Below are 57,671 nucleotides of genomic sequence, written 5' to 3'. Positions count from 1 at the left end.
GGACTGGATTTGACCTATGTCACCATGGACTGCTCCGGTTTTAAAGAGTTGAGTATTTCTGCGGATATCATGTTCCCCCGTTCCCTGCTTACGCCGCTGGATGCCAAAGATGAAAGGGAAAAGGACACTACCAAAGTGGTAAAGGCCTCTTTCCAGACTACAGTAAGGGATTGGAATGACATTCTCGTCAGCGTGTCATTGCCCGCTTTTGAAATCACCTCACTGAAGGATTTCGGTTTTCATGTAGGAAAAGCCGTGTATGACGGCAGTGATATCAGGAACAGTACAGACATTGTCTATCCTAAAGGATATGCAGAACGGTATATGCCGGCAGGTACGCCGGAATTGTGGAGGGGGGTATATATCCAGGACCTGGAGGTGATCCTTCCCCGGCAGTTCAGCAAAGGCAAAAATATCAAGGAAAGGGTCTCCTTTGGAGCAAAGAACCTTGTGATCGATAATAACGGCATTTCAGGCACTATTTTCGGCCAGAATATACTACCGGCAGGTTCGGCCTCAGGATGGAAATTTTCGGTAGATAAATTCAATTTAGACCTGGAAGCTAACCATCTCACAGGAGCAGGTTTTGATGGTACCATTCAATTGCCTGTTTCCTCTACGCCCTTTTTCTATTCTGCAGTCATCTCTGCGGATAATGAATACCTGCTGAAAATGGGTACGCTGAAGAAGCTGTCGTTCGATGTATGGGGCGCTAAGGCTGACCTGGATTCCAACTCATGGGTACAGCTGAAACTGGCCGACGGACAGTTTGAACCGGAAGCTAACCTGAATGGAAAGATAGGTATCACCACTTCAGGTACTGCAGGAGATACAGAAAGTACGAAGAAAAAGATCGTCAGCTTCCAGGGTATCAAATTCACCAACCTGCACCTGCAAACGAAAGCGCCTTATCTCACCGCTACTTACTTCGGTTATAACGATGAAGCGAAGTTCAGCAACTTCCCAGTTACCATTACAGAGATCGGCCTGTCTGCGAATGAGAAAAATGCTTCCCTGTATTTTGGTGTGAAAGTGAACCTGATGTCGGGTAAGTTCGGTGGAGAAACCAGGGTGTCTGTAGTAGGCGCTTTTGAGGAGAAGGGGGATTACCAGTCCTGGAAATTTGAAAAGCTGCAGCTAGACCTGATCTCTATACATGCTGAACTGGGCAGTGCCATGACGATAGATGGTACCCTGCAGATCATGCGGGATGATCCTGTATATGGAGACGCTATCGGCGGTAGTATCAAGATGAAAGTGCTGAACGGAAAAGTGAAGATAGATGCGAGGGCATTGTTCGGTAGTAAAGACTTCCGTTACTGGTACGTAGAGGCTAAAGCCGACCTGGGACTGGGTATTATGGTTATACCGCCTATCGCTGTGAATGGCTTCGGTGGTGGCGCTTATTACCACATGAAGAAGGACGGTGTCAATATGCAGGCTTCCCTGACAGGTGTGAACTATGTGCCGGATGAAAATACAGGATTGGGGCTGAAGGCCACGGTGCTGTTCACCGTTGGCGCTAAAGTGGCGAACGGGGAGGTTACCTTTGAAGTAGCTTTCAACAACAGTGGAGGTATTAATTTCATGGGATTCTATGGTTATGCTACTATCCTGAAAATAATACCCGGTGTAGGCAATATCACAGAGCGGCTGGGCAAGAAGTTCCAGCAGCTGGCAGATGCTGAGGCCAAAGCTATTAAGAGTCTTGGTGGTGTAGGCGAGAAGCTGGCAGCCCTTAAAGTATCCAATCCTTCCGCAGCCGGACAGGCACTGGCAAAAGATGATTACCGTGTGGGTGAAACAGGCTTGTCTGCTTATGTAGGTATTCAATATGACTTTACTTCATCCACTTTCCACGCCAATTTCGATGTATATGTCAACGCTGCCGGCGGTATGCTGACGGGCACCGCTACCGGCAACCGTGCCGGATGGGCTGTGATCCATATTGCACCGGGTGAGTGGTATTTCTATATGGGTACGCCGGAAAACAGGCTGGGACTCAAATTCAGCCTGGGAAGTATCAAGATACAAACAGGGGCATACCTGATGGCAGGAGACAACATTCCCGGATCTCCGCCTCCTCCGCAGGAAGTGGCCGACATCCTGGGTGTACAGATGAGTGAACTGGATTACATGCGCGATCTCAATGCTACCGGCGGTGGTAAAGGTTTTGCCTTCGGAGCTAATATCAGTGTGGAGACCGGCGATATTACCTTCCTCATTCTCTATGCAAACTTTAAATGTGGCGTTGGTTTCGACATCATGCTGAAAGACTATGGCGACTCGCATTGTGTGGGCAAGACAGAGCCGATCGGTATGGATGGCTGGTATGCCAATGGTCAGGCCTATGTGTACCTGCAGGGTGAAGTAGGGGTGAAGGTGAACCTTCGTTTCATCAAAGGGCGCTTCCCGATCATCTCAGGTGCAGCAGCAGTGCTGATGCAGGCCAAGCTGCCTAATCCTACCTGGATGCGCGGTTATATGGCCGTGAAGTTCAGTGTGCTCGGCGGATTGGTGAAAGGAAATATGCGCTTGAAAGTGACCCTTGGTGAGGAATGCGAGATCGTCAATGGCTCCGGCAGTCCTATTGATGTGCAGATGATATCCGACGTAACACCTGCAGATAAGAGCAACGGTGTGGATGTATTCACTGCGCCGCAGGCAGCTTTCAATATGAGCGTAGGTAAAGTATTTGAAGTGGAAGATGATAACGGTAAGCGCTCTTACCGCTCCCGCCTGTCAGCCTTCACAATCACTGATAATGGTGTAGCGATACCAGGTACATTAAAATGGAATGATAACGGTGATATCGTTTCCTTCTATTCTAAAGAAATACTGCCTTCTAACAGGCCAATGAAAGCATATGTAAAGATCACGTTTGAAGAAGTGGTGAATGGTAACTGGCAAACTTATTATGCTGATGGTAAGGAATGTATTGAAGAAAAAACAGTGGCGTTTACAACAGGTACAGCACCTGATTATATACCTGTCAGCAACCTGGCATACACTTATCCGGTGATGAACCAGAAAAACTTCTACAAAGATGAATATCCGCAGGGCTTTGTTACCCTGAGAAGAGGACAAGCTTATCTGTTTGATCCGCGCTGGAAGTATGAAGTAAGAATGGCGGATCCAGGTGGTAATACGTTGAAGGCGGAAATGTCTTACGACTCCATCAACCAGGTGATCCGTTATAACCAGGCGCCGCTGGCACTGGGCGCTGCTTACCGGTTTGACATCATTGCTATTCCTCCGAATGCATCCGCGACAGACACCGTGGCTGTTTATAAGCAACCAGAGAAAGAAGAAAGTGAGGATGGTAGTTATGAAGTAGCCAACAATAAAGCACAGGTAGTGACAAGGGGCGATATCACGAAGTCGCTGCTCAATTACAGCTTCCGTTCCAGCGTATATAAAACATTCACAGAGAAGATGGGTAAGCTGAAACTGAAAGACGGATTGTATGAGCGCGTTACTTCCGATGTAATCAGGCTCCTGGCAGATGTAGGCGATTATGAAGGCTTCGAGGTAGCGGAAATGACAGGTAATGATGGTACTGGTTTCAGTCCGCTGGTCACAGCCACTGCTACCATGGAAGATGCCTATTTCGGTAGTGATATCAATCCGCTGTTATACCAGCATTACCAGGAGAATGGAGAGATCACCATCGTGAACAGGGACGTTCATATTTTAGGTGTAGTGCCTGACAAGGCGCTGCTCATTATGCCGAGTTATCTGGCGGAAGCAGCAGCCGGTGGCGTTACTTCCTGGTATAAAACGAGGATCCCTTACCTGTATGACCTGCCATTCATTTATAAAGCTGACTATATAGACCTGCAGACAAGAGCTGTACTGAAATACATGCAGACCGGCGATGCCGGTGGCGCAAATGTATTGCTGAACAGTACCTTCCCATTCATGCGCTATGGTAACTACAAAGTGAAATACCAGTATGTATTGCCAGATGGTACGAAGACCAGCAATGCGATGTTTGATTATTATAATTCCTTGAAAATCCGGTAATGAAGAAAGTGAAAATATTATTGTCGCTGTTATTGATGATGGGAGTGTTAAGCTACGCTCCGGCAAGTGCACAACGCAAAGCAGCGAATAATTTATACATGAAAGCTACCGTGCGTAAGTCGGGCGTGTTGCTGCGCTGGGCGGTGGATAATCCTGCCGCCTGGAAGACTACCAACCAATATGGCTTCGAACTGGTAAGGTATACCGTTGCAAGAGACGGGCAGGTATTGAAAACGCCGGAGAAAAAAGTGTTGAATACTACACCACTGAAGCCTATGCCATTGGATGCCTGGGAAAGCATTGCCCAAAAGGATCAGTATGCAGCCATCATTGCACAGGCTATTTACGGTAAGACCTTCGAGGTATCGGGCAATACGGGCAATAAGAGTGTGGCCACCATCATCGCACAGTCAGCCGAACAGGAACAGCGTTTTGCCTTCTCCCTGTATGCAGCTGACAACAGCTTTGCCGCCGCTAAGATGGCTGGCTGGGGCTGGGAAGATAATACGGCAAGACCTACGGAAAGATATCTCTATCGTATCTATACGCTGGCGCCTGTGAGTAAGCTGAAGATAGATACCGGGAATGTGTATATCGGTATGAGTAATTATGAGGAACTCCCGAAGCCGGGCGACGTAGGAGCTATATTCGGTGATAAGAGCGTGATGTTAAGCTGGGAGTATAATGCTTATAAAGCTTACTATACTTCATGGATCGTGGAGAAGTCGCTGGATAATGGCGCGACATATGAGCGCGCTACTAATCTTCCGGTAGCCAATATCAATGAGAAAGATGATAAGCCGTCTCCGCGCATGTATTACATGGACTCTTTGCCTGATAATGAAAGGACCTGTTATTACCGTGTAAGAGGGATCTCACCCTTCGGTGAACTGGGGCCTCCTTCAGAACCCACTTCTGGTAAAGGAAAGCACCTGCTGAGATATGTACCAAACATCCGCAGTAATAATATCAACGAAAAAGGCATTGCAACGATCAACTGGGAATTTGAGGAAGCAGGCAATAAACTGATCAAAGGCTTCCGCCTGAACCAGGCGCCTACTGTGAGTGGGCCGTATAAGGTAGTGATGGACAACATCGCGCCTGAGCAACGTTCTTTGGAATATGCTCATTTGAATCCTACCAATTACTTCACCATGACGGCTGTTGCAAAGGATGGAGGTACTACGACTTCATTCCCTGTGTTGGTACAACCGGTAGATTCTACTCCGCCTGCAGCCCCTGTTGGTCTTTCCGCAACGATAGACAGCAGTGGTGTTGTGACCCTGAAATGGGAGAAGAATAAGGAAAACGATCTCTTAGGATATGCCATCTTCCGTGGTAATAATCCTGGTGAGGAGATGTCGCCGGTGATTGATAGCGTATGGCGTAATAATGTATTCAGAGATAGTGTGGTGGTGAAATCATTGAACAGTAAAGTGTATTACGCAGTAAAGGCGTTGGACCAGCGGTACAATGAGTCTCCCTTCTCCGCAGTACTGGAAGCAAAGAAACCAGATGTGGTACCACCTGCCTCACCGATCTTTTCCGGGTATAGTGTGAAGAACGATACGGTGTACCTGTCATGGGCGCGCAGCAGTGATGAAGATGTTGCGGAACATCTCCTGTACAGGAAAATAGGGTTGGATAAAGCCGCTAAATGGGATCTTATCAGCCGCATTACAGCGCGGGGTGTGTATGGTTATTCTGATGCTGCAATCATTGGCGGTAATACCTACTCTTATATTATTACTGCGAAGGACAGCAGCGGACTGGAATCTATGCCAGTACAACCCGTAACGGTGAAGGTGCCTGTAAGTCCTGAGTCTATCCGTGTAAAAGGCTTCAATGCCGCTGTTAACAGACAGGAACGGTATATCCAGGTATCCTGGAATGCGATAGCAGATAAGACGGCTGAGTACCAGTTGTACAAAGGCGAGAAAGATCAGCCTATCACACTGTGGAAAGTAGTGGAGGCAAGCACAAGAAGCATCACAGATCAGCAGTTAAAGATCAACACTACTTATAAATATGGTATCCGTGTGGTGAAGGCCAGTGGCGCAATGGGGCAATACCAGGAAATAGAAGTTAAATATTAAGATATAAACACAATAGCTATGAAAAGATTTTTACTCTTTTGGCTGTTCTTATTAGTTGCAAAATTTAGTTTGGCTCAAAATGCAGTTGTACCCTATGATATATTCTGGGAAGTATATCTGACTGCCAACGGTGGTACAACCGGCTGTGACAGCTATGTATCCCTTGTAGCTGAGATGGAAAAGGGTGATGAACAGGTGATCGCCAGGATAAATGCGAACAATATATTCACAGGAGGGTTCGGTAATGGCACGTTCTTCGGATCATTCACCTTTACAACTGAGAACAGGATCAAGCGGGTCAGGGTGTATACTATTAAGAAGAACGGCAATTGCAGTGTGGCGGGAGAAGGTACTTATACTACAGCTGATATTGATTATGGGACACGTTGTCCTTACCTGACGTATAATAACATATTCTCCGGATATGGGGCCTCTTCCCAGATGAGGCTCTCTTTCCGGCCTACGACGGATAAGTTTGTATTAAAACTGGATCTGAACCATAAGATAACCAGGTATGCGTACGAATTTAATTCAACGGCGACAGTTAATTATACCGATGGTACAAATGAAACTTTTAGCCTGAAAGATAAATACTATACAGGCGCTTATCAGGATGAGCAGTCATCGCGTGGTATTATGTCCTGGACGCAGAAAGGGGTAAAGGACATTGATATCAACTACAAGTGGAAGAATGAATCTAACCAGGGTTGGCAGTCAGGCACAAAGAAGATCACTATCAATAGCGGGGGGCAGCTGTTTTCGACCAGCACTACTGCTCCCTATGGTAATCTTTCCGCATCAGACGCTGTGATCAACATCAGTTTCCAGCATGTGTATATGTACATAACGTCCGGTCCGGAACCGAATAACACTACGCTGCCGGTAGATGCTAAGATCTACATGAAAACGATCAACCCTGATATAAGAGAGGACGTGATGCGGTGGTATTATAGTTTTGACAACTGGGCTACTTCTCAGGCTTTCCCTGAGAACCTGTTATGGAAGAATCCGACTTATTTCAGCGCTAATGACATGCTATATGGAGCCGGACTTGCTAATTTAGGGAAGACGGTCTCCATCAGAGGATATGATGTTTGTGGTAATCAGGCTTACAGTGCGCCCTACAATCTGGTGATCAGCCTTTCGTCCCCTACATTCTTAGATGCAAAGGGTATTGATGTATCCTGTTATGGTAAGGCAGATGGGGGAATAAAGATGAAGTTCAGCAGGTTGCTGTATCCCGGTGAAACGCTGGGCTTACAGGCCGTAGACCCGAATGCTGGTCCGGGTGGAACTGTAAAGAACTTTGACGTAGTAATAGGACCTGACAGCACTTATACAACACCGGCTGATAAGCCATTAAGTGGAGGAACATATAACCTGACACTCATCGGTGGATACCAGGGCAACACCATTTACAGTGGTTCGGCTGCACATATGGCTACTGTAACGATCTTTGATCCGCAGCCATTGGTGTTTTCAACCCCTGTGCCATCGCCTGTAAAATGTTATGACGGAAGCGATGGTGCGATCACATTATCGGGCAGTGGTGGTACCCAGCCATACAAGCTATTATACAAAGCGGCGGGTGAAACTAATTTCACTACAACAGACTTCACTGCTAATCCTTATACCTTCAGTAATCTTAGAAAAGGAGACTATGTAGTATCTATTACGGATAAAAACAGTTGTCCTGCTAAAAATGCAGCGGGTGATGCAGAGGCAGCAGTGACAGTCACACAGCCGGATGCGCCGTTACAAAAGGATAATGTGACTGCTGTCGATCCATTGGCAAATGGTAGTACAGATGGTAGCATCACTGTACGGCTTAAAGGAGGTTCGCCCTTCGCGGATGGCTCATATAATGTTTCCTGGACAAGAGCTGACGGGCAATCTTTCACACCAGTAAACACAGTAGGAAATAATATTTATACCACGAAGCTTAGTAACCTGGGTGCTGGTATTTATACACTGACGGTAAAAGACAAGAACTATGATGCCGCCGCACCGGCAGGTAATGGCGGTTGTATCTATACGGAGCAGGTAACACTGACAGACCCGCCAGTGTTGGAAGCCGGTATTACTGTTGCTGACAGTATTTCCTGTTATGGTATGAGTGATGGTAGTCTGCTGGCGGTACCCACAGGTGGTGTTCGCATGGCGACAGCACCTTACTATACTTTCCGTTGGTATAAAGATGTAAGTGGCAGCTGGCAGGACCTGAATATCACCAGCATTAAGGCCACTGGCCTGAGTACAGGACGGTACAGGGTGCTTGTGACAGATGCCAACAATATTCAGAAATATTCAGATCCCAAAGATTTTATAGAACCGGGTGATCTTAAAATTCAATTTAGTGAAACGCCGGTATCCTGTTTCGGTGGCAGCAACGGTACTTCTACAGCAACAGTAACTGGTGGTACGCCTCCATTCAGTTATGCCTGGACAGGAGGTGCGACAACTGTAACAGCTACCAGCCTCCCTACAGGCACCTATACACTGAATGTAATAGACTATCACAGTTGTAAAGTGTCTGATCTGTCATTCATAGCACAGCCGGCGGAAGCATTACAAATTGTTAATGCGCCAATTACTTTCCCACGTGGTTATGGTTATACAGATGGTAACATTAAAGTATTACTGAAAGGTGGTACTCCGAAAGCAGATGGCTCTTATAACATCACCTGGAAGAAAGCGGATGGTACGGTATTAAGTAATTACACATCCACTCTGCAGCCAGGAGGCTATGAAACCCTGCTTAGCAATATTGGCGCGGGTGATTATGTATTAACTGTAACAGATGCTAACTATACAGGTACTGGCCTACCTTCTGATGAACAGGCTTGTTATCTCGAACAACCATTCCATGTCACCCAGCCTGATCCTATCGTTACACAGGTAGCAGAACAGCATTATGTATCCTGTAAGGGTGATGCCGACGGTGCTTTGATTGTAACAACAACAGGTGGTATGAAGTATCCGGCAGGACAGGCACCTTATCTCTATGAATGGTACCGTTTAGATAGTGGTACACCGGTATTATTGTCTCAGACCACTGCAATTGCTTCAGGCCTGCCTGCGGGTATATATAAAGTGATAGTGACAGATATGAATACTGTCAGCAAAGAATCTGATTCTTTTTTACTGGTGGAACCGGAGCTGCTGGAAGTGAAACTGGCAGCACGTGCTGTGAGTTGTAACAGCGGTACGGATGGTTTTGTAAAGTCGACGGTAACAGGTGGTACGCTGCCTTACAGCTGGTCATGGACAAACAGCGCCAATACACAGGATATTATTAACGTAGCAGCAGGTAATTATGGTCTGCTGTTAACAGATGGACATGCTTGTATTGTACAGAAAGATACCACTGTTATTGAACCTGCTATGCCGCTGGCAGTAGCAGACGTGACCCCGGTTGATCCTAAGGCATTCGGCTATACCGATGGTAGTATACAGGTGACGCTGACAGGTGGAACACCCGATGCAGCTGGTTTGTATAATATCGAATGGATAGATGCTACAGGTAAACAGCTCAGCACATTTACACAGACAAAAACGGCAAACGGGGTTGTTACCTTATTGCAGAACATAGGAGATGGCAGTTATACACTGAAAGTAAAAGATGCACAGTATGCTATTTCTACAGATGGCAGTACAGCAGGTTGTTATGTAGAGGCTACCTATACCTTGCATGAACCGCCTTTGCTGGAGGCTGTGCTGAGAGAGTACCGCTATATTTCCTGTGTCAATCTCGCAGATGGACAGCTGGCTGCGCATGCACAAGGCGGTATTCCTTTTACGAGTGGCCTGCCTTATAAATACCAGTGGTATAGCGTTGTGAATGGGGCAGAAACACTGATCCCGCAAACGGATAGTATCATCACCGGTATGCCGGCGGGGAATTACCTGGTGAAGGTGACTGACTTCAATAACATCACCCGTAGTTCTCCGGTATTTACATTACAACAACCTGCCAAACTTAACATCAACTTCACTACAGCCGCCGTGACTTGTGCATCTGGTATGGATGGCAGTATTGTAGCTAATGTGACGGGTGGTACACAGCCTTATCAGTATGAATGGACAAACGGTGAAACGACGGCTACCATTAAAGATCTGACAGAAGGTGCTTATATGTTGTACGTAACAGATGCACACGGTTGTGTGGCGCTGAAACAAACAGATATCTATATTCCGGAAGGTATTAAAACTACTCCTGTCGTGAAAGCACCGACCTGTAATAATTATTGTGATGGCACTATCACGGTAGGTGTAAGTGGAGGTATTGCGCCTTATACCTATGCATGGGATAATGGCAGTAAGACGAAAGACCTGACTGGTCTCTGTGCAGGTAAGTATACGCTGACCATTACAGATGCCAACAACTGTAAACGCATTCAGTCATTCACCCTGACTAATCCAGGACCGCTTGTTATTAATGTGGGTGCAGATAAAACACTCTGCAACGGCCAGACATGGACAGTGAATGCTACTATTCCTGACGCGCAGGCAAAATATAAATGGAGCGGCGATAATGGTTTCACTGCTGACAAACCTGGTGTTACCCTTAATCAGACTGGCAGCTACAACGTGCAGGTGACAGACAGCAAGGGATGTAAGGGGGCAGATACCATCGCGATCAAACAATACCAGGCTGATATTGCTGCGGAGTTTATATCTCCGACACAGGCATTCAGTGGCGAAACTGTTTCTTTCGTGAATATCAGCTATCCAAAACCTGAATGGGTGGAATGGGTGCTGCCGCAGGATAAAGGCGTGACTGTAGTAAGTAAGGCAGATATGCTCACTGAACTGCAGTTTGCTGATACCGGCTTCTATACCATTACCCTCCGTGCACATATCGGCGATTGCGAACAGGTATTTACCAAGAGCATTTCGATCCTGAAAGGGCAGGACTTCCCTGCACCTGGTGGAGCGCAGACGCCGTTCATTCTTGCCTTTAACGTGATGCCTAACCCGACTGATGGTCAGTTCACCGTACAGGTAAAACTGGACAAACAATCAGAGATCAGGTTACGCATGATCAATATCATTTCCAATCAACTGGTCAGCGATAGAAAAGAAAGTGCGGCCACGCAGTTCAACGTCAACTACCAGCTGAATGTAACAGCGGGTACTTACCTGTTGCTGCTGGAAACACCAATGGGCAATGCGGTGAGGAAAATTGTCATAAACAAGTAGCAGTCAGAAAATGAAAATCAGCATACATAAAACATTCCGTATAGCGCTGCTGGCAGGCATGCTGCTGTGCGCCGGTTATTTCAGATCGGCGGCGCAGCAGTATCCTGTAAAGGTGCAGGTGCAGTTATTGCAACCGGTATCGCCACAGCTGGCTAACCTTTACAGTGGTACACAGGCCAGGTTGATCATCACCCTGCTGAACACTGACCTGCAAAAGCCTTCTTTATCCGTCCGCCTGCGTCTTACCATCAAAGGTGGGAATGCTATGCTGCGCAATAAGGATTATGGCTATTATCCCAACATCCAGCTGGATGCCGGTATTCCCCTGCAACTGAGCCTGGATGACCTGGCTCCTTATTTCCAGATCAATAACCTGGATGCTTCCGGTATATCACCCTCGCAACTGCTGCAGAACAGCCGTTTACCCGATGGGTACTTTACCTTTTGTGTAGAGGTGGTGGAGGTCAACAGTGGTCAGCTGGTCAGCAGCAGCACACAGGGTTGTTCTCCTCCCGCGTGGATCAGTACCAGTCTGCCACCCTTATTGAACCTCCCGCTCAAAGGAGGGGGAGTGGCATACAGAGAACCGCTGAACATGACCTTCAACTGGACGCCCCGGCATATGAGCAGTGCCAATGCTGCTTTCCAGACAGAGTATGAGTTCACGATATCTGAGCTGTGGGATACTACCATTGCACCGGAAGCTGCATTCCTGAACACGCCTCCTTTATATCAGACTACTACAGCAGCAACAACATTGTTATACGGACCTGCACAGCCGCCGCTTATTCCAGGTAAACGATATGCCTGGCGTGTGAAGGCAAAGGCTAAAATGGGTATTGATGAATATGATGTATTCCTGAATAACGGATATAGTGAGATCTACTGGTTCGTACTACAGGAAGACTGTCAGCCGCCGCAACAGGTGCTGGCTACGGTGCAGAAGAACGTCGTTACTGTCAGCTGGTTACCGCAACAGAAGATGTCTGAATACATAGTGGAATATCGCGAAGCGAATAAGGACGACGCAGAATGGTTCAATGTAAAAACAACCGAAGAGCATGTAGCCATTTATGATGCGGTACCTGGCAGAAGTTATGAATATCGTGTAGGTGGTTATTGTGTGGCTGAGACAAAGACAATGGGAGATCTGCATGGATTTAAGATGCCGGCAAAAGATACTGCTGTAAATAAGAACTGCGGATTATTGCCTGATATCAAACTGGCTAACCAGGAGGCTATCAAGGAGCTGAAGAACGGCGACCAGATCATGGCGGGCGACTTCCCTGTACGTCTGATGACGGTATCGGGCGCAGGTACTTTCCAGGGTACAGGTTATGTGATGATCCCATTCCTGAGTGATGCGAAGGTGAAAGTGAAGTTTAACAATATTACGGTAAATACCAGCCGTCAGTTGCTGAGTGGTGTGATACAGACCACGTTTGACAGTTTGGAAACGCAGGTGGCGAAAGTGGGGGATGTAGTACAGGCTGTAAAAGATCTGGGTAGTGTGGTAATAGATCTGGCTCACCTGACGGTAGATAGTGATTATCTGCTGGTGAAGGAGTTGGCAGATGAGATCAGGAAGCTCGCGGAAGATGAATTGCCGGAGGAACTGAAGGACCGTATAGTCCAGGCAGCGGATAACCTGGAGAAGGCCAAGAAGGATTACGACGAAGCGAAGGCAGCGTATGATAATGCGAAAACACCTGAGGAGAAAGCAGCGGCGAAGGAGAAGAAGGACAAAGCAGCGGAGGCATTTGAAGAAGCGAAGAAAGAGGCGGCAGCAGTGAATGAAGAAAAAGAAAAGTTCATAAAAGATGTAACTGACCTGTTGGTGAAATCTGCCAGAGCTTTAAAAGCACAATATACAAGCAGCAGGAGACAGGCTATTTCACAGGAACTGACCAGCAGTAAGAAGAACCTGCAGGACCTGATACTTAGTGTGAAAAAGGCATTGTTAAATGGGCGGGAGTTGCCACAGGGAGGAGCTGCATCGGCACAGGCAGGTATCATCTTTATTGATACAACAGTGACCGCAAATGCTGAAAGTAACGATTTCGATAAGTTAAGTATTGCCTTTAAGAAGGCAGAACTGGAACAGAAAAAAGTAAGTGCAGTTGATATTCTTGAAAGAGATATTTCATCGAGGGAATACTATGAGCTGGTGAAAGAAGTGTTCAGGAGAAGAGGAACAAATGTGGTTGATTTTATAGTGGAACAGCGGAAGAATGGAGCGAGTGATGATGAAATAGTAAATGAGCTGAAAGGAAAGTTGGAAGAATTATTAATTGATTTAATCAGTAAATAGTCCGAAAGATGAGACGTAAAAGTATAATACTGTTTATACTGGTATTAATGATGACGAAGGTCTTCGCTGTGAATACAGATGACAGCACCTTGTCTGTTATCATTGCCAAAGGCCGTGCAGAGCTGAAACTGTTGCAGGAACAGAACCAGCGGAATGATGAAGCGGGATTATCTGAAAGGAACCAGTACATATTGAATATCCATACCGTTGATGAAGGCGGGCCTGTTAAGGTAGAATCCCTTGATAAGGAATTTATCAAACAACGCAAGCTGACCTATGAAGCAGGTAGTCCAGCTGTTGCGGGTGATTTTTTTATCACTGATGTGAGTGCGCTGAATAAATTAAATGAGAAGCTGCGTGTTTTAAACAGTAAGAAAGAGAATGCCATTAAAACATATCTTTTGATGGTGGACTTCGTGCCTATGGCGTTTGATAATGGGATCAGCGCTGATATAACCCTCAAAGAATTGCTGAGTGAGAATAGTGAAGATGTCAGGAATAAAGCTGTTGCGGCACTTGCCTTGCAGGATGCCAGACAGATCGTCGAAGGAATTACTGAGCCTTTCATTAAACAGCAGCAGGATAAGGTCCTATTCTGTGGGCTTATGAAATTTAAGGTCTTTGTTGAAAGTTATAAGCTACGGGATATCTATCTGTATTATCCGCACAATAATGTGGATGATGTAGTGAATGGCGCTTATCAGACGATCCTGAAGAATTATATTTCCTCTATCGCATTTAAGAATGGTCCTCAGTACGTGGAGGATTTCATTGTGGCCATGGAGGGAAATAACAAGGACTATCAGAACCTGCCAAATGTGAAGGAGAAGATCATGCAGACGACTACTTCTTCGGAGATGTATGCCTTGTTAAAGACTATCAGTAATAAGGCGTATGATGCTCTGACGGGAGATGAGAGGCTCCATGCTATTAAAGTCCTGGCTGGAGTGGAGATCTTTACGGAGGCCCAGACGCTCATCAATGAATTATTGGAAAGTACACAGCCTGACGATGCCAATACCTTACTGGCTGCTATGGAGCAACTAAATGACAAGGCGCCGGCTATTGTAAAGATCTATCCGGGTAATGTGGGAGTTGGTTCAGGTGGCCCACCCACAGATGGGCCTAACCGTAAGAAGGATTGGTGTTTGCTGCGAGGTATTACGGAAGAAACCAAAGATATGAAGTTTGGTCCCTGGGGAGAGGATAATTACAAAAGGCTAATCAAGGCATTTATTGCCATCTGTAAGATGTCCTCCGATTTCAACGATCAGGTGAAAGTGCTGCAGGATGCCAACAGCGATAAAATTGTAGACCGCACTATCTTCTATACTTACAATAGCATTTGGTCAAAGATAGAGGCCACGCTGGTGAATATCAGTCCTATGATGCCGCCGATGGTACAGAAGATTGACAGGAATACCAGCTACATAGACAACTGCGAATTGAAGACAGAGACACAGCTGTTCTTTAGTTATATGGGACCCGATGATGATCAGGGTGGAATAACATTGAAACCATTCGAGCCTATCGTGTTTGTTAATAACAGCGATCTGGGTATGCTGGCTGATCTGAACAGCGGTGAGAAAATGTTTGTTACGCCGGCCATTCTCCTCAAATATGTGGATGAGAAGGCATTCAACCAGACAGCTGCTGATGCTACTATGGCTGCTGTGGATGTAATTTCACTGGCTACCGGATATGGTGAGATCAAAGCGGGTGTGACAGGGATCAGAAAGGCCTGGGTATTGTTTGATATGTTCAACAGTGGTATGAACCTCTCTCTGAATGTGACAGGCGCCACTCAGAATGAAAAGGTAAGAGATATATTGAATGCCTATAATCTCATCACAGGAGGTATCTCTATTACAAGGATGGCTGCAGGCGGTATAAAAAATGTATATACGTATATACGTGGAAAGAAGGTGCTGAATGGAGATGATATCGCACAGTTGTTCAAAGCAATTGAAAATGGCGGAGAAGAACTGAAGATGATACCCAAAGCAGACGTTGAAAATATTGAGCTCCTCGTTAAGCGGGTGCGTGATGAAGCGAAGGCACGGGGACTAACAAAGCTGGAGAAAGATGCAGATAACCTGCTGGCGAGAATGGGTAGTGTAGCAGAGGATGGCCAGTTGCTGCTAGCAAGAATGAAAGCGTTGAAATATGGTGAACTGGAGAAAAAAATAGCTAACTTAAGTACCGCATCGAGAGAGAAGTTCCTGCAGGAATTTGATGCTATCAGCGACAAAGGCCTGGAAATCCTGAACAAAAATCCAAAACTTATTGATAACTGGGAGCTTAATGGTGATTTTTATAAGCAGCCATATCCCGGTACAGGACATAAGCCATGGGATGCCAGTGTAGAGAGCATTAAGGCGGAAGCAGATCCGGATAACCTGCATCTGTTATCGGCGGTTGAGTCAAAAGGGCCGGTAGCGCCATCTCAAAAAGCACTGGCCGGTGCTTTTTGTCCGAAGCTTACGAAGGAAAAGGGATTCGTTTCTTTAAAATATAATAATCCTGATTTTGATGTGGCAACGCTGGAACCCGAACTGCGGACGCACTTGGATTATCTTAATTTTATCAGAGATGATGCAGAAGCCGGGGGAAAGATTTTCGAAAAATTATATACTAATATAAAAAAAACAAAGCTACTTGCAGCTGACAAAGCAGGTATTCATGCGGAAGTACAGGCAGTGAATGAGATCATTAAAAAAATGAAGGCGGAGGGCCTGTTTAATTCACTGGAAGATCTGAAAGATATCCGTGTGCTGGTAAGAGGACCGAAGATGAAGAATCTCGGGACAAATACAAACATGATCCGTTGTCCGCATTGTTACAGGATTCTCCTGGGGGTAAACATGGTGGGTAATTTATAATAATATGGAAGAGATAGTGCTTAATATAGATGATAAGGCATACGTGTTCACAGTATCGCATGATGCAAAGAACTGGCATAGTCCGGAGAGCGATATCGTGGCGGGGCATTTGCTGGAGTTCTTAATAAATATAGAACAAACCAGGGATGCGTTATTCAGTTGGGAAGATGTAGCGGCATTTATCAGCAATGTACATAAGCATAACAGTTGGTATGTGGAAAGAATTGCTGCGGCCAAGGGGCCGGTATTGGGCTTGTGCAGATCCTTCTTCAAAGATGGCATCGATGAAGAACAGGATCGCCATTTAGATCTTGACCCGGGCATCATTGAATATAAAGGTTATAGCACGACAGCGGCAGGAGAGAGGGTGTATCACTATGCTATTCATTACTTACTCTCTGATGCAAGAGATCCATACGAGGATATGGGAATGTATCTGTGGTGCGCGGCATTCGCCGGCGGGCGGATCACTGGAGTAAAATTTGACTTATAAACATTATAACAACATGATGGAGAGAACGTGGAGCCGGGAAAATTTTCAATATGAGGAAAACACTGCCAGCTGGCATCTGAAAGAGGAATGGCAGCTGGCGGATGTTGCCATAAAGTGTAATATACTGTCAGTTGCTTTCCGGAATGGAATAGTGGACTGGACTATCGTAAATGACTTCATGAACTTCCTACAGAAACGTAAGCTGCAAATTAGGGAAGATGTGCATTGGGCAGGCAGGATCATCAGCGCTATGGGTGAAGCTAATGCAGAAGTGGTGCCACCGCAGGATAAACTGCAACTGGCTGGAGTAACGCTGAAAAGGTACTCTGAGAGCGGCTATTCCTTTACTTATGATTATCTGTTATCAGCTACTACTTCCGGGGAAACCTTTTATTGGACGGTCCGTCTCAAAGATTACAGTATTGCCGGTGTGACTGAAAGTGAAATATACATTTAAAATCATGAGAAAAAATATTAATATTATGCTTTAAATGATATTAATCCTTTAGACCAACAGATGGCAAAATATCTGGACTTTTTACAACCATATGCGAAGCACCTGGGTGATCCTCAGGGAGTTAGTGAGGCAGAGATCAAAGCGATCGAACAGCAGTTTAATGTTAAACTACCGTCAGCTTACGTAGAATTCATCTCCATTTTCGGTAAGAAAAAGGGCCGCATCCTCAGAAATTACTCGAGCGAAGTATCCTACCTGACGCAAAACAGGAAAGATGCTGTTAAAGCATTGGAGAGTATGGGAAACGGTTCTTTCGTGATCAAAGACAGTCATTTCTTCTTCGGCGAGTGGCAGGGACTTTCTTCTTATTTCTTTGATTGCGAGCAGCTGGAAGACGATCCCCCGGTATATGTTCTTGATGCAGGTAAGGCGGATGTTTTTAAGCCTTCGTTTTCACAACTGATCAGGGAAGAACTGACCAAAGTATTAAAATTTGATGGGGTTATCAAAAAGTAACCTCCCACTTATTGTACCTTACTCACATCCGATAACCGTACCATTTCAGGCATCGGGCAGATGGCCAGGCAAAGTACTGCCGGAGGCGTGTCTGTAGCATGCATGTTAAATGCAATGGTGTCGCCCAGATTGATCGCAGCCGGTAACACGGTGGTAATAGTACTGTCTGTCCCCAGAATGTTAACCTTGTAAAGTCTGCCGCCTTCTATAGATGAGCAGCAATTGTCAGCTGTTGAGACTACCCCCTTAAAAGACCTGCCATTTTCTTTCGAGCAGGATAAAATGAAGATAATAGTGGAAAAAATAAAGAACTTTTTCATTTCAATTAGTCTGGTTGATAACGCGGGTATAGTAACCTTATAACGGGTGTGAGAAGGAAAAGTTACAGACTGTTGCAGGCCCCGTGGGAAAATGATATGATGTTTTCCATATATTTAACTTTCAAGCAGTAAGCATTAACATGATAAATCCGAATCTGACAGAACAGGAAGCGATCGACATTCAGCAGCAGTTAAGAGGGCAGGTCATCGAGTCTGACCAGTTGCCTGCTGAAATAAAGCTGATCGCGGGTGTGGATGTGGAATATGATAAGGACAGTGAAGCTATTGCAGGTGCTTTTGTATTGCTGGACTATCATACACTGGAAGTAGTAGAAGTAGCCACACATTGCATGGAGGTGACTTTCCCATACATCCCCGGTCTGTTTTCCTTCCGTGAGATGCCGGTTCTGCTGGAAGCATGGAAGAAGCTGAAACAGCATCCTGATATCATCATCTGTGATGGGCAGGGGAGGGCGCATCCACGGCGTTTTGGCCTGGCATGCCATATGGGTGTTCTATTGGACAAACCCACCCTGGGATGCGGTAAAACAAGATTATTTGGGAAATATGATCAACCTGGCCCGGACCGCGGTTCCATCAGCCCTTTACTGGCGGAAGATGATGGAGAGCATATCGGGAATGCATTGCGGACACAAACGGGAATTAACCCGGTGTTTGTGTCTGTGGGGCATAAGATCTCACTGGATACTGCAACCAGCCTGGTATTAAAAATGTGTACGGAATACCGCCTGCCGGAAACGACCCGCAAAGCAGATCATTACGGGCGGGAGGCATTCCTGGCATATAAGAACGGCACTACTCCGCCGCTTCAATGACGATCTTTTCCGGCGTGAGGATATCAATGTTATAATAGAGATCGTAAGTTGAATAAGCGCGGATCTTACCATGCACAAATTCAGCCTTTGTGAATGGATTGGTGGCGCTACTGAATAAAGCCCAGATCAGCTGATCATCATTTTCCGTAAGGGCTACAAAGCCTTCATGTCCCATACCCCCTTCGCCGAAATAAACTTTCTTCCCATCAGGAAGCGTGAGGACGCCAGGATGACGTTCTATCTGCGACCATACATCGTCATTGTATTTTTCAACACTTTTCAGATTGGTTTCACAGACAGGATTCACATAATGTAACTTCCCTTTTTCTGTTGATACAGCATAAAAATCGAGGATGATCACTGTGCCATCTGCAAAAAGAATGGCGTCTATACCCGGTAATTCGTTATTATTCCAATGCTCCTGGATGATGTTCGTCATGTGTATGTTATTTATTCGGATATACGATTGTAGGTTTATTAGGTGAACCATGAGGCCGCAGATCAGCTTTTTGAAGATCAGGTCTTTTCTTTGGTTTGGAATTCAGTTTCTTTTCAAGATTGCTGCGATAAGTACCGCCATCAGGACGTGGATCGTCCAGGTTGACCATACGTATCGGCACCTGTGGTACCTCTGCCATCTGTGCCGCCATCAAACGCCTGTTGTCAAGGCTGACACGGTGACCGTCTATCTCTGCTACTTCCAGCGGGCTCCTTGACCAATCCCATTTACCATCTTTCATCAGCTGTGCATATTCTTCTACCTGATGTCCAACATATCCCTGGGAGAAATTCAGTGATTTCGGATCCACCCATTCGATAGGATTCAATCCGAATATATCTACATAGGCATCCGGCTTTTTCACATATGCGTAAAGATGGATACCACCGAATAATCCTGTAGGATCATGGCTGATATAACTGCCTTCCTCCGGACTATAATACCTGAACCTGTTGTAATAAAGTCCTGTTTCTGCATCCTCATACTGCCCCTGGTAGCGGAAGGGTACAAAGTTACGGTCGCCTGCTAACTTACGGACGTTTCCATAAATATCCAATTCGCAGGACCATACCATGTTGCCTTCATCGTCGTATGCCTCGCAGGGCGTACCGAGATAATCGGTGATAACGGAATATTTTTTACCTCCACTGATCCGCGCAGCGGGAACAGCAGCATCTGCCTCAAAGGTCCAGGTGATCAATGTTTCAGCGGGAACGGGTTCCGGTGGTGTTAATATATTTCCATCTTCATCTATAGTGGTAACAGGGCGTTGTTTTACAGGATAATGCCATTCGTGCAGCGGGACATTGCCATCCCAGAGCCAGCGGGTGATCTGTTGTTTATAGATCTTCGCTGTTCTTCTGCCTAAGGCATCATATTCGAATAATACAGCCTGTTTGTCGGGCCGGATGACTTTTTTCAGCATGCCATTGCCATACCATTCGTATTCCCATACTTTCAGATCTCTGGTGGTCTTGCGAATGAGGTTCCCTTCTTCGTCATATTCAAAACGGGCGGCGGTACTTTCTTTTAATTGTCCGCTGGCGCCGTATTTTCTGTCTTTGCGTTCAGGTGTTTTATACAGGTTGCCCATTTTATCGGGCAGACGATAGTCGTATTGCCCGTCTTCATACTGCGCTCTGGCAAGGTGACCGAAGCTATCATGACTGAATGTACTTACTCCTTTATCGAGTGCATTAATGATCTGCCGTAATTGCTGATTGGCATCCCAGCGGTAATATCTGCTTCGTAAGGTGCGTGAATGATGACTTACGCTATGATGTGCCGGCAGGCCGGCATCATCGTAAACACGCCTGCTTGTAATTCCTCCCGGCAACAATCTTTCTGTTTCAAGCCCCCGCAGGTTCCTGCCGATCTGTGCTGTCCAGTGATCATCGATGTTGCCATCAGTGGCAGTGATACCTGTTACTACACCGTTGAAGTTGCGATCATACCGGATGTCTGCCCCCAGGCTGCTGCTGACATGGAGTCGTTTGCCATACTTATTGAATTCAGTGCTGATCTCATGTCCGTTCTGGTATTCTTTCACAATATTGCCGAGTACATCTCTTTCGAATCGGATGGTGCTGTTTTCATTGATGGCTTCCATCAGCTGGCTATTACGATTGTAAGTAAATGTTTCCCAGCTGCCGTCACTATGTTCAGCTCTCGTTAAGCGGTAGTTGTAATCGTATTCATAAACGGTAGATCTTTTACCCGGACGGTCTATTCTTATTACATTTCCTTTAGCATCCCTTTTCAGGTAGCGGGACACATTATCAAAGCCTGTCTCCTGAATGACCTGTCCACGCTGGTCCCGCTTAAAGCGATAGCTTTCTCCATGTTCATTGACAACAGCTACCAGGCGTTCTTCTGTATCGAGCAGGAAGTGTATTTTGGCGCCGTTCTCTTCCCTGGATTGCAGGCTGCCCAACTGTGTATAAGTGAAACGGATATCGTGGTGTTTGTCTTTTGCATGAATAACTTCATCATAAGCATTATACCCCAGCCGGATGTGATTGCCGTCGGGCGTCCTGATATCAGTAACCCTGCCCAGGGTATCGTATTGGAAGTGCTGCGCTTCCTGCTGCGGATTATTGGATTGGATACATTGGCCCCACGCATCATATTGCCAGCCGTATGTACCACCATCGGGTAATGTGACAGCGGTCAGGTTGAAGTCTTCGTCATATTCCAGTGAGGTGCTGCCAGAGCGTAATCTTTCTACTTTGCGTATTAGTTGCTGTTGATCATATGCAAACATCACGAGGCTGCCATCGGCTTCTGTAATGGTATGTATCTGACCATTATGTTCATTGTATACATAGCTGCGGGTGTCGCCTTGTGCAGCTCTAACAAGCAGAAGATTGCCTTCTTCATCATAGGCGAATGATTGTGTGGCGCCATCCGCTTTTGTGAAGGCAACACAGTTACCCCATTCATCATAGGAAAATCCTGTGGCATTTCCTTCTTCGTCTATATACCTGTATATCTCAAAATTTTCAGTGTATTCTGTAAATGTGGAATGACCGAGTGCATCTTTGACCTGGTGTACCACAAAGTCTGGCGTGTAATAGTAGGTGGTTTCCTGCCCGAGAGAATCAGTGAGCACATTGTATCCTTTCTCAGGATAATATGCAATATATCCTTCCAGTACACCTTTTTCTCCCCAGGCGTGGATACAACGGCGCTGCCGGTCATATTCCCAGTAGAAGGATTGTCCGTTCCTGTCTGTTCTTTGTATCATCAGGTGATCTTCATAGATCATCCGGATAGCTTTGCTGTTGGCATCAATGATGGCGGAAAGATCGCCGGCTTCATTGTATTCATAACTTACCATGAGGCGTTCCTGCCCACGGTGGTGAGCTGTTACCCGGATGATCCTGCCGCTTTTATCATTTTCTACATGCAGTTGTCTGCCGGCAGTGTCGATGATACGTTGAAGATCGCCTTTGAAGTTATAGTGGAAGGTGATGATAAATCCGGCTTTGTCATGAATGGATACAAGACGGTATTGCCGGTCAGCAGGATGCAGTTTATGGAACGTATAAAAAAGTTTTTCCTTCTGATCGTAGAGCAGGTAGCTGTTGATATCTGTCCGTGTGAGCGTAAGCTGTTCATGACGGTTATACTCGCTGGGCATTCCGGTGGGAGTATATTCAAAGACGGCGCTACGGCCGTTTTTCAGCAATACGAGCGTGATGCCTTCCTGTACAAATTCCTGCACACGCATATCATAGGAGAAATGCGTGGCATGCCCCAGTACACCCTTGTGTGGGCTATCACTGTTCCATGAGCGTGCCCATGTAAGCGGAATGGGGCCGGGCAGTTCGAAGTCTGTACCATCATATATAACGATGCCCTGTACGAGGTCAACAGGTTCCAGTCCAAGTTTACAGAGAAAGTTACTGAGTTTATTACTGCCAAGGGTCTTCTGTAGTGCATGGTTGAATTTTGTGACCACCTTTTTCAGTCCTTTCATGAGTGCGCCAAATCCATAAGAAGCCAGCAGGTTGATCAGCACACCGGCCCAATCGGGCACATAGGGGCCGCCTACCATTACAGGCTTGCCGAACGACAACGGAATGGAGAAGGAGGTGGGCAGGTACATGCTGGGCCGGGGCTTCATCTTTTTACCCGGTTGCAGGGAAAGGGGAAGGCCAATATCATTGCAGGTCATCAGCATGTGTCCGGCGGGACTCATGAGGCGGCCTTCCGTCTTTACTTTTTTGCTGCCATAAAAGTTGACGGAGTCATGTCCGATCAATGGAGCCAGCACCCAGGGACCACCCATAGGGAAGTGCATGAATATGATGATAATGCCACTGGTGTCGCTCACACCCCGGGGTACATGGTTGACTTTCGTCGTAGCACCAATAAAAGGAATGTAATCCATGGGATCTATTACAAATCCGATATATGGATGCGGCAGTGGGATGGGAAATCCAAATAGCAGTACAATATGGATATCAAGGCCAATAACGGGTACAAAATGCTTATTACTTACTAACATGCTAAGAGGTTTTTCTACGGGCTAAACCAGGGTTACGAAAGTGGAAATATTTTCCAGATACAGTTATGGTGCAATATAAAAATTATTCTATTATCTTAACCCCCAAGGCAATACTCAACCAGAACAAAATCGCAATGTAAATGAAACAAAGGCTCCTGTCGCTCGACTTTTTCAGGGGTTTGACCGTGGCAGCTATGATCCTGGTCAATAACCCGGGAAGCTGGTCCTATGTCTACCCTCCGCTGGAACATTCAAAATGGAATGGCTGTACACCCACCGACCTGGTATTTCCCTTCTTTCTCTTTATGGTAGGGGTATCTGTCACCTTTGCGCTAAGTAGCCGTAAAGCGGATGCAGGAGGGCATGGGAAACTGATCCTGCATATTATCCGCCGGGCGGCCATCCTTTTTGGAATTGGACTGGCTTTCCGTCTCATCCCTTCCTTTGACTTCTATAATCTGAGGATCCTGGGCGTTTTACAGCGCATTGCGATCGTTTTTCTTATTATCTCCCTGCTTTACCTTAAAACGGATACAAGTGCCCGTATATGGCTTTGTTTTTCGTTTCTCGTGATATACTGGCTGCTCATGACAGTAGTTCCTGTGCCTGGTATCGGCCCGGCGAACCTGGAGCCAGGTACCAACCTGGCGGCCTGGCTGGACCGCACGGTAATGGGAGAGCGGCACCTGTGGAAGCAGGCCCGTACCTGGGACCCTGAAGGCATTTTAAGTACCCTGCCGGCCATTTCAACAGGGCTGCTGGGTGTTATGACGGGCGACTGGCTGCGCCGTAAGGATAAAGAAGATGCAGAAAAGGTTTCCTGGCTGTTTTCTGCTGGTTTTCTGGCTGTGTTGGCTGGCCTGGTATGGGACGGGTTTTTCCCGATCAACAAGTCCCTCTGGACAAGCTCTTTCGTGCTTTATACCGGCGGATTGGCTGCTATGGGGCTGGCATTGTCCTATTGGTTCATTGATGTGCAGCAATACCGTCGTTTTACACCGCCTTTTGTAGCCTTTGGCAGGAATGCCATTACCGCCTATGTTTTGTCCGGAGCCATTCCTATGATCTTTAAAGGGATGTCAGGGGGGATGTTCAGCCGCTACTCCGGTATATTTTCACCTTTCAATGCATCCCTGGCCGCAGCCATTACACTTGTGTTGCTGATGTTCATACCGGTATGGATCATGTATAAGAGAAATATCATCGTAAAAATCTGATGTGGAACGAAAATGTTACCACTGGCCGATATTTTTTTTGTATTATTAGGCAATCGTCTTCCTAAACTTACTGCCAATGCAATCGGAGAGTCACGTGTTATGGTGGAATGCGTTTAAACAGGGGGATTGGGATGCTTTTACTGCGCTCTACGGCGAATTTTATGAACTGTTGAACAATTATGGCCGCAAGTTTACGCAGGATGCGGACCTGATCCAGGATGTAGTACATGATCTTTTTGTAAGATTATGGACCACCCGTACACGGCTGGGCAATCCCGCCTCCGTGAAGAACTACCTGTACAAAGCATTACGCTCTGCATTGTTCCGTAAAATACAGTCCCTTTCCAAATTTGTAGAACTGGATAATGCTTCCGGACAGGGAGGCTTTGCAGTGAACTTCATCCCCGATGCCTCTTTCCGCCAGGAAGAACAGGAACTCAGGAACCAGGTGATCGCCCTGGTCAATACATTGCCTGCACGCCAGCAGGAGATTATCTTCCTCCGTTTTTACGAGGGAATGTCCTATGATGAGATAGCTGTCATTATGGATATTAATATGAGCTCAACCTACAAGTTATTATATAAGGCACTCGATAACCTGCAAAAAGTGTCAGATAAACGCTTCTTAACGCTTTTAAGCGTTCTCTTTTTCCTCTCCAAAAGTTTTTCAAAAAAAATTATGATTCCGGAGGGATAATTTCCACCATGTCATGTCTAATAGTAGTAAATCTGGGATATCGTGATGAACAACGAGAAATATGCAACATATAGATTGGAAGACTTCCTGGACGATGATGCCTTTATAAAATGGGTGTCAGGTAAAGAACAGGATACACTTGTAACACAGTTCTGGAGCGAATTCCCTTTAGAGTACCCATCCGCTGCCGCCAACTATGAGTTTGCAGTCAGTGTGATCCGTACTTACCGTTCGCAGGAAGTGTGGGAGAACAGGGATAATAAGGCACATGTACTTGAAAGGATCACCGCTACCATAGAAGCAAATAACAACCGCCGTCCTGCGCTGCTCCGTCGCATGAATACCTGGGTAAGGGCTGCAGCTATTGTCCTGATCGCTACCGTGGGAGGTTACCTGCTCTATAACAGGCTGGGTAAACCTGCACGCGAAGTCATAGCAACAGGCTATGGTGAAAAAAGAACGATCACGCTGCCCGACCATTCAGTAGTAACGTTGAACGCTTCTTCCTCCATTGCTTTCAATGAGAAATGGGATACGATCTCATCCAGGGAAGTATGGATAGAAGGGGAAGCTTTTTTCGATGTAAAACACCTGAACAGGGATACTGCCAATATCAGACCCGGACAACGCTTCCTGGTGCATAGCAATGGCCTGACAATAGAAGTATTGGGAACTTCCTTTAATGTAAGAAGTCGCCACGGAAAAACGAAAGTAGGACTGGTAACAGGAAAGATCCAGGTAGGGTTCTCCGGAACCGCCGCACCGAAAGCAGTGGTGATGCTGCCGGGCGATTATATTGAATATGCAGACAATCATTTATTACTAACTAAAAAGATAGATAAGCCAGAATCAATTAAACGTTGGACACAGGTACCGCTAACGTTTACAGATGCCACATTAAGTGAGATAATAGAAACATTGCAGGACAATTATGGTTACACTGTAAAAGTCAGTGAACAATCAATCAAAAAGCTAAAGATAGAGGGAGATATCAACGTAGCCAACGTAGAAGAACTATTGACTGTAATTACCACGACGCTGAACGTCAAAATAGCACAGCCTTCTGAGAAGGAGCTTGTCATTACTTCAGGAAAATAACAGCGGGAAAACACGCGCGTAACGCTGCGGGAAAAACTAGGACACGTAAAAAAAAATTATGAACATTTTGAACCAAAATCTCGTTTTGGGGCTGCTCTCTTGTGCCCTGCTGCCAGGTATTACCATATCTGCCAGTGCACAGACGCCCACGATGTATGCCATGAGGCAGTCTGATAAGATCCCTGTAAAACATGTATCAGCTACTGTGTCCCTGAAAGAAGCTTTAGTAAAGCTGAAAAAGTTCCAGAATATCCGTATCGCCTATAAAGAGGGACTATTAGACGGGAAAGTAGTATCTGCTGAGTTAATTGAAAAAGCAGAGCATATGGAAGCAGAAGCTGCCCTGAAGATGCTGCTGTCTGATTTCTCATTAGCCTATATGCGTGTTAACAAAACACAGTATTCTATATATGTGCCAACAGTTGCTACCATACTGAATGTAAACAACCTGATGGCTGACAGGCTGAAAGGAAAGGTGACAGGTCCTGATGGTGCACCTATTCCCGGCGCCAGCATTGTGCTCAAAGGAAACACATCAGTAGCTACTATGGCTGCTGCTGATGGTAGCTTTGAACTGAACCTGAAGGGTGCTACTCCTCCTTTCGTACTGGTGGTGAGCTCAATGGGTTTTAGCAAACAGGAAGTGAATGTAACAGATGCAGGTGCTCCATTAACCGTAAGCCTCGCAGAAGCCAATGAATCACTGTCTGAAGTAGTGGTAACAGCCCTCGGTATCAGGAAAGAGAAAAAGGCGCTGGTATATGCCGTAACAGAAGTAAAAGGTAGTGAATTTACACAGGCACGTGAGGTGAACATCGCTAATGCACTGAGCGGAAAGATAGCCGGTGTGAACGCTACCAGCCTGGCAAGCGGTCCCGGTGGTTCCAGCCGTGTGATCATCCGTGGTAACAGTTCACTGGGTAGTGAGAACCAGCCTTTATATGTAGTGAACGGTATGCCCATAGACAACACTACACCAGGTGGTGCACCCACTACTGGTGGCGGTGGCCAGAACGTGGACAGAGGTGATGGTATCGGCGGTATCAACCCTGATGATATTGAGACCATCAGTGTATTGAAAGGTGGTTCTGCTGCTGCACTATACGGCTCCCGTGCTGCAAACGGCGTTATCCTCATTACTACCAAGAAAGGCCGTGCACGTAAGGGTATTGGTGTAGACTACAATACTACCATGACGATGGAAACACCAGCGGTAATGCCCGACTGGCAGTATGAATATGGTCAGGGCGATAAAGGGCTGAAGCCAACTTCACAGGCAGAAGCCATTACCTACGGCCGCCGTTCATGGGGTACTAAAATGGATGGTACGCAATACATCGCTTTCGATGGTAAAATGCATACCTATTCTCCTCAGAAAGATAATATCAAAAACTTCTACCGTACAGGATCTACCTACACTAATACTGTGGCATTCAACGGTGGTAGTGAAAACATAAATTTCCGCTTCTCGCTCTCTAATACCAACAGTAAAAGCATCGTTCCAAACTCCAAGTTCGACAAGAAGATCGCGAACCTGAACCTGAATGCTTTCCTGGGTAAAAAACTGAGCATAGAAGCTGTAGCGCAATATAATGTTGAGAATGCAACCAACCGCTCCAGTTCAGGGGATGCCACCGGTAACCCCAACTGGGGCGTTTATATGATCGCCAACACGGTGGATGTCCGCTCGCTCGATCCCGGTTATGATGCAACCGGCCGTGAGATCCAGTGGAATGAAACTGCGTATGCATCTAACCCTTACTTTGTTATCAACAGGTTTAAGAACAACGATACCAAAAACCGTTTTATCGGTCAGGCAAGTGTGAAGTATGATCTGCTGAAGAACCTGTACGTAAAAGGGACTGTCAGCCGTGACTTCTTTAACTACAATTATGTAGGTATCATTCCTACCGGTACGGTATATACAACCGGAGCTGCAGGTGAGTACAGCGAACTGAGAAATGCAGTAGCAGAAACCAACTCTATGGTAACTGCCAACTACAATACCAAGATTGCAGGTACAATTGGTGTGAATGCACTGGCTGGTGTGAATGCCCGCCGCTTCAATTCTAACCAGACCGCTATCACCGGTACACAGTTTATCATTCCATTCTTCTACAGCTCTACCAACCTGACTACTTCTACTACTACGCCTACAAGGAATAAAGTAGCGACCAACTCAGTGTTTGGTTCCGTAGACCTGGATTATAAATCTATCATCTTCCTGAACTTCACAGGACGCCAGGACTGGTTCTCTACGCTCAGTCCAAAGAGCAACAGCATCCTCTATCCGTCTGTAGGTGGTAGTTTCATCCTGTCAGATGCGGTAAAACTGCCGAAAGTGATCAGCTTTGCAAAACTGCGCAGTTCATGGGCACAGGTGGGCGGTGCTACTCCTGACCCTTATATTCTGAACCAGACTTACTCTATGGTACAGGGTGGTCACCTGGGCCGTCCGGTACAACAGGTAACACAGTCCAACCTTGTGAACCTGGTTACCAACTCCAACCTGAAACCGCTGACCTCCACTACATATGAAATAGGTGGTGAGGTGCAGTTCTTCAATAACAGACTGGGTATTGACCTTACATACTATAAGAAACAGACAACTGACGATATCGTAAGTACAGCCATATCTACCGCTTCCGGTTATAACAACGCTTTGCTGAACGTGGGTAAGCTGTCTAATAAAGGGATCGAGTTACTGTTGACCGGTACACCTGTTAAATCAAAGAATTTCTCCTGGAATGTGAGCTACAATATGGCATATAATACCAGCAAGGTAGAGCAGCTGGCTGCAGGCCTTACCACTCTCCAGATGGCGACGAGCGTAGGTAGCTGGGCATTCATCCACAACACAGTAGGACAGCCTTATGGTATTATCAAAGGATACACTACCGTGAAGAATGCAAAAGGACAGACTGTGTATAACAGCACAACAGGTTATGAGCAGAAGAGCGACCTGGTAGCCCTGGGTAAGGGTGTACCGCCTTTAACAATGGGTCTGACCAACACCTTTAGTTACAAACGCCTGTCGCTGGATATCCTGGTGGATGGTAAGTTTGGTAACAAAGTATTCTCCGGTACAGATGTATACGCCACCCGTTTCGGTCTGCACAAGAAAACACTGGCAGGCAGGGAAACCGGCCTGGAACTGAATGGCGTTGACCAGAACGGCAATGAATATCACAACACGATCCCGGTAGCGAATCTGCGTCTCTATTACGACAACACCAAGAACTATACAGATCACTTCCTGTTTGATGGCAGCTTTGTAAAACTGCGCCAGGTGATCTTCAGTTATCAGATCCCTGTACAGAAGATGAAATTCGTTCAGAGTGCTTCCGTTTCTTTTGTGGCACGTAACCTGGCCATCCTGTACAAAAAGACTGACAACTTCGATCCGGAATCCAGCTACACAAATGGTAATGCACAGGGCTTTGAAGCGTTCGGTATTCCACGTACAAGAAGCTTCGGTGCGAACCTGATGGTGAAATTCTAATCTCTTAAAACTACTACGGATGAAAATGCGCTTTAATTGCTTAATATATACAGCCATCGCGGCAACACTGGCTTTCCAGTCCTGTGATAAAGGATTCGAAGAAATGAATGTCAATCCTGATGCATCACCTACAGTACAGCCTGAATATATGTTCAGTAAGGCCTTGCTGGATGCTTTTGGAAACAGCTATTTCGCTACTGATGTACTGGCCTGTGGCGGTTCCATGCAACATTTCGCTACTTACAAAGATGTACCTGGTATCGGTGATAAATATTATTTCCAGCAGGGTACCTATCCATACGATTATTTTACAACAGGGTATACAACCGCTGTTAATGAAATAGCCACTACCCTCAATGCACTGAGTGCAGATAATACTGCTGATGCTAACAAGCTGGCTATTGCCCGTATCTTCAGAGTGTACATCATGCACCGCCTGACAGACATGTATGGCGATATACCTTATTCAGCTTCAGCGAAAGGATATACAGAAAATAACTTCACACCTAAATATGACTCACAGGAGGATATCTATACAGACATGCTGAAAGAGCTGGATGAAGCAGCCGCTAAGCTGGACCCCGCAGTAGCTACTTTCGGTCCTGGTGACTTCATTTATTCCGGTGATGTGAACAAGTGGAAGAAGTTTGCATATTCCCTGATGCTGCGTTTGGGGATGCGTTTGTCAAGAAAGGCGCCTGATGTGGCTGAGACCTGGGTAAAGAAAGCAATTGCCGGAGGTGTGATCACTGCTGACGGGGATATTGCTACGATGAAGTATGTGGATGGATCACAGGCTATCAACCGTAATCCTGCAGCAGCAGCCATGTTGTCTAACGACTATGCAGTGGCAAATGGTAATAACAATACAGAGGGTGGAAAGCTGGCCAATACATTTATTGACGCATTAAAGGCAAACAATGACCCGCGTTTGAATGTTATTGCTATAGTATGGAACAATGGTAAAGCTGATACCAGCACCGCACTCCAGAAAGGTATGCAAAATGGTCTGTTGAATAAGCCGGCTGATTTTACCAGCTATTCAGAGCCTAATCCGGCTACTATTCTTCAATACAATGCTCCTTTCATCCTGATGAGTGCTGCCGAAGTGAATCTGTTGCTGGCAGAAGCAGGTGTGAATGGCTGGTGGGAAGGAAGCGCTGCCGGTGCATTTTCTGACGCTATCGGGGCTTCTATGCGCAACTGGGCATTGTTTGGCAGTGGTGGTGTGATTGCTCCGGAAAAGATCGCTGCTTACCAGGCCGCGCACCCGCTCACAGGTGGTGCAGAGGCCATGAAAGCGATGATCGGACAGGAGAAATGGATATCTTTATTCCTCGATGAACAGGAGATACATGCTAACTGGCGCCGTACCGGATATCCTGCATTAACACCGGTAAATATTCCCGGAAATACAACTGGTGGCACTATTCCCCGCCGTCTGTTATACCCGCCTTCTGAAGAAAGCGTGAACAGCGGCAGCCTGGCAGAAGCAATTACCCGTCAGGGACCAAACCTGATGACAACCCGCGTATGGTGGGATAAACAATAACATACCCGTATCTCAAACTAACTGAAATCATGCAAAACCAGAGAAGATCCGTATTAAAGAAGATGGCAGCTACATTGGCTGGAATCACAGGTATCAACGCAATTGCCAAAGCTGCGGCTCCGGCCTTACCGGAAAGCTCTCCGCAGGGAGAAGTGATCTACGACCAGGAAGTGCCATTGTTCTCAAGTTTTAAGGTCCATGGCAATACGGTCTATATCGCCGGAATAGGGGCCCACTTTGAAGGAGATATCAAAGCACATACGGATCATGTATTAAAGGAAATGGAGAAAGTGCTGACCAAGGCAGGGTCATCAATGGAAAAGGTGCTGAAAGTAAGTGTGTTCCTGCATGATCTGAATGATTATAAGGCGATGAATGAGGTATTCAGAGGACGGTTCGGTAACAATCCGCCTGTCCGGACCACGGTAGCAGTATATGGAGGCGTACCCGGCGATTCTCTCGTAGAGATGGATTGCATCGCTACCCTCTAAGGAAACACTTTTCTTTACCCTTTCTTTTTACATTATGAAACCGAGCATGATGGACCTTATCACACGAGGGCATGTTAATGCGAGGTTCCATCCGACCCATAAAAAATAAAAAATTAACGGATGAAACGCAGAGACTTATTGAAAAATATGTCTGCAATCCCGGTATTCGGAGCATTTGCAGGCGGTGCTAAACTATTGCCCTTAACCGGCGACACGGCAGATGCCGCAGCAGCAGGAAAGGACTATTTCAAGGAGCTGGGTATCCGTACTTTTATCAATGCAGCCGGCACATATACTTTTATGACGGGCTCCCTGATGCGGGAAGAAGTGATGAGCGCCATCAACTATGCCTCGAAAGAGTTTGTATTGCTGGATGAGCTGCAGGATAAGGTAGGTCAGCGTATCGCCAAACTGTTGCGTTGCGAGTATGCTACAGTTACATCAGGAGCTGCTGCTGCCATGACATTGGGCGCCGCAGGCGTACTGACCGGCATGGACGAAAAGAAGGTGGTGCAGCTGCCGTTCCTGGAAGGCACCGGTATGAAAACAGAAGTGATCCTGCAGAAAGAGCATGATATCCCATATGTGCATGCTTTGAAAAATACGGGACTGAAGATCGTATATGTGGAGGGCGGTCGTGAGGCACTGGAAAAGGCTATCAGTGACAAAACTGCTCTCATGTATTTTCTCAATGCCAACAATTTCGATGGTAAGGTACAGGTAGAAGAGTTCCTGAAAATAGCACAGGCGCATGGTATTCCTACCATGATAGACTGTGCTGCCGATGTGCCTCCGGTAGAGAATCTGTTCAGGTATACCGAGATGGGGTATGACCTTGTCTGCTTCTCGGGTGGTAAAGGCATCCGTGGTCCTCAGAGTGCGGGGCTGCTGCTGGGTAGAAAGAAATATATTGAGGCCGCAAGATTAAGCACGGCTCCCCGTGGTAATACGATTGGAAGAGGATTGAAGGTAAATAAGGAAGAGATATTAGGTATGCTTGTGGCGCTGGAAACATACCTGGCCATTGATCATGCGAAAGAATGGAAGATGTGGGAGGCGCAGATTAAGCTGATCAGCGACGCCGTAAAAACAGTATCCGGTGTGGAAACCGAAGTCGTAGTACCACCGGTAGCAAATCATATTCCTACGCTGCATATCTCCTGGGATCCCAGGAAGATCCCTGCTACAGCAGCAGAGATCAGGGAAAAGCTCCGTAGCGGCAATCCTTCTATAGAAGTAGCCGATGGCGCCAATCAGCATACCTTTAATGTTACTACCTGGATGCTGGTGCCCGGACAGGAAAAAATAGTCGCAGCACAATTAAAAAAAGTACTGACAGAAAAGGCATTGTCAGAAACGCATGGTTGATAGTTGATAAACAGTGGTGTGTTTAATCACCTGCAGGGAATTACAGGGTTGGTAAAGTGCACGGAAATTACCAACTCTGCCCTGTTTTTTCTTTAAAACGATTTCGGATTTACATAAGCCGGTAACAGGGAGCTCCTGCCAGTAAAAAGGGACTGTGCGTTGATACTGTCGCGCAGCTCTTCACATACTGTTGCAGGGGGCTTTCTATCCGGTTCTTTCATTCATGCACAGGTCTCAGTATTAAAAGTAAGGTCATGAGGAGCATTATTCAATACCTGGTACTGCTGGTATCGGTGAATATTATTTTCACTGGCGCCTATGCCCAGCAATATAGCCTGCTGATCAGGGGCGGGCACGTTATAGATCCGAAAAATAATATCAATGCAGTCATGGATATTGCATTGACAAACGATACTATTGCAAAAGTAGCGGCTCATATAGACCCGGCTACAGCGCAGAAAACAATTGATGCAAGCGGCTTGTATGTAACCCCGGGGCTGATTGACATTCATACGCACAACTTCATTGGTACTACTCCCAACCGTTATCTCAACAATAGTTATGATGCAGTAGCACCAGACGGTTTTACCTTCCGCTGTGGCGTGACCACTGTGGTGGATGCCGGCAGCTCGGGCTGGAAGAATTTTGAAGTCTTTCTTGATCAGACCATCCGGCACTCAAAAACAAGAGTGCTTGCTTTTATCAATATCGTAGGCGGTGGTATGCGCGGAGGGCCTTATGAACAGGACCTCACAGACATGGATGCCAAGATGACTGCGCTTACTATCCGCCGTTACAGACAATGGATAGTAGGTATAAAGGTGGCGCATTATGAAGGCCCGGAATGGACGCCTGTGGACCGTGCTGTTGAAGCCGGACGTATCACAGAGACGCCTGTCATGATCGATTTTGGTGGTAATAATCCGCCATTATCGCTGGAAGAACTGTTCATGCAGCACCTGCGCCCCGGAGATATTTTTACACATGCCTATGCGAAAGTAAAAGGCCGTATGTCTATTGTTGATGATAATGGCAAACTGCGTCCGTTTGTGCTGGATGCCCGTAAGAAAGGTATTCTGTTCGACGTAGGACATGGAGGCACCAGCTTTAGTTATTCACAGGCTATTCCTGCATTAAAGGCAGGGTTTTATCCGAACACGATCAGTACAGATATTCATACCGGTAGTATGAACGGAGATATGAAGGACATGCTGAATGTAATGTCTAAATTCCTGAACATGGGAATGTCTCTGGCAGAGCTGGTGAAGGCTGCCACTTCAGAAGCAGCAAAAGCAATACATCATGAGGAACTGGGCAGTCTGTCAGAGAAGAGTGTGGCAGATATTGCCATCCTGCGTGTGGAGAAAGGGAAGTTCGGCTTTACAGATGCGCATACGCGTATGGAAGGTGACAGCAGGCTGGTATGTGAAGCGACGCTGCGTGCCGGCAAGGTGGTGTATGACCTTAACGGGATTTCAGTGCCCAAATAGTCTGTAGTGTTAGATATTTTAGTATATTCTTCATTCAAAAACTGATACATGAAATTCTTTTATTTCCTCCCTTTACTGTTGCTCTCATGCTGGTTGCGTGCACAGACCATTCCCAGGGAGGAACTGATCTTTCTTACTGCAGAGTGGAAGGGGGAGCGTTTCCCTGACGGAAGACCAAAGATCCCTGATGCAGTTATTGAGCAGGCGCGTACTGTAAGCCTGGATGATGTGTGGACCATTCTTGAAGGAGAGGGGTACCATTGCCAGTTTGACGGCGGCTGGAAAATGATCTATGATAACAAGCCTATTGTTGGTCGTGCTGTTACCGCAATGTTCATACCTTCCCGTCCTGATGTGGAAGTGCATATGAAGGAGAGGGGGCAGCAGAAGGGTTTTAAAGGGAACAGTAATTCCTGGCCTATTCAGCAGTTATCGAAAGGGGATGTGTATGTGGCGGATGGTTTTGGTAAAATAGCAGATGGCACATTGATAGGCTCCACACTGGGGAATGCTATTTATGCCCGTTCCGGCAATGGGGTGGTATTTAATGCAGCCGCACGTGACCTGGAAGGCCTGAAAGAGATCGAGGGGTTTAACGCGCTGGTGCGGGATTGGGATCCATCTTTTCTGAAGAATGTGATGTTGTCAGGATTGAATGTGCCTATACGTATTGGCCGTGCAGTGGTGCTGCCGGGCGACCTGGTACTGACTTCCAGTGAAGGAGTGGTATTTGTGCCCGCGCATCTGGCAGAAAAAGTGATTGGTATTGCAGCATTCATACAAGTGAAAGACCAGTTCGGATTTGAAATGGTGAAAGCCGGGAAGTATACGCCCGGCGAGATCGATAATAACTGGACAGACGCTATCAGGGAGGCATTCCTGGAATGGCAGCACAAACAACCGGGCAAAAAGCCTATGACCCGCCAGGAACTGGATAAGATGCTGGAGAAAAGAACCTGGTAATCATTTTAAATCTTTAAACTATTTCCACTTTATGACAGCATTACTCCCCGCCGCCGGGCCTTTCATTATTGCTTTCTGGGTCATACTGGCCATTCTTTTTTCAAGATATCCGCAAACGAAAGGTTTTGTTTATACACTGATGATCTTTGCGGCTGTTACGACAGCAATGTATTATCCCCAATACTTTCTGACTATAGGAGGCTTTGACCTTTCGAAGCTCATTACACCGCTTATCCAGATCATTATGTTTGGGATGGGTACTGCCATGAGCTTACGTGACTTCTATGGTGTGATCAAAATGCCGATGGGTGTTTTTACCGGTGTAATATGTCATTTCACGATTATGCCTTTTGTAGGCTGGGCACTTGCCCATCTGTTCAACTTCCCGCCTGAAATAGCGGCAGGGGTGGTATTGATCGGAACGGTGCCCTGTGGCATGGCATCCAACGTAATTTCTTACCTGGCAAAAGCCAACCTGGCGCTGTCGGTGACATTGACGGCTGTCTCTACTATGATGGCGCCCTTTGTGACGCCTTTCCTGATGCGGTGGCTGGCAGGCAGTTATGTGGATATCAGTGTTACCGCTATGATGTGGGACATCGTTAAGATCGTGATCCTGCCTGTAGCGGGAGGTCTGTTGTTCAATCATTTCCTGAGCGGAAAGCTGAAATGGCTGGATAATATCATGCCTAAGGTATCTATGTCGGGCATTGCTTTTATTATCGTCATCATTACTGCTAAAGGGCGCGAAAGCCTGCTGGACGTGGGTGTACTGCTGATATTATCATCGCTCATCCATAACCTGTCCGGTTATACACTGGGCTATTGGTTGTGCCGTCTTATCAGGATGAATGAGCAGGACTGCCGTACGATAGCGATTGAAGTGGGTATGCAGAACGGCGGACTGGCAACTGCTATTGCGAAGAACATGGGGAAGATCGCTACCATAGGTCTGGCGCCGGCGGTATTTGGTCCGCTGATGAACGTAACCGGATCGCTGCTGGCCTCGTGGTGGCATCGGCATCCGCCCAAAGAAGAGCCAAAAGAAAAAGCCGTCCAGCTGGAAACGGGACGGCTTTAGTTTATCATTTATAATGTAACAACAGTGATGTTGTACATCAACGAGGTGGAATATATAAATAAAGACAAACGGGGAATTACTGTTAAGTGGCTATCAAGATAATGACAAAATGCGAAAAAACTATTCTTTTAAGGTAATTTTTTACAGTTTTTTTCCTGTGGTATCCACTTTGAACCATAAAAGTGTATTTTGTTATATAAAACCACGTATATGAATAATCCTAAACAACGTAGGGAGTTCCTCAGGCAAATGGCATTGTATACCATGGGAGCGGGTTTGTTACCCTCTGTTCTGGCAGCCTGTAATACCGGCTCTTCCACAAAGGAAAGCAAAGACAGTACCAACGCAGAACAAACAACAGCTGACAAAACAGCGAAAGATCTGTTCTTTAAGATATCCCTGGCAGAATGGTCTTTCCATGAGGCGATATTCGGAGGAAAACTGTCACATCTTGACTTTCCTGCGAAAGCTAAGAACGACTTCGGGATTGAGGCTGTTGAATATGTAAATCAGTTCTTCAAGGATAAAGCAACGGACAAAGCCTATCTGGCAGATCTGAAGAAACGTTGCAGTGATAATGGCGTGCGCAGTGTGCTGATTATGATCGATGGCGAAGGGGAAATGGGTGACCTGGATGTAAAAAAGAGGACCAAAGCGGTGGAGAATCACTATAAGTGGGTGGAAGCTGCAGAATACCTGGGTTGTCATGCCATCCGCGTAAATGCAGCAGGAGAGGGCAAGCCAGATGACGTAGCAAAAGCAGTAGCAGAATCGCTGACTAAATTGGCAACATTCGGCAAAACACATAATATCAATGTAATTGTAGAAAATCACGGGGGAACTTCTTCCAATGGTAAATGGCTGGCAGGTGTGATGAAACAGGTGAACATGCCTAACTGTGGTACCTTGCCTGACTTTGGCAACTTTTGCCTGAACCGTACCAAACCTGTAGACAATACGTCACAGGCATGGGCGGCTACGAAATGCCTGGAGGAGTATGACCGCTATGAAGGGGTTACAGAATTAATGCCTTTTGCAAAGGGTGTAAGTGCCAAAACGCATGACTTTGATGCGGAAGGCAATTGCGTGGAAACAGACTATCGCAAAATGCTCAAAATAGTGAAGGACGCCGGTTATACAGGTCATATCGGTATCGAATATGAAGGCGCTAAACTTTCCGAAGAAGAAGGTGTACGTAAAACACTGGAACTGCTGAAGAAAGTAGGTGCAGAACTGAGCTGAAAAAATTAAGCAGCAAACAAAAGATCAGGAACCCGGAGCAATAGCGTTCCGGGTTCTTTTTTTATTTATCCCTTGTTCAAAAATTAATCGTCACTTTATCTTTCCTGACCTTGTAATTAAACCTGGCGGTGCGCCGGATCTCTTCCAATACCTTTGTCAAAGATGCCTGCCTGAATTCACCATTGATGCCTCCTGCCGCGGATACATCTCCTTCTACATAGATCTCTGTACTGTACCATTCCTCCAGTTTACGAACTGCATTCATAAACGGTTCATCATGGAAAATAAGTTTATCCTGCAGCCAGGTCTCCATTTCTGCCGGGTGATATGTTTCTTTTTCCATCAGGTCAATTTCTTTATTGGCCAGTACCATATTCCCTGGACCTAACATTTCCGGCTGGTCGTCTGTTTTGGAATGATAAGACTTACTCACTTTCACTTCTCCACTTAAAACGTAGGCCGTTGCGCCCTGTTGTGATTCAAAACACCGCATTTTAAAGGCTGCGGGTTTTGTGGCCGTCATGGTCAGGATGTTCGTTTTTACTGTGAGCGGAAAAGCAGTGGAGTCAAAGTAAGCTTCCCCATCCAGCAACAGGGTATGGGTTTTAGCAAAATCAGCAGGTACAAGCAATTTTGTATTGCTGTTCAATATAACAGGTGTTCCGTCCGGTAAGGAAATTTTTTTACGTTCTCCCAATACACCTTCATAAGTGGTGTAGGTCTGTCCTTTTTCATGAAAGGAAGACAGGGCCTCTTTCGGACTCCGCAATATAAATACTGAGAGTAAGGCAATAACACATAGTACGACTATGATAACATACAGCGATTTGCGACGTGACCTGGTATTTGCTTGCTGAGTAGGCACTGGGAAAGTTGATTTTGATGAAGATATAAAATTAAAGAAAAAAATATAGGTCGGAAGCTTTATTGGGTTTAAATAAAAAGAAACTTATAGATGTTCTGTTTAATAAAAGAAGACTTTCGTTTGAGTTTTTCAAAACGGTTGCCAACGGATTGTTATAGTTGTCAGATCATTTTGTTGAAAATCTGTCAGCATACTAACTTTGCGGCCCATGGAAAAGCAGCTATCAATATCATTCGAGAATACCGCCATAGCTTTTGAATCAAAGACAGACAAGGCATTAAAAAAAGCTGACTTCCTGTTTAGCAGCATTGGCAAGCCCTGGTTAGTGAAGTTAGGAGCTACCGTAACGCCGCTGGCGCTGAAACTGGGATTGCCTGTTAAGGGATTGATCCGTAACACCATCTTCAGCCAGTTTTGCGGAGGGGAAAATCTGCAGGAAGCAGCACAGGCTGCTACTCAGCTGGGAAAATTTCATGTAGGAGTGGTGCTGGACTATGGTGTGGAAGCCATGGAAGGGGAGGAAAACTATGATCATGCTGTACCTGAGTTCATCCGTGCCATAGAATACGCGGCAGGTAATCACAATATTCCGTTCATTGCTATTAAAGTAACCGGCTTTGCCCGTTTCAGCCTGCTGGAAAAGATCCACGGCGGGGAGACATTGACGCAGGAAGAAGGGGCTGAATATGGCCGTGTAAGGAACCGTATCCTGTCCATTGCAACAGCAGCAGCCAAACATAAAATAGGATTGCTGATAGATGCAGAAGAATCCTGGATCCAGCAACCGGTAGATGACCTGGCAGACGAGCTGATGGCACAGTTTAACAAGCAGCAGGTAATTGTCTATAATACTTTCCAGATGTACCGCCATGACAGGCTGGATTACCTGAAGAAATCCTTCGAAAAGGCGCAGCAGCAGGGATATCTGTTGGGAGCTAAGCTGGTAAGGGGCGCCTACATGGAGAAAGAGCGTAAGCGTGCGGAAGAGATGGGATACCCTTCTCCAATCCAGCCGAACAAGGAAGCGACTGACAGGGATTATGACGCTGCCGTAAAATTCTGTATGGAGCGCGTGGATAAACTGGCTGTATTTGTTGGTACACATAATGAACAGAGCAGCATGCTGGCGGCCAGTCTTTTACACCAGCAGGAATTGCCGCATAACCATTCACATGTAAGCTTCTCCCAGTTATTGGGTATGAGCGACAATATCACTTTTAACCTGGCGCATGCCGGTTATCATGTTTCCAAATACCTGCCTTACGGCCCGGTGAAAGATGTAATGCCATACCTGCTGCGCAGAGCCCAGGAGAATACTTCCATTTCCGGGCAAGTGGGAAGGGAATTAGGGCTGATCCGCCGGGAAAGGAAGCGGAGAGGCATATAGTTTTTTTCTAAGACATAGTACAAAGGCGTTTCGTAACAGTAAACCACCTGTTCGAAACGCCTTTTGTATTGTAAACGGGGCTTATTATTGCCGTCATCAATTGACATCACCCTCAATAACTTTGAGGTGCTGTTATGGGTGTTGGTCAAATAAAGGGGAGTTACACTATTCTTTTAAATTTCGTTACTTTGCCCCCATGGAACAATACCTTCAACTACTCCAACATATTATAGATCAGGGAGCTGTGAAAACTGACCGGACTGGTACCGGTACCACAAGCTGCTTTGGTGCACAGCTAAGGTTTGATCTGCAGAAAGGATTTCCGCTTGTCACCACCAAGAAACTGCACCTGAAATCCATTATTTATGAGCTGTTATGGTTTCTGAACGGGGATACTAATATTAAGTACCTGAAAGACCATGGCGTAAGCATCTGGAACGAGTGGGCGGATGAAAACGGAGACCTGGGCCCTGTTTATGGTAAACAATGGCGTAGCTGGGAAACCAAGGATGGCCGTGTTATTGACCAGATCAGTGAAGCCGTAAAGACCATTAAGAATAATCCGGATTCCCGGAGAATCATAGTGAACGCCTGGAATGTGGGCGACCTGCCTGACATGGCATTGAGTCCCTGTCATTGCCTGTTCCAGTTTTATGTGGCCAATGGTCGCCTGAGCTGCCAGCTTTATCAGCGTAGTGCAGATGTGTTCCTGGGAGTACCTTTTAACATTGCCTCATATGCTATCCTTACTATGATGATGGCGCAGGTATGCGACCTGGAGCCAGGAGAGTTTATCCATACATTCGGAGACGTACATCTCTACAGCAATCATATGGAACAGGCAAAGCTGCAACTCAGCCGTCAGCCGTATGAACTGCCTACCCTGAAGATCAATCCGGCGGTGAAAGATATTTTCGGCTTCAAATTTGAAGATTTTGAGCTGCTGAATTATCAGCATCACCCTCATATCAAGGCTCCGGTAGCTGTATAAGGGGACGGTACTTTTTCTGAATTTTAAATGTTTACTGCTTGACACTTTCTATAATAGTAGCTGCGTCTGAAAATAATGTGATCGGTATTAATAATCATCTGCCCTGGCATTTACCGGTTGATATGAAATATTTTAAGGACATGACAATGGGTAAGCCAATCGTCATGGGCCGTAAGTCTTTCGAAGAACTGGGACGCGTCCTGCCGGGAAGACCCAATATCATGATCACCCGGCAGCCGGACTATAAGGCTGAGGGGCTCTACGTAGTGCCTTCCCTCGAAGCCGGCATTGAAAAAGCTAAAACATTCGGAACAGAGGAGATCTTCATTACCGGTGGAGGTGAGATTTTCAAAATGGCCTTACCGATAATAGACAGGTTATACCTTACACGTGTGCACGCTGAAGTTAGCGGTGACACTCATTTCCCGGAATTTGATCCGAGAGGATGGAAACTGGTGAAAAATGACCGTCATGAGAAAGACGAAAAACATGCGTATGCGTTGACCTTCCAGGTCTGGGAAAGAGAGAAATAAAATATTATACATTATAATAAGAAATCCCATCGGTTTACCGGTGGGATTTCTTATTATATGAGTGTTTTTGAGTATATTTGAGTATCGTAAATTTAACCCTTATTACTTATGAAAAGAATGCTATTATTGTTTGTATTACTCGCTCTGGGCCGAATGGCTGTAGCTAAAAATCCGGTTGATATTTCTCACGACAATCCCAGCGGTGCAGCGGCCACCTATATGGATCTGACGTACAGATATCTCAGGCCATGTTCAGATACAGTGGTGCTTGTGGCGCATGTATATAACAGAACATCGCCGAAATTTACAGTGGTATGGTATAACGGTGCCGTGGGAGATTCGATTTATGTGTCCGTTGCATTGAATAATATACTTCCATCTTACACGGCGGCTTTAAAAAATCCGTTAGGAACAGTAATTGACAGAGATACCATAAAGGTCTTGCCACAACAAGCCCTGAATCCGACGATTGAAATTCATCGTTCTGCTATCCTGAACAATGATACCCTGATGGCTTTTCCGCAGCAACCAGCATCGTCTGTTGAGTATTTTTACAAATGGTACCGTGATATCTGGGAAATACAGGAAGGTGACTACCCCATCTTAATTAATCCACAGCCAGGCACTTATAAAGTATATGTTCGTGACAGGGCAGGTTGCAGTGGCGTTTCTGATACCGTTCAGTTTACCCGCACAAGCGACACGTCACAGGTGGCCAGCATAAGTCTGGATGGAGATTTAGCATCGCGATTTGCATCGATCGATGCTCATGAAGAAGTAACATTGGGCGCTAATAAGGTAAAAGCCTTCCCAAATCCTTCAACAGGTCAGGTATCACTGCAATTTGGAAAACCATTACAGAAAAAAGTAACGGTGATCGTCTACAATCTCAACGGTCGTGTGATGTATACCCGTACCACTACACAGCAACTGCAGCCGCTGGAACTGTCTGGTCTGCCGAAAGGTTACTACCTGATAGAACTGAGAGGTGACGGTGAGAAAAAAGTATTGCCACTGATCCTGCAATAAGGAAAGAATAAAGAAAAAGGGGCTGACTGTCTGACAGTCGGCCCCTTTTTTATGCATAATCTTGAAGGCTTTTTTGTATAAATTCTAACGTCGCTTCTTCGTCGCTAAAAGGTCGCTTGTTCGTCCCTAACAGGAACATAAGGTTTCTGCTGCCATTCTGACAAAACTACTTGAAAACAACCGTTCCAAGCCCCTTGGTCAGTTCTGCTTCCAGCTGTTTCAGGTGAATATTCATTTGCATGCACTTGATCTGCTCTTCAATTACGGCGGACCGTTCCAATTCCTGCTGGTTTTCCAGGATCATTTTACGGATCTTCCTCAAAATGAGATAGTTGGTCGTGGAGATCGTATCCTTCAGATAGGCATTGTCGCCATATACGGTGTCTATTTCAAATTTCTCCTTCCATGCAGTGCTCAGTTCTGCTTCTTTATCTTCCATAATACCCACCACCATACTGGCAACATCCTGATCATTATGATAAAGGAACCACTTTTTATCAGGCAGGTTATCCTGGTCATACATGTCTTTGTATTCCCTTAATATCCTTTTCACCAGTTCATTGTCTGCCAGCGATTCAAAGTCGTAGGGGAGGTGGAAGATATAGTCAGCCACAGAGCTTTTATCTTCCTCACTGAAGGGTTTGTCGCCAAACCGCAGGAGTATTTTCACCAGTTCCCTTTCCTGTTTTTCATCCGGATTGAAGAAATTAACAGCCGGCTCTCCGCCGTTTTCCATCGCCTCCATGGCGGCAATAGCCTCGGGAGAGAGGTCATCGTCCATGGAAGGGGCGGCAGCGGCATTATCCCTGGCCTGCTGGTTCTCTTTCTTCTGGAAACGCTCACGGATGAACTTATTTACCAGGTTAATGAGCCCCTGTTCGTCGATCTTCAGTACCTGGCTACATTGGCGGATATAGTCCTGCTGACGGGTGAAATCCTCCGTTTTGTCAATCTTGGAGATAGTCTCCGCAATCTCATTCACCAGCTGTGATTTGCGGTTGCTGTCATTGCCTGCATCCTGCATGGAGATCTGCAGCTTAAACAGCACGAAATCCTGTTTGTTACTGGCTATAAACTCGCGGAAAGCATCTGCCCCTATCTTCTGTACATAACTGTCCGGGTCTTCCTTATCGGGGATTAAAACCAGCTTTACGTTCAATCCTTCCTCGATCGCCATATCCAGCCCTCTGAGGGCTGCCTTTATACCGGCATTGTCCCCGTCGAAGAGGATGGTCAGGTTGTTCGTGTATTTTTTGATCAGCCGCAGCTGGTGTTGCGTCAGGGATGTACCACTGGAAGCCACCACATTTTCGATGCCCGCCTGGTGGAGGGAGATCACGTCGGTATACCCTTCTACCAGCAGACATTCATTCAGTTTATCGATCGCATGCCGGGCGAAGTAGGTACCATACAGTACCCTGTTCTTTACATAGATCTCGTTTTCCGGTGAGTTGATGTATTTGGGAGCACGGTCGTTCTTGACAAGAATACGCGCACCAAATCCCAGTACTTTACCACTCTGGTTGTGAATAGGGAAGATTACACGGCCACGGTAGTTATCCCCCGGCTGCTCATTTCTGACGGTGACCAATCCCGTTTTTTGCAGGTATTCCAGGTTATAGCCTTTGGACACGGCAGTTTTGGTGAAAGCATCCCAGGTGTTCAGGCTGTAGCCTAACTGGAATTTACGGATGGTTTCCTGGGTAAAACCACGCTCTTCAAAATAACTGAGGCCTACATTCTGACCTTCTTCGGTATTAAAGAGTGTATTGGAAAAGTATTCGCGGGCGAAGCTATTGATAATGTAAAGGCTGTCCGCCATCAGCTGTTGCTGCCTGGCTTCCGGGCTTACCTCGGTTTCCTCAATAGGTACGTCATATTTCTGCGCCAGCCAGCGTAAGGCTTCCACATAGGAATACTTCTCATGTTCCATCAGGAACTTGATAGCATTACCACTCTGGCCACAACCGAAGCATTTGAATATTTCCTTGCTCGGCGTAACGGTGAAGGAGGGGGATTTCTCGTTGTGGAAGGGACATAACCCTAAGTAGTTGGCACCCCGTTTCTTAAGTTTCACGAAATTGCCTACTATCTCCACAATATCAATCCGGCTGAGTATCTGTTGTATGGTATTCTGTGAAATCAATGGCGCTTAGTTCAGACTGCAAACTTAGCTAAATTTCAGCGCTTGACGGGGCAGGGGACAAACATTGTCAATTTGGAATGATATGATATATATATCATATCTGAAAGGGTGGTTTTAAGCCGGGCAGTTACCTGATTATCATTTCAGATGGCAGTGCACATAGCGTGCAGCCATTAATGTTGTATAGATAACCCTTCCTGATAGTATTATTGGCAAGATCTTTTTGTCTGGAATAGCTAAATGTTAAAAAAATATCTTACTTGGATAAATTACCATTTATTTAAAATAGTATCATGATCTAATTTTAGACAACACGTTTAAAAAACTCAAACAGCATTTACAAAGAGGGGGATCAGAACAGTGTCCATGCATATTGTCAATAATGATCAACAGCTTGCTGCACGCCTACGCGACAGTGACCACAACGCTTTTGAAGAATTATATGCTGCCTATCATCAGCTTTTGTATAGCACAGCCTGTAAATATCTGAAAAGCGCCACTGCTGCCGAGGATGCCGTACACGAAGTATTCGTGAAGGTCTGGCTGCACCGTGAAGAGCTGGACCCTTCGCAGGGAGTACGCAATTTCCTCTTTAAATGCCTCAAGTTCCACGTACTGAACCTCATCCGCGATCATAAACGCAGTCTGTCAAAACAATACGAACTTATCTACAACGCCAGCAGTGAACACCGGGACGCCGAATCTACCGTCATATTTAATGACTACCGCAAAGTAGTGGACCACGCCATTAACAATCTGTCTGCCCAAAAGAAAAAGATCTTCCGCTTACGCTCATACGAAGGGCTTAGCAACGAGGAAGTAGCCCGGCAACTGGGATTGTCCATTAATACTGTCAAATTTCAGTATGCCCAGGCAAGTAAAGCGTTGAAACATGCATTAAAGATCATGATGAGTGCACTTCTAAGCCTTGCCTTTCTTTTTGTTATCTTTTCTTAATTTTTTTTTCAGCGCATATAATACTTTTCATTTTCCCGGGTGTAGTATTATATAGCACGTAACTATTTCATTTGTCATATTTTCACCGTAATCCACATTATGGAGCAATTCGACCAAAGTCTGCTGCATAAATACCAGCTTAACAAATGTACCCCTGAGGAATATGAAAGGGTACTGGAATGGTTTGCCACTCCTGCAGGAAGGGAATACCTGGATACTGTCATGACGCAGGATCTTGATAAGGCGCAGCCGGATATCATAATGTCTCCGTCACAGTCAGGAGAACTCTATCAGCGTATCCTTGATACTACTGCTCAGGGGCAGCCACGTTATCGCCGGTCCCGTTGGTTTACAGGTCTCAAAGTGGCCGCCGTGTTATCAGGTACCTTATTACTTGCTTACGGCGGATGGAAAGTTTATGATCATCATCGCAACACCGTTATCCAGACAGCTTATGGGGAAGTACGTACCGTAGTTCTGCCGGATCAGTCGGAAGTTACCCTGAATGGTAACAGCACCCTGCGTTATGCCCGGCACTGGGATGGTTCCGCAGGCCGGGAAGTATGGATAGAAGGAGAAGCATTCTTCTCTGTAAAACCATCAGCCGTACCCCGCTCATTCCTGGTACATACGGCCAGTAATATGAATGTGGAAGTATTGGGTACTGCTTTTAATCTCGTGGACCGTCACGGACGTATGCAGGTAGTGCTGAATAGCGGAAAGGTACGCCTGCACAGCAATAAAACGCCGGAAGAAACAATCATCATGCAACCGGGAGATCTGGTAGAATATAAAGAACAGGTACGTACAAAAGTGAAGAACCACACAAATGCACAACGTTATTCTTCCTGGAAGAGGAACAGCCTGCAGTTTGAAAATGCCAGCTTCGCCGAACTGGCGCAGCAGCTGGAAGATACTTATGGCGTAACTGTAGAGATAAGGGACACTTCATTATTACACCAGGAATTTACGGGCACCGTGCCCAGCCAGCAAATGGATATGCTGCTGGATGGACTTTCACAGCTCTTCCACCTGAAAGTAAGCCATGTTAACAATATCGTTATAATCGACAGAAAGAGTAAATAAAAAAACAATGCCGTAAATACTGCAGGCCGGTGTACAACGGAATGCAGTGACCGCAGCACAGGTAATCATTCAAATTTAAATGTATGAACAAGTTCATTAGTGCCTTTATGGCTGCTATGGGCATGGCATGTTATTGCAATATGCCGGCAGATGCGCAGGACCTGGCAGCGCTGGGTAAACCTGTCAGCCCTTTCGAAAGATCACAGACCAAGTCATTGAAAAATGTGCTGGATGGGCTTGAAGTAAAATACAATGTACACTTTATGTACAAGAGCAATCTCGCAAAATTGCAATTGTCACGTATTGAAAACAACAGAGCTTCCTCCCTGGAAGAAGAACTGAAGAGTATCACTACTCCTAATAAACTCCGGTTTAAAAAGATGGGAGAAGGTTTCTACATTATCTTTTTACAGGATGATGAACCAGCTGAAGCACCTGCTCCGGCGGGGTCCCGGGAAAACACATCTTCACAGGCACAGCAGGTAATGAGTACAACCCCGCTTAATGCTCCTGCTGCTATCCCTGTAAAAGGTGTGGTAACAGATGAAAACGGTCAGCCTGTACCTGGTGTAACGGTATTGGTAAAAGGTACAACAAACGGTACTTCCACAGGTGTTGATGGCTCCTGGTCATTACAGGTGCCAAATGAAAATGCCGTACTGGAATTTTCATTCATCGGTTATACCAAACAGGAAGTGACCGTTGGCAGCCGTACTACCATCACAGTGAAGCTGACACAGGATGTTACCGCTATCTCTGAAGTGGTGGTGGTGGCATATGGTACGCAGAAGAAAGTAAACGTTACCGGTGCTATCAGCGCGATAGATGGTAAAGATGTGAGCTGGAAGCCTGTTGGCCAGGTATCTGCTGCCCTGCAGGGTATGGCTCCTGGTGTGACAGTTACCACTGGCAGCGGCCAGCCGGGTGCTGACCAGGGCACTATCCGCATCCGTGGTGTCGGTACTTTGAACAGTACAGATCCGCTGGTGCTTGTAGATGGTGTGCAGATGAGTATGAATGATGTGGACATGAATGATATCGCATCCTACTCTGTACTGAAAGATGCTGCTTCTTCAGCTATCTATGGTGTGAGGGCTGCAAATGGCGTGATCCTGATCACTACTAAAAGAGGCGCCTCCGGTAAAGCGAAAGTCAGCTACTCCAACTATTTTGCATGGCAGCGCCCTGCACGCCTGGCAAAGTATGTAGGTGCGAAAGACTTCATGAAACTGGTGAACCAGACTGCTACTAACTCCGGTGCGAATCCTACCTATACCGATACGCAGATTGCTGCTTACGATGACCCTAACCGTAATAAAGATCTGTATCCGGACAACTACTGGCTGGATGATGTATTGACCGGCAGCGGATTTCAGCAGGAACATAGCCTGGGCGTATCCGGCGGTACGGAAGATATAAAATACCGTTTCTCCACCAATTACTTCGATCAGAAAGGTCTGATCTCCAACATGGATTTCAACCGTCTCACTGTTCGTCTGAATACAGATATCAATGTCACAAAGAAGCTGACCTTCAGTGCGGACATTGCTGCCAGACTGGGCGACAGACAGGAACCACAGGGTGCTTCAGGATCAGCATGGTACCAGTTTGGACAGGCTGCAGTAGTGAATCCGCTTTCTGTAAATAAATATTCAGATGGCACCTGGGCACTTGTAAGAGGTGGTCAGAACCCTATCCGCCTTCAGGAAGAAGGTGGCCTATACCAGTACAAAAGCAATCTCTTTACAGGTAACTTCAAAGCCACATACAATCTGGTAAAAGGTCTGAAACTGACCGGCCTCACTTCTGTTAACTACAGGTCCGACTATAACAGCATTCACGAAAAGGCGCTGACATACTTTACTGATTTCCCCACCAATGAAAAGGCATTGACACTGGGGCAGAATACTATTAAGAAAGCTTACCAGGGTTACTGGTTCAGGAACTACCAGGGATTGGCAGAATATACACATAGCTTCGGAAAGCACAATTTCACCTTGCTGGCAGGTGCTTCCCGCTTGTCTGAAACCACAGATGACCTGAGCGGCTACAGGGTGAACCTGCCGAATGGTACGATAGAGCAGATCGACGCCGGTGCGGCTACGGGACAGATCGCTACAGGTAATGGCGTTGCCTATTCACTGGTATCTTTCTTCGGTAGATTGAACTACTCCTACAACGATAAATATCTCTTTGAAGCTAACCTCCGCCGCGATGGTTCCTCCCGTTTCTCTGACGGTCAGAAATGGGGTATGTTCCCATCTTTCTCTGCCGGCTGGCGTATCTCTTCAGAGGAATTCATGCATGATCTGACCTTCATCAACAATCTGAAATTACGTGGTTCATGGGGTAAGCTGGGTAATGATGTGATCCTCGACAGAGATAAACAATCTACCAACTATCCTTACCAGTCAGTATACTATTACAACAGTTATCCTTTCGGTGGAGTACTTAATCCTACTGCAGGTATTCAGATCTATCCCAACTCCGGCCTGACATGGGAAACAACCGTGATGACTGACGTAGGTGTAGATGCGACATTATTCAAGAACCTGGATTTCACTTTTGATTACTATAAAAAGAATACAAAAGATATCCTGCTGTTCCTGCCAATCAATCCTTCTGTAGGTCTGGAACCTCCTGCACAGAATGCCGGTAAGGTACAGAACACAGGATGGGAAGTATCATTGAACTATCGTGGTAAGATCGGCCAGGTTGATTATCATGTAGGTGGTAATCTCTCTGATGTTCGCAACAAGATCGTCGACATCAAAAATACTGACGCGATCAGCAGGGATAATAACTTCATTTATACGGGTCTCATTACAGGGCAACCTATCGGAGGCTTCTATGGCTATCAGGTAGAAGGCATCTTCCAGAATGCTGCGCAGGTAGCAGCACATGCTACACAGCCATTCCCGACCACAGGTCCCGGTGATCTGATCTATAAAGATCAGAACAATGACAAACAGGTAAAGGAAGGATCAGTGAGCAATGGTGGTGATATGGTGTACCTGGGTAGCAATATTCCAAGATATACCTATGGCTTCAACCTGGGTGCTGATTTCAAACACTTCGATCTGTCAGCCTTCTTCCAGGGCGTAGGTAAAGTATCTATTCATACACTGCCAATAGAAAGAGCGCCAACATCCAATGACGGTAACTTCAGGGAAGAGCACCTGAATAGCTGGACAACTACTAATACAGGTGCAGCTTTCCCAAGATTAGTAAACACCACACAGAACTATCAGTCATCTTCTTACTGGGTGAAGAGCGGCGCTTACCTGAGGCTGAAAAGCGTGCAGCTGGGGTATACATTGCCCGATCATATCATGAGACGGACAGGCTTTGACAGATGCCGCATTTATGTAAGCGGACAAAACCTCCTGACCTTCTCTTCCCTGCCGAAAGACATTGATCCGGAAGCACCCAACGATAGCAGGTATTACCCACAGGTGAGAACCATCAACTTTGGATTAAACGTGCAATTTTAAACTAAGTAGTCATGAAGAAACTAGCAATTATATTTACCCTGGCCGGACTTGTATCAATGACGGCCTGTAAAAAATACCTGGACGAACAGCCTCAGAATGCTGTGAGCCGGCAGGATTACTGGACTACAGAAGCGGATGCCATCAATGCCGTAAATAACTGTTACCGCCGCCTGGGCGATGTGGATAACCGCATATTCCTGAGCTGCGCTACGGACGACAGTTATTCCTGGAGCGACTGGCCGAGTGATGTAAGGCTTGTTGGTAACGGAAGTGCCTCTATCGGAACCGGTATGTTTGCCAACTTCTGGAGCAACTTTTATAAGATGATCGCTTCCTGTAATGATGTGCTGGACAATATCGACAGGGATAAAGCATTATCGGATTCCCTTAACCAACGTCTGAAAGGAGAAGCCCGTTTTATCAGGGCATTCGCTTATCAGCAGCTGATAGGATTGTATGGAGATGTGCCACTGAGAACGACTACTCCACCGGTAAGTGACTTTGCTGCGAAGCGTACCTCACGTGCGGAAATAGCACAGTTCGTGGTGGCAGAGCTGGATACCATCGCTAAGTATCTTCCTGTTACCTACGATGCCAACAACGTAGGCCGTGCCACCAGGGGATCTGCGCTGGCATTAAAAGCACGCGTACTGCTATACGAGGGCCGTTATACAGAGGCAGCGGCGGCGGCTAAGGAAGTAATGGACCTGAATACTTACATGATAGACAATAATTACGTAAGCCTGTTCAATGGTACCAACAAGAACAGCCAGGAGATCATATTCTCTGCCCGTTACGTGAAGAACACATTGCCCAGCGCTATGGGTACATGGGTAGGCGGACCTTCTCTCGGTGGCTGGTCGCAGGTAGTGCCATTGCAGTCGCTTGTTGATGCATATGAATGTACAGATGGAAAGACCATAGATAAGTCTACGCTCTATGATGCCACACATCCATATGATAACCGCGATCCCCGTCTTAAATTGACGGTAGTAGTGCCAGGTGTAGTGGTGAACGGTATCACCATTGATGTGAGCAATATCAGGAGCCTGGATGCATTAAGTAAGAACAATGCATCACTGACAGGTTTCTATTATAAGAAATATGTGCCTGCTGATATTCAGGGTAACTGGGACGGCAACTCATACAACGATGTGGTACTGTTAAGATATGCAGAAGTACTGCTGACTTATGCAGAAGCTAAAATAGAAGCTAACCAGATCGATGCTTCTGTATACGATGCTATCAACCAGGTAAGACAAAGACCTGGTGTGATGATGCCTGTGCTGACAGCAGCTGATTTCCCCGGTCAGGCAGCATTGCGTGATGCGGTACGCCGTGAAAGACATGTGGAGTTCCCGATGGAAGATAACCGGCTGTTTGACATCCGTCGCTGGAAGGTTGCTGAAACAGTAATGTCCGGCCCTGTATATGGTATCCTGAACAACTTTGATCAGACCAGACAGGACTACGGTAAGCACGTACTGGTAGAACAGCGCAGTTTCAACGCAGGCCGTGATTATCTCTGGCCAGTACCACAAAGTGAAACAGCACTCAATCCGAATGCCCTGCCTAATAATAGTGGCTGGTAAAATAAATTCCGGTTATCGTAAGGACCGGTTATGCTTGAAGAAAGAGCCGTCTCAATTATTTGAGACGGTTTCTTTTTTATATATTATTGTCTTCTTTCTCTGCGTGGATGCCCCTTTAACGTTTTCTTAACGCATGCAGTGTAACTTCCTCTTATCTTTGCACGCTTCACAGAAAATGCCTAACCTATAGTATATGACTCGCCTTTTACAAACCTATGTCTTATTCACTGTCTGTAGTCTGCTTGCCGCTTGCGATGATGAACCCTGGGAACGTGGAATGGTAGATGGGTATGCCCCAATTTACAGTACTGATGCTTCTTTGAAACAGGTCAGGTTCCAGCCGCCCCGTAAAACTGTCAACGGTGGAAAATTATTTACAGCAGGTACGAATGTACTGCAGGAAGAAATTGATTCAGGACTACACGTCATTTCTTACCAGGACCCCGCTCACCCTGTAAAGACAGGCTTTCTGCGTGTTCCCGGATTCCAGGTTGCTGCCATTGAAGGTGGTTATCTGTACGTGAATAATTACGATGACCTGATCTCCATCCCGCTAAAAGCACTCTCTGCGGATATGAACGTAGGAAGGCTGGTGGGTGTCTGGAAACAACTGGATTATCCTATCGGACCGAACGCAGATTATTTTGAATGCGTAGATCCTTCAAAGGGAATAGTAGTTGGTTGGCGTAAGACCAAAATTAATAATCCTCAATGCCGCAGACCAGCTAAACCAGATAATAATTTTCCGGAGGAAAGCTATCGCAGCAATCCGGGACTGGTTGCTTCAAAGGGCAAACTGTACCTGGTGAATAAGGAGTCACTGGCTGTCTATTCTCTGTCCGTTCCTGACCGGCCGGTGATCGTGAAGAGCGAAATGTTGTTAGGTACAAAGGTGGATAGCATCTTTTTACTGAATAATAGTGAACTGGCAGTGGTGTACGGCTCCCAGCTGGACCGGCGTGACGGCGTCAGCTTAAACAGGACTACCTCTTACAGTAATTTGTCTTACTGTGTAAAAGTAAGAGCAAAAGGGGATACGGTATATACCATTTCCAACCAGAAAAGTTATTGTGGTCCTTCTCCTTATCTGATAAAATACAGGTTGAGAAAAGATACAACTGCTGCTATTGAAATAGATCGTTTGCGTGTAGACATGGCAAATGCCTTTGTTATAGCAGGCAGTTATATTTATATAGCCACAGAACAAGGTATGGTAATGGTAAATATTGCCGGGGCGGCGCTTGAAAGGGCTGGGGATATGACTGATGATGCTTATTCTTCTATCGTCACCAATGGTAACCTTTTATTCGTTCGCAGTAAACAGCAGATAATTTGTTATAGCATAGTTACTTCCCCCGCTTCTCCCAGCTTAATCTCTAAACTACCTTACTGATGAAACAACTATACGCCATTCTTATACTTTGTTTACTAAATACCATTGACTCCAAAGCGCAGAGAAATACGCCTGATTCCCAGCTCACGGGATTACGTATCAGTACCAACCTTGTGACGCTGAGGGAACCTGATGGTGGAGTTTCCCTGGCACTGGAATACAGGTATAAAAAGAACTGGAGTGTGCTGATGGAAGGTACCTGGATTTTTATTGATGAAAAAGACGATTATAATCTGAGAGGCAGATATTCGCCAATGGCAAAGGGCTTCCGTATCCGTCCGGAAATGCGCTACTATGTGCCGGGGAGAGGGCATGTGTACAAACTGTTCTTCGCGCAGGAAATTTCATATAAGCGCGTTAGTTATCTTGAGGAGTGGATCCAGCCGGTGAGGTCGAATCCCAGTGGCTGGGAACCGGATTATGAGAAAATATCCGCCTATGAGAAAGTCAAAAATATCTATGGCACATCTGGTAAGGTGGGCTGTCAGTTATTCTTTGATAAGGGACATAAATTCATGATAGAATTCTACATCGGGCTGGGACTTAAATACAGGGATGTGGCCTTTAAAAACAAGGTTCCTTCAGCAGACAGTTATTTAGAGGATAACAGCAGCTATCTTGCTGATGTGCCCAAAACAGGATGGGATATTAATATACCTATGGGAATTAAAGTAGGGTACCGTTTTTAATCTTCACGCCCCCGCTATCGTTTCTGAAATTCCGTTATATTTGGTGGAAACCAAACAATCTTAACAGTTGCGCCCCGGGCGTAACGAAAATTTCTACGGATGAAAGAAGTATTTATAGTTTCAGCGGTGCGTACCCCCATTGGTTCCTTTAACGGTGCATTATCGGCGATTTCTGCTACCCAACTGGGCGCCCTGGTGATGAAAGCAGCTCTCGAAAAAGCGGGCGTACCTCCCACTGCAGTGAATGAAGTGTATATGGGTAATGTGATCAGTGCCAACCTGGGCCAGGCGCCTGCCAACCAGGCCAGTATCTATGCCGGCATTCCCACTAATGTGCCCTGTACTACTGTCAATAAGGTATGTGCTTCCGGTATGAAAGCGATCATGTTAGGTGCGCAGAGCATCCTTTCAGGCGATAATGACGTGGTAGTGGCCGGCGGAATGGAGAGTATGAGCAATGTACCTTACTACCTGGATAAAGCCCGTAATGGTTACAAACTGGGAAACGGGGCTATCGCTGACGGTATTATCCGGGATGGTCTGTGGGACCCTTATAAGGATTTCCACATGGGGAATGCGGCGGAACTCTGTGCTGCAGAATACAAGATTTCCCGTGAAGACCAGGATGCCTACGCTATAGAAAGTTATAAAAGAGCAGCAGCGGCTACTGAAAAGGGATATTATAAAAATGAGGTCATCCCGGTGGAAGTGCCTGGAAAACAGGCAACTACTGTTACGGAAGACGAAGACTATAAAAAGGTGAACTTCGAAAAGATCCCCACATTGAAACCTACTTTCCAGAAAGATGGTACCATCACTGCTGCCAATGCCTCTAATATTAATGATGGCGCAGCGGCGGTATTGCTGGTGAGCGGGGAGAAGCTGAAAGAATTGGGACTGAAGCCTTTGGCGAAGATCATCAGCTTTGCAGATGCATCTCAGGCGCCTGAATGGTTCACGACCACTCCTGTGAAAGCGATCAATAAAGCGCTGGAAAAAGCGAAGCTGACAGTGGCAGATATGGATTTTGTGGAGATCAATGAGGCCTTTTCCTGTGTACCCATCGCCAATGAACGTGACCTGGGATTATCGTCCGACAAGGTGAACGTATGGGGAGGCGCTGTTTCTATGGGGCATCCTATCGGATGCAGCGGCGCACGTATCGTGGTGACACTCAGCTCCATCCTGCGCCAGAACAATGCCCGTTACGGCGTGGCAGGCATCTGTAATGGTGGCGGCGGCGCCAGCGCGATTATTATCGAAAGAGCGAATTAGCAATATTACTATTAAGGATCAGGGATTTACATCAGCACGTAAGTCCCTGATCCTTAATTTTATTGTATCAGACTGATGGTCGTATCAAAACGGGAGGCCCTGCCTGGTTCATTTACCAGGTTCATATAAAGATGCAGGCTATCCTGTCCGTTTTTCTCCATTTTTAAGGCTTGCAGCCGTCCCGTAGGTTTAACCACATCTCCCGAGATCTTTTCAAAAAACCAGTACTTGTCCTGTACCAGGCTATAGGTAGGGTAGCGGTAGATAATATCTACGGAGGTAGATTGCAGCGAATAGTCATCATCAATCGGGTAGCGTTTCATTTCCCCATCAGACAACAGGCCCAGCCCTGCAATAACGGTCAGGGTACGCAAGGGAGGCAGCAATAATCCAAAGAGCAGCACAAAAGGAAAACCGTAAAAAGCGCACAGGTATACCCACTTGCCGGACACCTCCTGCTGGGTTAGTCCATATAATACAATACCAGACCCTGCATACAGGGTATAGAACACCCGCTCTGTATAAGTGCCTTTAAATCCGTAGCCGCTGAAGAGCAGTATCAGGCACAGAACAGAGAATACACACATCACAAGGTGGAAATACCAGATCAAACCGGTGATCAGCGGGGCTTTGACCTTTTTGATCTTACAGGATATGGCCGCCAGAAAGCATAAGAAAAGCACGGTAATGGTAAACATAGGATAGGATATTAACTTATAACAGGCAGTATGTCCGCTAATATATATAATATTTCATATATAGTATTTAAAATCTCAGGAGCCTTACTCATAAGTTTTCCTTTGCTTTTTCGCCAACAAACAATAATTTTGCCCCTGCCTTAAGATAAATGAGGCATTAACTTTCAAACTTTAAGAGTAACAGCATGCGTCAGATAGCTTTCAGACAAGCCTTACGAGAAGCCATGCAGGAAGAAATGCGCCGTGACGACCGCGTTTTCCTGATGGGAGAGGAAGTAGCAGAATATAATGGAGCCTATAAAGTTAGCCAGGGAATGCTGGATGAGTTTGGCCCTAAGAGGGTAATAGATACGCCTATCGCCGAGCTGGGCTTCACCGCAATTGGTGTTGGTGCTGCACAGAATGGTCTTCGTCCTGTTCTGGAATTCATGACATGGAACTTTGCTGTACTGGCATTGGACCAGATCCTGAACACAGCTTCTAAAATGCTGGCTATGAGTGGCGGACAGGTAGGTTGTCCTATCGTTTTCCGCGGACCTAACGGTTCTGCCGGTCAGCTGGGTGCTCAGCACTCTACCGCTTTCGAAAGCTATTATGCAAATATCCCAGGTTTAAAAGTAATATCAGTTTCCAATCCTTATGATGCAAAAGGTCTGCTGAAAGCGGCTATCCGCGATAATGACCCGGTTGTTTTCATGGAAAGTGAGCAGATGTACGGCGAGATGGGTGACGTGCCTGAAGAAGAATACATTATCCCAATTGGTAAAGCTGATATCAAACGTGCTGGTAAAGACGTAACCATCGTTTCTTTCAACAAAATGATGAAAGTTGCCCTGGGTGCTGCTGAAGAACTGGCAAAAGAAGGTATCGAAGCTGAAGTGATCGACTTGCGTACCATCCGTCCGCTGGACTGGTTCACCATCCTGGAATCTGTTAAGAAAACCAACCGCCTGGTGATCGTAGAAGAACAATGGCCGTTCTCCAGCGTTTCTTCTGAGATCTCTTACCGCATCCAGAAAGAAGGTTTCGACTACCTGGATGCTCCGATCCGTCGTATCACAGCTGCTGATGCGCCAATGCACTACGCACCGAACCTGGTGAAACTGTACCTGCCTGATGTTGAGCGTACTGTGAAACTGGTGAAGGAAGTAATGTACATGAAGAAGTAACAGTAATACTGTCAAT

General features: G+C 46.2%; 38 protein-coding genes (1 of these 38 running past the window's edge). 32 read left to right on the top strand and 6 right to left on the bottom strand.

Annotation, left to right across the window (positions count from 1 at the left end):
- The 8 genes in view from F3I09_RS09625 to F3I09_RS09590 are tightly spaced (at most 60 nt apart) and all read left to right on the top strand, a layout consistent with a single transcriptional unit that may run on beyond the window.
- Nucleotides 1-4,026 carry the 3' portion of a hypothetical protein gene (locus tag F3I09_RS09625; protein WP_149694818.1) on the top strand. The gene continues 633 nt to the left of window position 1, outside the view, so 4,026 of the gene's 4,659 nt are visible here — the last part of the coding sequence; the start codon falls outside the window, past its left edge; the stop codon is at nt 4,024-4,026.
- Entirely contained in the window at nt 4,026-6,122 is a 2,097-nt protein-coding gene (locus tag F3I09_RS09620; protein WP_149694817.1) for a hypothetical protein, read from the top strand. The genes F3I09_RS09625 and F3I09_RS09620 overlap by 1 nt, the downstream gene beginning before the upstream one ends.
- A gap of 18 nt (nt 6,123-6,140) precedes the next feature.
- Nucleotides 6,141-11,324 carry a T9SS type A sorting domain-containing protein gene (locus F3I09_RS09615; RefSeq protein ID WP_149694816.1) on the top strand — a complete coding sequence of 1,728 codons (5,184 nt, stop codon included), beginning with the start codon at nt 6,141-6,143 and terminating at the stop codon, nt 11,322-11,324.
- Nucleotides 11,325-11,334: 10 nt separating this feature from the next.
- Nucleotides 11,335-13,635 (top strand): fibronectin type III domain-containing protein, encoded by a 2,301-nt coding sequence (locus tag F3I09_RS09610; RefSeq protein ID WP_149694815.1) that lies wholly within the window; start codon nt 11,335-11,337, stop codon nt 13,633-13,635.
- Between the two features lie 8 nt (nt 13,636-13,643).
- Nucleotides 13,644-16,517, top strand: coding sequence for a hypothetical protein (locus F3I09_RS09605; protein ID WP_149694814.1), 2,874 nt, complete (start codon nt 13,644-13,646; stop codon nt 16,515-16,517).
- 4 nt (nt 16,518-16,521) lie between these two features.
- Nucleotides 16,522-17,010 carry a hypothetical protein gene (locus F3I09_RS09600; protein WP_149694813.1) on the top strand — a complete coding sequence of 163 codons (489 nt, stop codon included), beginning with the start codon at nt 16,522-16,524 and terminating at the stop codon, nt 17,008-17,010.
- A gap of 13 nt (nt 17,011-17,023) precedes the next feature.
- On the top strand, nt 17,024-17,467 hold the full coding sequence (locus F3I09_RS09595; RefSeq protein ID WP_149694812.1) for a hypothetical protein: 444 nt from the start codon (nt 17,024-17,026) through the stop codon (nt 17,465-17,467).
- 60 nt (nt 17,468-17,527) lie between these two features.
- Nucleotides 17,528-17,983 (top strand): SMI1/KNR4 family protein, encoded by a 456-nt coding sequence (locus F3I09_RS09590; RefSeq protein WP_149694811.1) that lies wholly within the window; start codon nt 17,528-17,530, stop codon nt 17,981-17,983.
- Nucleotides 17,984-17,991: 8 nt separating this feature from the next.
- On the opposite strand, the gene F3I09_RS09585 is transcribed toward F3I09_RS09590, so the two are convergent.
- Nucleotides 17,992-18,303: a hypothetical protein gene (locus tag F3I09_RS09585; protein ID WP_149694810.1), complete on the bottom strand. Its 312-nt coding sequence runs from the start codon at nt 18,301-18,303 to the stop codon at nt 17,992-17,994.
- Nucleotides 18,304-18,443: 140 nt separating this feature from the next.
- Here F3I09_RS09585 and nfi point away from each other — a divergent pair, with 140 nt between their 5' ends.
- Entirely contained in the window at nt 18,444-19,139 is a 696-nt protein-coding gene (nfi, locus tag F3I09_RS09580) for a deoxyribonuclease V (RefSeq protein WP_149694809.1), read from the top strand.
- On the opposite strand, the gene F3I09_RS09575 is transcribed toward nfi, so the two are convergent.
- Both F3I09_RS09575 and F3I09_RS09570 read right to left on the bottom strand, forming a co-directional pair.
- On the bottom strand, nt 19,120-19,578 hold the full coding sequence (locus tag F3I09_RS09575; protein WP_149694808.1) for a hypothetical protein: 459 nt from the start codon (nt 19,576-19,578) through the stop codon (nt 19,120-19,122). The genes nfi and F3I09_RS09575 overlap by 20 nt on opposite strands.
- A gap of 7 nt (nt 19,579-19,585) precedes the next feature.
- A complete protein-coding gene (locus F3I09_RS09570; protein WP_149694807.1) occupies nt 19,586-23,650 on the bottom strand; it encodes a DUF6531 domain-containing protein in 4,065 nt (1,354 codons plus the stop codon).
- 140 nt (nt 23,651-23,790) lie between these two features.
- Here F3I09_RS09570 and F3I09_RS09565 point away from each other — a divergent pair, with 140 nt between their 5' ends.
- From F3I09_RS09565 to F3I09_RS09515, 11 genes are all read left to right on the top strand, one after another.
- The gene (locus F3I09_RS09565) at nt 23,791-24,867 is read left to right on the top strand and encodes an acyltransferase family protein (protein WP_149694806.1); all 1,077 of its coding nucleotides are present in this window, start codon (nt 23,791-23,793) and stop codon (nt 24,865-24,867) included.
- Between the two features lie 76 nt (nt 24,868-24,943).
- Nucleotides 24,944-25,564, top strand: coding sequence for an RNA polymerase sigma factor (locus F3I09_RS09560; protein WP_149694805.1), 621 nt, complete (start codon nt 24,944-24,946; stop codon nt 25,562-25,564).
- A gap of 45 nt (nt 25,565-25,609) precedes the next feature.
- Nucleotides 25,610-26,662 carry a FecR family protein gene (locus F3I09_RS09555; protein WP_149694804.1) on the top strand — a complete coding sequence of 351 codons (1,053 nt, stop codon included), beginning with the start codon at nt 25,610-25,612 and terminating at the stop codon, nt 26,660-26,662.
- A gap of 58 nt (nt 26,663-26,720) precedes the next feature.
- Nucleotides 26,721-30,164, top strand: coding sequence for a SusC/RagA family TonB-linked outer membrane protein (locus F3I09_RS09550; protein WP_149694803.1), 3,444 nt, complete (start codon nt 26,721-26,723; stop codon nt 30,162-30,164).
- Nucleotides 30,165-30,183: 19 nt separating this feature from the next.
- Nucleotides 30,184-31,716, top strand: a complete 1,533-nt coding sequence (locus F3I09_RS09545) for a SusD/RagB family nutrient-binding outer membrane lipoprotein (protein ID WP_149694802.1) — start codon at nt 30,184-30,186, stop codon at nt 31,714-31,716.
- A 29-nt stretch (nt 31,717-31,745) separates the two neighbouring features.
- Complete coding sequence (locus F3I09_RS09540) at nt 31,746-32,207, top strand: RidA family protein (protein ID WP_149694801.1); 462 nt, start codon at nt 31,746-31,748, stop codon at nt 32,205-32,207.
- Nucleotides 32,208-32,327: 120 nt separating this feature from the next.
- Nucleotides 32,328-33,575: an aminotransferase class V-fold PLP-dependent enzyme gene (locus F3I09_RS09535; protein WP_149694800.1), complete on the top strand. Its 1,248-nt coding sequence runs from the start codon at nt 32,328-32,330 to the stop codon at nt 33,573-33,575.
- A gap of 254 nt (nt 33,576-33,829) precedes the next feature.
- Nucleotides 33,830-35,065 (top strand): amidohydrolase/deacetylase family metallohydrolase, encoded by a 1,236-nt coding sequence (locus F3I09_RS09530; protein ID WP_149694799.1) that lies wholly within the window; start codon nt 33,830-33,832, stop codon nt 35,063-35,065.
- 48 nt (nt 35,066-35,113) lie between these two features.
- The gene (locus F3I09_RS09525) at nt 35,114-36,028 is read left to right on the top strand and encodes an RraA family protein (RefSeq protein WP_149694798.1); all 915 of its coding nucleotides are present in this window, start codon (nt 35,114-35,116) and stop codon (nt 36,026-36,028) included.
- A 31-nt stretch (nt 36,029-36,059) separates the two neighbouring features.
- Nucleotides 36,060-37,109 carry a bile acid:sodium symporter family protein gene (locus tag F3I09_RS09520; protein ID WP_149694797.1) on the top strand — a complete coding sequence of 350 codons (1,050 nt, stop codon included), beginning with the start codon at nt 36,060-36,062 and terminating at the stop codon, nt 37,107-37,109.
- A 210-nt stretch (nt 37,110-37,319) separates the two neighbouring features.
- Nucleotides 37,320-38,351: a sugar phosphate isomerase/epimerase gene (locus tag F3I09_RS09515; RefSeq protein WP_149694796.1), complete on the top strand. Its 1,032-nt coding sequence runs from the start codon at nt 37,320-37,322 to the stop codon at nt 38,349-38,351.
- A 76-nt stretch (nt 38,352-38,427) separates the two neighbouring features.
- Here the strand turns inward: F3I09_RS09515 and F3I09_RS09510 are convergent, their stop codons facing one another.
- Entirely contained in the window at nt 38,428-39,216 is a 789-nt protein-coding gene (locus tag F3I09_RS09510; protein ID WP_149694795.1) for a FecR family protein, read from the bottom strand.
- 208 nt (nt 39,217-39,424) lie between these two features.
- On the opposite strand from F3I09_RS09510, the gene F3I09_RS09505 reads away from it, so the two are divergent.
- From F3I09_RS09505 to F3I09_RS09490, 4 genes are all read left to right on the top strand, one after another.
- Nucleotides 39,425-40,603 carry a proline dehydrogenase family protein gene (locus tag F3I09_RS09505; RefSeq protein WP_149694794.1) on the top strand — a complete coding sequence of 393 codons (1,179 nt, stop codon included), beginning with the start codon at nt 39,425-39,427 and terminating at the stop codon, nt 40,601-40,603.
- A gap of 196 nt (nt 40,604-40,799) precedes the next feature.
- Nucleotides 40,800-41,594: a thymidylate synthase gene (locus tag F3I09_RS09500; RefSeq protein ID WP_149694793.1), complete on the top strand. Its 795-nt coding sequence runs from the start codon at nt 40,800-40,802 to the stop codon at nt 41,592-41,594.
- A 38-nt stretch (nt 41,595-41,632) separates the two neighbouring features.
- Nucleotides 41,633-42,127 carry a dihydrofolate reductase gene (locus tag F3I09_RS09495; RefSeq protein ID WP_149694792.1) on the top strand — a complete coding sequence of 165 codons (495 nt, stop codon included), beginning with the start codon at nt 41,633-41,635 and terminating at the stop codon, nt 42,125-42,127.
- 108 nt (nt 42,128-42,235) lie between these two features.
- Nucleotides 42,236-43,156, top strand: coding sequence for a T9SS type A sorting domain-containing protein (locus F3I09_RS09490; protein ID WP_149694791.1), 921 nt, complete (start codon nt 42,236-42,238; stop codon nt 43,154-43,156).
- A gap of 166 nt (nt 43,157-43,322) precedes the next feature.
- On the opposite strand, the gene dnaG is transcribed toward F3I09_RS09490, so the two are convergent.
- The gene (gene dnaG, locus F3I09_RS09485) at nt 43,323-45,302 is read right to left on the bottom strand and encodes a DNA primase (protein ID WP_149694790.1); all 1,980 of its coding nucleotides are present in this window, start codon (nt 45,300-45,302) and stop codon (nt 43,323-43,325) included.
- Nucleotides 45,303-45,668: 366 nt separating this feature from the next.
- On the opposite strand from dnaG, the gene F3I09_RS09480 reads away from it, so the two are divergent.
- The 7 genes from F3I09_RS09480 (at nt 45,669) to F3I09_RS09450 (ending at nt 55,788) form a co-directional block, all read left to right on the top strand.
- Nucleotides 45,669-46,259: an RNA polymerase sigma factor gene (locus F3I09_RS09480; protein ID WP_149694789.1), complete on the top strand. Its 591-nt coding sequence runs from the start codon at nt 45,669-45,671 to the stop codon at nt 46,257-46,259.
- Between the two features lie 99 nt (nt 46,260-46,358).
- Nucleotides 46,359-47,345 (top strand): FecR family protein, encoded by a 987-nt coding sequence (locus F3I09_RS09475; protein WP_149694788.1) that lies wholly within the window; start codon nt 46,359-46,361, stop codon nt 47,343-47,345.
- Nucleotides 47,346-47,428: 83 nt separating this feature from the next.
- Entirely contained in the window at nt 47,429-50,839 is a 3,411-nt protein-coding gene (locus F3I09_RS09470; RefSeq protein WP_149694787.1) for a TonB-dependent receptor, read from the top strand.
- Nucleotides 50,840-50,850: 11 nt separating this feature from the next.
- Entirely contained in the window at nt 50,851-52,431 is a 1,581-nt protein-coding gene (locus tag F3I09_RS09465; protein WP_149694786.1) for a RagB/SusD family nutrient uptake outer membrane protein, read from the top strand.
- 193 nt (nt 52,432-52,624) lie between these two features.
- On the top strand, nt 52,625-53,824 hold the full coding sequence (locus F3I09_RS09460; RefSeq protein WP_149694785.1) for a hypothetical protein: 1,200 nt from the start codon (nt 52,625-52,627) through the stop codon (nt 53,822-53,824).
- Nucleotides 53,824-54,513 (top strand): DUF3575 domain-containing protein, encoded by a 690-nt coding sequence (locus tag F3I09_RS09455; protein ID WP_149694784.1) that lies wholly within the window; start codon nt 53,824-53,826, stop codon nt 54,511-54,513. Before F3I09_RS09460 ends, F3I09_RS09455 begins: the two co-directional genes overlap by 1 nt.
- A 99-nt stretch (nt 54,514-54,612) precedes the next feature.
- A complete protein-coding gene (locus F3I09_RS09450) occupies nt 54,613-55,788 on the top strand; it encodes an acetyl-CoA C-acyltransferase (RefSeq protein ID WP_149694783.1) in 1,176 nt (391 codons plus the stop codon).
- Between the two features lie 59 nt (nt 55,789-55,847).
- On the opposite strand, the gene F3I09_RS09445 is transcribed toward F3I09_RS09450, so the two are convergent.
- The gene (locus F3I09_RS09445) at nt 55,848-56,486 is read right to left on the bottom strand and encodes a hypothetical protein (RefSeq protein ID WP_149694782.1); all 639 of its coding nucleotides are present in this window, start codon (nt 56,484-56,486) and stop codon (nt 55,848-55,850) included.
- 185 nt (nt 56,487-56,671) lie between these two features.
- Here F3I09_RS09445 and F3I09_RS09440 point away from each other — a divergent pair, with 185 nt between their 5' ends.
- Nucleotides 56,672-57,655 (top strand): pyruvate dehydrogenase complex E1 component subunit beta, encoded by a 984-nt coding sequence (locus F3I09_RS09440; RefSeq protein ID WP_149694781.1) that lies wholly within the window; start codon nt 56,672-56,674, stop codon nt 57,653-57,655.
- Nucleotides 57,656-57,671 lie beyond the last annotated feature (16 nt).

Origin of the sequence: Chitinophaga sp. CF418 (assembly GCF_900142925.1) — a bacterium.
Taxonomy (GTDB): Bacteria; Bacteroidota; Bacteroidia; order Chitinophagales; family Chitinophagaceae; genus Chitinophaga.
Note: the sequence above shows the minus strand (reverse complement) of the source record. Positions and strands in the feature narration are given on the sequence as shown.

What these genes read in the sequence shown, in the direction of transcription:
- F3I09_RS09550 (WP_149694803.1), top strand. Translation starts at nt 26,721, where the DNA reads ATGAACATTTTGAACCAAAATCTCGTTTTGGGGCTGCTCTCTTGTGCC.
- F3I09_RS09570 (WP_149694807.1), bottom strand. Translation starts at nt 23,650, where the DNA reads ATGTTAGTAAGTAATAAGCATTTTGTACCCGTTATTGGCCTTGATATC.
- F3I09_RS09490 (WP_149694791.1), top strand. Translation starts at nt 42,236, where the DNA reads ATGAAAAGAATGCTATTATTGTTTGTATTACTCGCTCTGGGCCGAATG.
- F3I09_RS09565 (WP_149694806.1), top strand. Translation starts at nt 23,791, where the DNA reads ATGAAACAAAGGCTCCTGTCGCTCGACTTTTTCAGGGGTTTGACCGTG.
- F3I09_RS09505 (WP_149694794.1), top strand. Translation starts at nt 39,425, where the DNA reads ATGGAAAAGCAGCTATCAATATCATTCGAGAATACCGCCATAGCTTTT.
- F3I09_RS09535 (WP_149694800.1), top strand. Translation starts at nt 32,328, where the DNA reads ATGAAACGCAGAGACTTATTGAAAAATATGTCTGCAATCCCGGTATTC.
- F3I09_RS09525 (WP_149694798.1), top strand. Translation starts at nt 35,114, where the DNA reads ATGAAATTCTTTTATTTCCTCCCTTTACTGTTGCTCTCATGCTGGTTG.
- F3I09_RS09460 (WP_149694785.1), top strand. Translation starts at nt 52,625, where the DNA reads ATGACTCGCCTTTTACAAACCTATGTCTTATTCACTGTCTGTAGTCTG.
- F3I09_RS09465 (WP_149694786.1), top strand. Translation starts at nt 50,851, where the DNA reads ATGAAGAAACTAGCAATTATATTTACCCTGGCCGGACTTGTATCAATG.
- F3I09_RS09470 (WP_149694787.1), top strand. Translation starts at nt 47,429, where the DNA reads ATGAACAAGTTCATTAGTGCCTTTATGGCTGCTATGGGCATGGCATGT.
- F3I09_RS09530 (WP_149694799.1), top strand. Translation starts at nt 33,830, where the DNA reads ATGAGGAGCATTATTCAATACCTGGTACTGCTGGTATCGGTGAATATT.
- F3I09_RS09605 (WP_149694814.1), top strand. Translation starts at nt 13,644, where the DNA reads ATGAGACGTAAAAGTATAATACTGTTTATACTGGTATTAATGATGACG.
- F3I09_RS09595 (WP_149694812.1), top strand. Translation starts at nt 17,024, where the DNA reads ATGATGGAGAGAACGTGGAGCCGGGAAAATTTTCAATATGAGGAAAAC.
- F3I09_RS09440 (WP_149694781.1), top strand. Translation starts at nt 56,672, where the DNA reads ATGCGTCAGATAGCTTTCAGACAAGCCTTACGAGAAGCCATGCAGGAA.
- F3I09_RS09615 (WP_149694816.1), top strand. Translation starts at nt 6,141, where the DNA reads ATGAAAAGATTTTTACTCTTTTGGCTGTTCTTATTAGTTGCAAAATTT.
- F3I09_RS09515 (WP_149694796.1), top strand. Translation starts at nt 37,320, where the DNA reads ATGAATAATCCTAAACAACGTAGGGAGTTCCTCAGGCAAATGGCATTG.
- F3I09_RS09450 (WP_149694783.1), top strand. Translation starts at nt 54,613, where the DNA reads ATGAAAGAAGTATTTATAGTTTCAGCGGTGCGTACCCCCATTGGTTCC.
- F3I09_RS09555 (WP_149694804.1), top strand. Translation starts at nt 25,610, where the DNA reads ATGAACAACGAGAAATATGCAACATATAGATTGGAAGACTTCCTGGAC.
- F3I09_RS09545 (WP_149694802.1), top strand. Translation starts at nt 30,184, where the DNA reads ATGAAAATGCGCTTTAATTGCTTAATATATACAGCCATCGCGGCAACA.
- F3I09_RS09590 (WP_149694811.1), top strand. Translation starts at nt 17,528, where the DNA reads ATGGCAAAATATCTGGACTTTTTACAACCATATGCGAAGCACCTGGGT.
- F3I09_RS09500 (WP_149694793.1), top strand. Translation starts at nt 40,800, where the DNA reads ATGGAACAATACCTTCAACTACTCCAACATATTATAGATCAGGGAGCT.
- F3I09_RS09455 (WP_149694784.1), top strand. Translation starts at nt 53,824, where the DNA reads ATGAAACAACTATACGCCATTCTTATACTTTGTTTACTAAATACCATT.
- F3I09_RS09520 (WP_149694797.1), top strand. Translation starts at nt 36,060, where the DNA reads ATGACAGCATTACTCCCCGCCGCCGGGCCTTTCATTATTGCTTTCTGG.
- F3I09_RS09560 (WP_149694805.1), top strand. Translation starts at nt 24,944, where the DNA reads ATGCAATCGGAGAGTCACGTGTTATGGTGGAATGCGTTTAAACAGGGG.
- F3I09_RS09575 (WP_149694808.1), bottom strand. Translation starts at nt 19,578, where the DNA reads ATGACGAACATCATCCAGGAGCATTGGAATAATAACGAATTACCGGGT.
- F3I09_RS09475 (WP_149694788.1), top strand. Translation starts at nt 46,359, where the DNA reads ATGGAGCAATTCGACCAAAGTCTGCTGCATAAATACCAGCTTAACAAA.
- F3I09_RS09600 (WP_149694813.1), top strand. Translation starts at nt 16,522, where the DNA reads ATGGAAGAGATAGTGCTTAATATAGATGATAAGGCATACGTGTTCACA.
- F3I09_RS09540 (WP_149694801.1), top strand. Translation starts at nt 31,746, where the DNA reads ATGCAAAACCAGAGAAGATCCGTATTAAAGAAGATGGCAGCTACATTG.
- F3I09_RS09610 (WP_149694815.1), top strand. Translation starts at nt 11,335, where the DNA reads ATGAAAATCAGCATACATAAAACATTCCGTATAGCGCTGCTGGCAGGC.
- nfi (WP_149694809.1), top strand. Translation starts at nt 18,444, where the DNA reads ATGATAAATCCGAATCTGACAGAACAGGAAGCGATCGACATTCAGCAG.
- F3I09_RS09620 (WP_149694817.1), top strand. Translation starts at nt 4,026, where the DNA reads ATGAAGAAAGTGAAAATATTATTGTCGCTGTTATTGATGATGGGAGTG.
- F3I09_RS09585 (WP_149694810.1), bottom strand. Translation starts at nt 18,303, where the DNA reads ATGAAAAAGTTCTTTATTTTTTCCACTATTATCTTCATTTTATCCTGC.
- F3I09_RS09480 (WP_149694789.1), top strand. Translation starts at nt 45,669, where the DNA reads ATGCATATTGTCAATAATGATCAACAGCTTGCTGCACGCCTACGCGAC.
- F3I09_RS09445 (WP_149694782.1), bottom strand. Translation starts at nt 56,486, where the DNA reads ATGTTTACCATTACCGTGCTTTTCTTATGCTTTCTGGCGGCCATATCC.